A 44,935-nucleotide genomic window follows, 5' to 3' on the forward strand; every position below is an offset into this window, starting at 1 on the left:
AAATTGCGAAGCATTTTTCAGTTCACAGTTCACAAGGCACAGTGCACAGTTGTTTTAATTTTTTCATTCTTTCATTTATAAATTGCTTTGCAATTTATATCATAACCTGTTCCCTGTTACTTTATTCCAAAAACTGTAAACTGTGAACTGTGCGCTGTGAACTGAAAAATGCTTCGCATTTTAAATCTATTTATTTAACATTTTTTCTAAGTCTTTCACTATTTCATCTTCAGAATTTATTTTCTTAGCTATATCTAAATGTAATTTAGCCTCTTCTAAATTATTTAAATTCATATAGCACATAACAATATTTGTACAAATTTCTACTTCCTTCGTGGCCTCAAAGGCTTTTTTAAAGTATTTAATTGCACTTTCAAAATCATTTATACATGCATAGTTTATTCCAAGTTCAACCACTACTTCATATATTCCGCTTTCTCTTTCTAAGCTTTCATTTAAGTAATAAATAGCTTTTTCATAATTTTCAAGCTTTCTATAAGCAACCCCCAAATAATAATATATTAATGGGTTGTCATCAAACTTTTCTAAAAGTTCAATTAGTAACTTTATGGTTTTAATAGGATCATCATTTAAATGTTCTATTGCAACTTCATAATTTGAAATATTAGTAATATCCTCAATTAATATATTCACATCTTCTGTTCTTTTTCCACCATTGTTTAAATATTCATTAATTGCAACTTTTGCTCCTTTAAAATCTTTATCATCCTTTAATATTAATGCTTTATAAAGATAAGTTTCTGGAATCTTTAATATATTTTTTTCACAATACTCTATGTCTTGTAATAATATCTCTTTAAATGCACTATCTTTCTCTCTTAAGCTCTCACCTACTAATAAAAGTTTTCTCATAATATCAATATCTTTTGAGTATCTATAGAATCCCTTTAAAAGTAAATAAGCATCTATTAACTTATCATCATTTATCTTCTTAGAAATTATACTTTTTATACAATTTTCTGTATCCTTAATATAAGTTAATATTAATTCATAATCCTCATTAAATCTTAGATTTTCATCTGCTCCTATAGCAAAAAACATTCCTTCTATAAAATAATATATAGGCAAATTTTTAATTTTAACTTCATTATTAACATTTGATGTTATGTATTCTGGGGAAATAGGTAAATATAAATCTTTATTTTTAAAATCTACATAGCTAGGAATATTTATACTTTCCTTAAATCCCTTTTTGTCCATTTCTAAAAACAATAATTTACCTAATTTTTCTTTAAATTCTGCATTATAATCCAATACATATACCTCCTTAAAAATAGCTTTATTATAAATAATACTACATATTTCAATAGCTTTAAAGTTTTATATTTTTAGATATTAAATAAAGGTAAGCTATTTAATATAATAACTTACCTCATTTATCTTAACTGATTATTTTTTTATAATTTAATCTCTTTAGTTTAATTTAGTATTAATTAAATTTACTACTTCATTTTTAAACTTTTCTAATTGTTCTTCTGAATCTTTTAAACTACTTCCTTCTACTGCAACATAAGCTTTCATTTTTGGCTCTGTTCCTGAAGGTCTTACTACAAACCACGCACCATTTTCTAAAACAAACTTTAAAACATTTGATTTTGGAAGATTAATTTCCTTTTTACTTCCAGTAGCCATATCTTCTTCAACACTTAGCTTATAGTCATATTTAGTAATTATCTTAACTCCATTAACTTCAACAAGCTTTTCATTTCTTAAAGAATCAATACAATTAGATATTTTTTCGCTTCCTTCTTTTCCTTTTAACTCGAAAGATACTAGAGTTTCCTTAAAGTATCCATACTTTTCATATAATTCTACTAAACCATCAAAAAGGCTCTTACCTTTTTCTTTATAGAATAAAGTCATTTCTGCTATTAACATAGCTGCTATTACAGCATCCTTATCTCTAACAAAATCTCCTGCTAAATATCCATAACTTTCTTCGAAACCAAAAAGATAAGTTTTATTTTTATTAACTTCAAATCCTTGTATTTTTTCACCAATATATTTAAATCCAGTTAGAACCTCTATTAATTCAACATTATATGCTTCAGCAATTTTCTTAGTTCCATCTGTAGTTACTATTGTTTTAATTATAACTCCATCTTCTGATAACTTTCCTTCTTCTTTTAAAGCATCTAAAATATATTGAGTTAATAATAATCCTGTTTGATTTCCTGTTAATACCCTATATTCACCTTCACTATCTTTTACAACAACTCCAATTCTATCAGCATCTGGATCTGTTGCAAAAATAACATCTGGATTTTCTGTTTTAGCCATTTCTAATGCTAACTTAAATACTGCTGGTTCTTCTGGATTTGGATATGATGCAGTTGGAAAGTTTCCATCTGGCATTTCTTGTTCCTTAACTACGCATACGCCTGTATATCCAAGTTCCTTAAGAACTCTTCTTACTGGCATATTTCCAGATCCATGTATTGGTGTATATATAACTTTTAAATCATTTGCCTTTTCTTTTACTAGTTCTTTTCTAATAGTTAAACTCTTTACAGAATCAATATAAGCTTTATCTAGTTCTTCACCTGTATATACCAATAATTCTTTTTCTAAAGCTTCTTCTTCTTTCATAGTATTTATTTCATCAAAATTACCTATTTTGTTAACTTCATTTATTATTATATTTGCCTTTTCATCAGTAACTTGACCACCAAATTCATCATATACTTTATAACCATTATACTCTTTTGGATTATGTGAAGCTGTAACAACAATTCCTCCAGTACAATTTAAGTATCTTACTGCAAAAGAAAGCATTGGAGTTGGCCTTAAATCTTCATATAAATATACTTTGATATTGTTTGCACAAAGAGTTAAAGCTGCAGCTTTTGAAAACTCTTTTGACATATTTCTTGAATCATATGCTATTGCCACTGATGGATTTTCAAAACTTTTATTTAAATAATTTGCAAAACCTTGAGTAGCTTTAGATACAGTATATATATTCATTCTGTTACTTCCAGCACCAATTATCCCTCTAAGTCCACCTGTACCAAATTCAAGATCTTTATAAAATCTATCTTCAATTTCATTTTCATCCTTTATTGATCTTAATTCATCTTTCATCTTTTCATCAACTATCTTTGACTCTAACCAATCATTATATTTTTCTCTATATAACATGCTACCCCTCCTAAAACTAATAATCAGGTAATATTATACACTAAAGATTTTGATTATGGAATAAAAAAATATAAAGAGATAAAACATTGTATCTCTTTACATTTTTCGAGGTATTTTTTGTTTATTTATGACTATTTTCTTCTTCTATTTCTTCCATATCATCGCTTACAGTTTTTCTTTCATAAGTTACTGAAGCTATTACAGTCTCTAAATCATCAATTATTGAAAGCTCAGAAGCAACTTCCAAATCACCGACCCTATAAACATATCCGTTATTACTATCATTAATATTTATATCTATATGCTTTGGTAATGTATCAGCTGTACATTCAACTTTTATACTTCCTCTTTCTTTTTGTAATACCATTCCCCTTTTATTTAAATTATTTTCTCCTACATAGTGAATAGGAACAGAGGATATAATTTTTTGATTTTGTTCTAATTCTTCTAAGTCTAGATGAATTATTTTATGTGATACAGGATCTCTTTGAAGATCTTTTATTAATGCCTTATGACTACTACTGCCATCTAGTTCAAAATTTAAAACTCCATGTTCACCAGTTTTAGAAATTTCTCTACAAAGATCTAATTCTCCTACTTCAAACATGAAGTCCTTAGAATTTTTTCCATATAATATTCCTGGCACCCTCCCTGTTCTTCTTAACTTCTTAGCATTGTTTGGTATATTTGCTTCTCTCTTATTTAAGTTTAAGCTATTCAAGATAATTCCTCCTAATTAACAAGATTCTCTTTAAATATTCTTGTCACAAATGCTATTTTTTATTCAAATTTCACTTAATTACATATTTCTTTTAATATTGCTTAGTATTTTATTGCATAGTTGAAGCTAATAAAATATAATATTAATGTTTGTATAAAACTTATTGATTAATCAATAATATTTATAAGAGAGAAGGTGTTCTAATTGTATAAATTAAATCAAGCTGAAACTCCTCTTTTTGATGCTCTTAAAGAATATGTAAATAGAGATACTCTTCCATTTCATGTTCCTGGACACAAAAAAGGAGTAGGTATAGACAAAGAATTTAAGGATTTTATAGGTGAAAATCCATTTAAAATAGATGTTACGGTCTTTAAATTAGTTGATAGTTTACATCATCCAACAGGACCTATAAAAAAAGCTCAGGAATTAGTAGCTGATGCTTATAATTCACATTCGTCATTTTTTTCTATTCATGGTACATCAGGTGCTATACAAGCTATGATACTTTCTGTAGTTAATGATGGAGATAAAATAATAATTCCTAGAAATGTACATAAATCAGTAACTTCTGGTATTATTCTAAGTGGTGCTATTCCTATTTTTATGGAGCCTGAAATTGATAAAAAACTCGGAATTGCTCACGGGGTAACTCCTGAGACAGTTGAAAAAACTCTTAAAGAAAATAAAGATGCTAAAGCTGTATTAATTATAAATCCTACTTATTATGGTGTAGCAACAGATATAAAGAAAATTGCTGATATAGTTCATAGCTATGGCATACCTTTAATAGTGGATGAAGCTCATGGACCTCATTTAGCTTTTTCAGAAAAGTTACCTATGTCTGCTTTAGAAGCAGGCGCTGACATATGTGCTCAAAGTACCCATAAAATAATTGGATCTTTAACTCAAGGATCTTTATTGCATGTTAAAAGTAAATATGTTAATCCTACAAGAGTTCAACAAATTTTAAATTTAATGCAAACAACCTCCCCTTCTTACATATTGATGGCTTCTTTAGATTGTGCTAGAAGACAAATTGCATTAGAAGGAAGGAGTTTACTTGAAAAAGCTATAGAACTTTGCAAATATACTAGGGATGAAATAAATAAAATTCCTGGATTCTATTGTTTTGGGGAAGAAGTTCTTGGAAAACCTGGTTCTTATTCTTTTGATTCTACAAAACTTACTATATCTTCAAGAGAACTTGGAATTACCGGCTTTGAACTTGATATGATTTTAGCAGATAAGTATCATATACAAATGGAATTATCCGATTTTTATAATGTACTTGCAGTTGGTTCTTTTGGAGATACCAAAGAAGGCATGGATAGATTATTATCTGCCCTTAAAGAAATATCAAATGATTACTATGGTAAAAGAGAACCTATTCAAGACTTTTTAGATATTCCTACAATACCTAGAAAAATTCTTAACCCAAGAGAAGCTTTTTATAGTAATAAAACTTCAATTTCTTTAAAAGATAGTATAGGAAAAATTTCAGGTGAGTTTTTACTTGCATATCCACCAGGAATTCCAGTACTTTGTCCAGGTGAGGAAATAACACAAGAAATTGTTGATTATGTTCATGACTTAAAGAGGGCTAATCTTTATGTTCAAGGGACGGAAGATTTAACTGTTGAAAATATTAAAATAGTTACAAAATAAGCTTTAAAATTATATTATTAATATAAATATAAAACTTATATTATAAGGGGATGTCTACGACATCCCCTTATAATCCTAAATATTCTTCTAATGTTAAATCACTATCTTTAAAATTTATACTATGATCTACTCCAATATATCTAAAATGCCAAGATTCATGCATGTATCCCGTCTTCCATTCTTTGCCTTCTGGATATCTTAGAATAAATCCATATTTATAACTATTACTTTTTAACCATTTTGCTTCATCAGTATATTTAAAATCTTCTTCTGCCCAAAGATATCTATCTAAACCTCCAATATCAAAAGCCAGTCCTGTCTGATGTTCGCTAAAACCCGCTTTTGCAGAAAATGTATCTGTAGGATCTTGTCCGTAATTTGAAACATAGTTCCAATATAATATATTTTGACTCCAATAGCTTCTATAAGTCGAAAAAGCATTAAGGTATATTCCTTCTTTTGCTGCATCTGCTTTCATATTTTCAAAAGCTTGTCTCGCTTCAGCACTTTCGCCAGGTAAAAAACTATCAGGTAATCCAAATTCTTTATTTACAATCAATATTCCATTTATATATTTTGGTTCTCTTAAACTAGAATCTTCATTTGATTTTTGTTCATAAGTTTCTTTTATTTTTCTTTCGCTAGCAACTTTTTTTGTTTCACTTATATAATTACTTAATAAATTTAAAGTTTCCTTTGCTTGTTTATATTTTTCTTTGCTAAATAATTGATTGTATTCATTTGTGTATTCATTAACCTTATTCATTTCTTCTTCAGTAAAATTATTAATATTGTCACTATTTACATCATTGAATATATTTTCAAGTTCTATTTGATTAGCTGCACTTAAATCACTTATAACTGATTTTAATGTAGAAATTAAACTTTCAACTTCTTCGCTAACTCCATTTGACAGTTTTTCATCTATTACATCAATAGATTCACTTATTTCTTGTAGTTTATCATCTGATGCATATAAATTACTGAAATTCTCCTTAATTTTCTTATAGTCTTCTATAAAACTCATTTTATTATTAAAACGTTCACTTGCCTTTGCTTCTATTTGCAATAAATTAATATGCTTTAATTTAATAGGGGTATAAACAACTCCACCTATAACTATTCCAAAAATAATTAATGCTATAATTCTTCTTTTTAACATTTGTTTTTTTCTTTTCGATTTACTTTTTGTCAAAGCTTATCCCTCCATTACTATTTAGCATTATAACAAAAATTATTTATAGTTAAAATATATTTTTATTATAAAATCTAGATAATATTTCATTAGTTTTAAATTTAATTATATATTTAATAATTAATAACAAAAATATAAACTTATTGATATTTTATAAATATATCAATCTACTTAATTTATATATTATAGCTTTAATAATGATTTTATTTTATTTCTTAAATTTTTATCTAATGAATATTCACTTAAATAATAAAGTTTGCTGTTTATATCATCATCTTTTTGATTTAAAGTATAATATGTTATAGCCGCATCTACTCTTAGATAGTCATCAACTTTATCCATTCGTACACTTTTAGGATCATTTTCTTCAATAGCTGTTATTTCTTCTAAGTTAAGAGTATTTTTACCCATAGCTAGTGATTTTAAAAAGTTTAAATGCCCATTTGTAAACCTTTCTGCAGCATTTATTAAATGTTTTAAAGTTTTATAAGCATTTTCTATTTCTCCACTTTTTATAAAACTTTTATAAAAATGTTGGATAAGGCCAATTACTTGATTATTTTCTTTAATTTGAGACATAAAACCTAAAATTATAATCTTGTTTTCATCGTTAAAAGCAATCAAATTATTCATTATTGAATTTACTATTTCATCAGTCTTAGTATTTTCACTTGCTAACTTGCATAACAAATTTGTAGCCTTAAGATTCAAATTAGAATTTCTTTGAGATATTCTTTGTAATACAGCTACAGCATCTTCCTTAAAGCTATAAATTATCATTAGAACAGAGTTTTCAACAATTATAGTCCATTCCCCAATATCATCATATTTGTCTATGAATCTACTTGGTCTGTGTATTCTACCATTTAAATAGTTTGGCAACTCATTTAAATATTCTTTACCAATATTATTAGCGGCTTCTCTTGCTGCTATTTTTACCTTATCGAAATCATCATATACTTCAATTACTTTTAAAATTTCATTTAAAAGTAATTCTTCAATTTCTTCTTTTGTTAGTTTAACTTCTTCTTTTATATTTATATCCTCTTTATCTTCATATGCTTCTACTTCTTTTTTTTCATAAACTTCTTCATTAGATTCATCATTAACTCTATTATCAACTTTTTTTAAACTTTCTAATTTTTCTTCAAATTCATATTCATAATATTCATCATACTCATCTTCATTAGATTTTCTTTTAATTTTTTTTAAAATATCAAATATTCCCATAGTTATTCTCCTTCCAAGTCAATATCACTTATAACATCTATTCCATATTTATCTAAAATAGTAGCCGTCAAACCTTTTCCCTGTGTTTTTGTCCCATTAAAATTACCATCATAAACATAATTTACTCCACATGATGGACTTCCATCCTTTAATATCGCTTTATTTATATTACTTAATTTAGCTATATGTAAAGTTTCATATGCACCCTTTAAAAATTCCTTAGTAACATCTATATTTTCTTTAGTTATAATTTTATCATTACCATTTAAAATTCCTTCTGAACTACCTTGTATTTCTGCAGGAGTTCGTGGTGTAGGGAGTCCCCCTAGTTGTTCAGGGCATACTAATACAGCTTTACCTTCTTTTAAAAGATCTAAACATTTATGATTTAAGTTATTTCCTCCACTATATTTACAATTAACTCCACATAAACAACTACTTATAATATACATAGCACACCTCTTTTCTTATATAATTATAACATAAAAAAAGACTCTAAAACATGAGTCTCTTTTTATCTTAATAGTATTTTAATTATTATTTTATTTAAGAATTGCTATTGTAACTCCATCTCCACCTTCACCATACTCACCTAGTCTATAACTCTTAACATGTGGATGTCTTTTTAGCATATCATTTATAGCTTTTCTTAAAATTCCCGTTCCTTTTCCATGAACTATTGTTACTTCTCCTAAATTAGCCATATAAGCTTCATCTAAATATTTATCTGCTTTGTAGCAAGCTTCTTCTGCATCCATCCCTCTTAAGTCAACTCTGCTATCTATTGATTTCAAGTTTAGCTTAAGTTCTCTTTTTTTCTTTTCTTTTTTTACTGGTTTATCATTAACTTTTCTCAAATCCTTTAATTTAACATTTATTTTCATTATACCTGCTTCTACTTGAACTTCTCCTTTTGAATCAGGCATTGAAATTATTATTACATTTTGATTTAACGAAGGAAGATATGCATCCATTCCCAAAATTACCTTTTCAATGGCTTCTCCTGTATTTTCTCTTGTTTTATATAATGAATTTTCCTTTTTTTCTAAGCTATCTTTAAGTTTTTTTCTTTCTTCTTCTAGTCTAGCCCTACCACCTTGAGCAATTCCAAGCTTTTCGAGTTCTCTCATCGCCTTTAATATTTCATCTGCCTCGTCTTTTGCTTTAGCTATAATATCTTTTGCCTCTCTTCTAGCATCATTATAAGCTTTATCTCTAACTTCTTCTAACTTTTTAAGCTTATCATCATACTTCTTTTTAAAGTCTTCTGCTTCTAATTTTATTCTTTTAGCTTCTCTAGCATCTCTATTGGCTAAAATGCTTTTTTCTTGAAGATCTCTTATTAAATCTTCAAATTGAAGGTTTTCTGAAGAAATGTTACTTTTAGCCTTATTTATTACTTCATCTTGAAGCCCTAGCCTTTTTGAGATTTCAAATGCATTTGATTTTCCCGGAATACCTATTAAAAGCCTATACGTAGGCCTTAATGTTTCAACATCAAATTCAACAGATGCATTCTCAATACCAGGTGTCCTTAATGCATATCCTTTTAATTCACTATAATGTGTTGTAGCAATTAATCTTGCTTCTTTTTCTCTTAATGTGTCTATTATAGCTATTGCTAATGCTGCACCCTCAACCGGATCAGTACCTGAACCTAATTCATCAAATAAAACTAGTGAGTTCTTATCTGCTTCCTTCATTATTTTTACTATATTAGTCATATGAGATGAAAAAGTGGATAAAGATTGCTCTATACTTTGCTCATCACCTATATCAGCAAATATCTTTGTGAAAAAGCTTATAGTTGAAGCATCTTTTGCTGGTATTAAAAGTCCACTAAGCCCCATTAAATGTAATAATCCTACAGTTTTTAATGTTACTGTCTTACCTCCAGTATTAGGACCAGTAATCATTAATGTATTAAACTCATTTCCTAAATAAATATCAGAAGGGACAACTATTTTAGGATCAATTAAAGGATGTCTTCCATGAATTATATCAAAACTTCTATCTTCATTAACATCTGGACAAACAGCATTTAAACTAGAAGCATATTTTCCTTTTGCAAATATAAAATCTAGCTCTGTAAGAATTTTATAATTAGATTCCACAGTTTCAATATTTTCATAAACCCTATTAGATAAATCCATTAATATTCTTTCGATCTCTGCTTTTTCTTTAAGCTTAAGTTCCTTTATTTCATTATTTAAATTAACAAGACTCATAGGTTCTATAAATAATGTTGCTCCAGTTGAGCTTTGATCATGTACAAGTCCTGGAACTGCTCCCTTATATTCAGCCTTTACGGGTAAAACATATCTATCTCCCCTCATTGTATATAAGGCATCTTGAAGGTACTTTGCATTGGATCTTACAATTGAATTTATTTTATCTCTTACAGAAGAATTTTTTTCCTTTAAATTTCTTCTTATTCCATTTAATGTACTACTTGCTCTGTCACTTATTTCCTCTTCAGAAATTATAGAAATTTCTATAATTTCTTCAAGACTTTTAATAGGAGTTAATATATATGCTAAATCTTCTAGAATTATATGAGGAACTTCATCTTCTCTTCTAGAGATATATTCCTTAAATCTTCTTGAACATTTTAACATACCGCCAATTCTTAGCAATTGTCCGGCTGATAATACTCCTCCTTTTTTAGCTCTTTCTATTCCCTCTCTAACATCAAATAATCCTTCAAAAGGAGGATTTCCTTTTGTTATTAATAAATCTAATGCTTCGTTACTTTCCTTAAGTTTATTTTTAACTTCAAATACAGTGTCGTAAGGTCTAAGATTATTTATAATTTCTTTTCCACCATATGTTACTGCATATTCTTTTAGTTTTTCTTTTATCTTATTAAATTCTAACACTCTAAGAGTTCTTTCTTCCATAATATCTCCTCTTCATTACCCTAACTTTTAATTTTGTTTAATAAATTAGATATTTCTCTATTAAAATTATTATAGTTATACGTAACTAATACTACTGAAATCAACACATATAAATAATTTATAAGTGAAAATGTATTAATTGCAATCTTATTATCATTTTCTTTAATTAATATAGCTAATAAAAATAATGTTACTCCTATTGCAATCATTATAATTTGTTTTTTCCAAAAATCTTTTATTAACTTAATACCTTCTCTTCTATATTCAATAATAGCATTTACTATTTTAGCATTATTTGCAAACTTTCTACTTCTTAATATAGCTAGTAAATTTAATAATATTACTCCTAAAAGTAAATACCTATGTAATATAATGCTCATGTTTTCTCTCCTACTCTATCCCTCTTCTATAATGACCTTTTGTATAAGTATTAGTATTAACTTTTTCCTCTCCTCTTATCATTCTTAATACTTTTTTTACCTCATTTGAATTTTCATCTCTAAATTCAACTCTAAAGGAATTTATTCCAAGATTTTTTAAATCATCTTTTTCTTCAATAAGATTCAATGGATAAGGATTTAAAATATAGCTTCTGCAGAAAATATCAGTCATTACTCTAAATTTTTCATTCATTCTATCTATTAGTGTAAACTCATCTCTTGTACATGCTAAATTACAATCCTTACACGATGATTTTTCACCAAAAGTACTTCCAATAGGACAATATTCACTTATCATAAGCTCAGTTTTGCCATATATTATTCCTTGTACATTCCCCCTATTTCCTTTTAGCATATTTTTAATTTCTTTCCTATTAAGCTCTAAACTTAGTGTAGGAATATCAATTTCATTTTGATAAAACTTTAAAGCTTCTGAATTTATTATATTAAGTTTATAATCACCTATTATCATCATTTCATCTTGATAATTACGAATTATCCCAACATTAACAGTCACTATCCCTTTAATATATTCTTTTACCTTTTCTATTATATTTATTACATTATTAAATTCACTCTTAATTATATTTGGAACCTTTAAATATATATTAAGTTGCTTATTTTGAGATACTTCTATTAAATCTTTAACATTAATAGCATCTTTATCCCTATTAAACACATCAACTATTATATCCTTAACACCTTCTTCTATTAAAGTATCAAGCTGTTCTCTTGTAATACATTGATATATTATATCTAAACTTATATCATTGCTCTTAATATTATCAATTTTATCTAATTTTTTAGGTCTCTTTCTTCTAAAAGATTTTGTAATAGATTTTTGAACTCCTTCTAAAGCATCTCTTCTCAGGTTATTCAAATCACTAACTCTTATAAATCCATCCTCAAAAGCTTCAAAATTAATTTCATCTATTTTGAAAGCGCTCTCTCCAGATTTACATAGTGAATCTATAACTCTATCTTTTTCTAAAGGTCTTTTTTCTGCCTTTTCAACAATTTCGCCTAAAAATTCATAATTCTTATCATTATATTCTATGCTTATTCTTAATGGTTCTGCAACTTTAAAAGTAACATTTGCTTTTAAGGAAATTTTTCTATTATATGGTTTTATAGAATCCTCTAAAGAATCAAACAGTTTTCTATCTAATGATTTAAATATCTTATCCCCTACCTTATAAGCAATTGGAAATATTTTAACTCTTTCTCCTCTTTTTGCTTCTTTTACTTCTTTTCCATTAGTTATAATTTTATTTATTGAATATCCACTTTCCATAAACCTAAATCCATCACCTAAAGCAATATCTTCTTTTAAAACTATTTCTCCATTTTTCTCTATTTTTCCTAGAGGTACTCCCGTATTTCTTGGATGTTTAAAACTCATCATATCCATTCCAACATTTTTATGTAAATAAGCCTTAGAGAATCCACCCCTATTAAATAGCTGTAATAATTCTCTTTTTCCTTTGCTAACATTATATTCTGTATTGTATAATTCCTTTTCTACTGCATTTTTATAATTTTCTACTACTCCTGCAACATATTCTGGTCTTTTCATTCTTCCTTCTATTTTCAGTGAATATGTTCCTGAATCTATAATATCTTTCATGTCTTCTATTGTGCATGTATCCTTAGGACTTAAAAGATAAGCCTTTCTTTCTCCAGATGTATTTCCCTTTAATGTATATCCCATTCTGCAAGGCTGAGCGCATCTACCTCTATTTCCACTTCTACCACCTATCATGGAACTCATAAGGCATTGACCTGAGTATGAAATACATAATGCACCATGAACAAATATTTCTGTTTCTATTCCTAAATCTTTAGAAATATATTTAACTTCATCTACAGATAGTTCCCTAGATAAAACTATTCTATGAAAACCTCTTTCTTTAAAAAATAGTGCACCTTCTCCATTATGTATAGTCATTTGTGTAGATGCATGTATTTCAAAATCGGGATAATCTTCTTTTATTCTTTTAAATAATCCTAAATCTTGCAGTATTATTGCATCTACTCCTATTTCATATAAAAAACCTACATATCTAACTGCTTCTTCAATTTCATTTTCTTTTAATATAGTATTTAATGTTACGTAAACCTTAGCTCCATAGCTATGTACATAATCAACAGCTTTTATCATATTATCATTATCAAAATTAGATGCATATGCTCTAGCTGAAAACTTATTTCCACCTAAATAAACCGCATCTGCTCCCTTATTCATTGCCGCTACAAGACTTTCCATGCTCCCAGCTGGAGCTAAAATTTCTACTTTATTCATAAATACTTCTCCTAAACTTTAGTTTATTATGCTTTTATCTTCACTAATTATATATATCACAATTTATAATTTTTTTCTATTGCTAGAAATTAAGTTGTTTTATTTAATATAAAAACAGCTTAATTAACAAAATCAAGCTGCCTTTATAGAAATAATATACTGACTAAACATCTTTTAGTAAAGCATTTCTATGTCTTTTTTCTATTGCTAGCTTTACTTGTGTATCAATTAATTTCTTTTCTAAATCTAATACCTTATATTTTGAATTTTGTAATTGGAATTTTATTTCTTTGTTTCTTTGCTTTAATGATTCCTTTTCTGCCTTTGTCTTTTTAAAATCCTCTTCTATTATCTTACATTCCTCATTAAGTTTAATGAATTTTTCTTTGTACCCCATTTCATTATTTTTCAACAAGTAATTACTTTCTTTTAAATTTTCTAATTCTTTATAATAATTTTCTAATTCTTCTCTTAGTATTGAATTTTCATTTCTTAAAGAATTTATTTCTGACTCTAATGATAATTGCTCATTAATTTTTATTTCCTTAGAAGATATTTCTGTTTCTAAACTTAATATCTTTTCTTTTAAAAGTTTATTTTCCTTCTCTTCTTTTTCAAGAAGCTTAACTTTATTTTTTAATTCTTCATCCTCTAAAATCCTTTTGTTCAATTCATTTATTAATTTGTTTAATTTGTCTATCTCTTTATTACTATTAAACTCAAGGATTTCTGCTTCTTCTTTAATTTCTTTTATTCTTTCTTTTAATGTTATGTTTCTTTCTTCTAGAGAAGTATTTTTTTTCATTAATTCTTCTATTTCTATATCTGCTTTAAATAATTCATCTGCTATATTTAATGAAACAAGTGTAGCTGATGCTGTAGAACTCAACTTCCTATTATTTGCCATAATATCTCTAACTTTTCCATCTACATATTTTACAACTTGTAATAAATACTCTTCATTTTCTCTTCCTTTTAGATTATATTCAATCCCATTTATCTTAATAGTTATAGTATTCATAACACACCTCATTAACATAATAATTATAACTAATATAATTCTAACATAAATATTCCAAAGAATGTATATATAATTATAATATAGTTATAATCTAATTATAAATAAAATAATAAAAGATACTTTAGACTAATAATATTAACTCTAAAGTATCTTTTATTTACTATCTATTATCTTAAAGTTGCACCTAATTTATATTCAAGGCTTCTTAATATCTTATCGTGAACTTTATTGACATCATTATCAGTAAGTGTCTTTTTTTCATCTCTATATGCAATTGCATAAGCTATACTTTTTTTACCCTCTGGTATTTGAGCACCTTTATAAATATCAAATAATTTTACTTTTTCAACTAAGTTTCCACCAGCTTTTTTAATAGTGTCTTCAATTTCTTGTACTAACACTTCATCATTTACCAATAGAGCTATATCTCTTGTAACTGCTGGGAACTTTGGAAGTGGCTTATACTTCTTAGTTGTTTCAGCACCATTAAATAATAAATCTAAATCTAACTCAGCTAAATAGCAATTAACATCAACGCCATAGTTTTCCGAAACATCAGGGTGAACTTCACCTAATACCCCTACTCTTGATTTGCCAATCATTAAAGCAGCAGTTTTACCTGGGTGATAGCTAGGATTTTCAGCTTCACGAGCAAATGTTACTTTATTTAAACCTAAAGATTCAACAATATTTTCTACAACTCCCTTTAAATCTAAATAATCGCAATCTCCATACATACCAATTGTTAAAATATTCTTTTCAGTTGGAAGAACAGTTTCATCTTCGTTTGGTATATATATCTTACCAACCTCAAATAATCTGGCATATTCATTATTTCTTGAATAATTTCTTCCTAAAGATTCCATCATTGAATGAATAGTAGTTGTTCTCATTACAGAATAATCTTCGCCAAGTGGATTTTTAATCTTTACAACATTTCTTAAATCACTATTTTCTGGTAAATTGATTTTATCAAAAACTTTAGGTGATACAAAAGAATAGCTGATGGATTGATTTAATCCACTTCCTATCATAGTATCTATAACTTCTTCAGTTAATATTTCATTTTTATATTTAGGCTCTCTTTCAGTAGATACCTTAAATATTGTTGTTGGAATTTTATCATATCCATATATTCTTGCAACTTCTTCAGCTATATCTTCTTTAATTGCTATATCTATTCTAAATGTTGGTATCTTTATAACCAAATCATCATTTGCAATTTCAGTCTTTAAATCTAAAGAATCAAGATATCTTTTCATATCTTCTTTTGATATCTCTGTTCCTAAGAATTTATTTATCCAATTAGAATCTACTGTAATACTTCCCTCTTCTTTCTTTTGAGTGTATACATCAATAGTTCCTTCCATTACTTCACCACATCCAAGTTCACAAATTAAAGCACAAGCTCTATCTATTGCAAGACTTGCAAGGTTTGGATCTATGTCTTTTTCAAATCTTGATGAACTTTCAGTTCTTAAATTAAGCTTTTTAGAGTTAACTCTTATATTAGTTCCATCAAAGTTTGCACATTCAAATATAACTTCATTTGTATCTTCTTTAATTTCTGAATTTAATCCACCCATTATTCCTGCTAAAGCTATAGTTTTATCTCCATCTTTTATGCATAAGAAACTAGAATCTAACTTTCTTTCAGTTTCATCTAAAGTAATGAAAGTTTCTGCATCTTTAGCTCTTTCTACAACTATTTTCCCGCTTTTAATTTCTCTTGCATCAAAAGCATGCATTGGTTCTCCAAGTTCTAGCATTACAAAGTTAGTTATATCAACTATGCAATTTATAGGTCTAACACCAGCTTCTAATAATCTTTCTTGCATCCAACCTGGTGAAGGCATAACCTTAACATTCTTAACGCCTCTTGCCATATATCTTCTACATAAAGAATCTTTAACTTCAACATTTAATTTATTATTAATATTTTCAGAATTCTTTACTTCATAATTAAAACTTGGCATTTTATAAGATGTATTAAGAGTTGCTGCTGTTTCTCTAGCCATACCAACAATACTTAAACAATCTGGTCTATTTGAAGTTATTTCAAAATCTAATATTGATTTATTAAGACCTAAATACTCTTTTATGTCTATCCCTAGTGGTGCATCTTTAGGTAAGATCATTAAACCATGAACTGGTTCATCTCCAGCTATTCCAAGTTCTTCTTCTGAACAGAACATACCATTAGATACTACTCCTCTAAGCTTACCTTTTTTAATTTCTGTTCCATCTGCTAAAATTGATTTATGAAGAGCAACTGGTACTACATCATCTTCTTTCATATTTGTTGCAGCTGTAACAATTTGAATTTTTTCGGCTGCTCCTATATCAACTTGACAAACATTTAATTTATCAGCATCTGGATGTGCAGTTATTTCAACAATTTTTCCAGTAACTACATTTTTAATTGTATCACCTTGAGTAATAACTTCTTCTACTGCTGATCCTGATAATGTTAATCTATCTCCAAGTTCTTTTGCGTCTATATTCACTTCAACATAATCTTTTAACCAATTAAATGGCACTTTCATCTCTTTTACCTCCTATAATTAAAATTGATTTAAAAATCTCATATCACTTTCGTATAATAGCCTAATATCATCTATTCCATACTTAAGCATAACCATTCTATCAACACCAAATCCGAAGGCAAATCCACTGTAAACTTCTGGGTCTATACCACAATTTCTTAATACTTGTGGATGAACCATACCGCAACCTAAAAGCTCTATCCAGCCACTTCCTTTACATACCCTACATCCTTTGCCTTCACATACAAAGCAAGTTGCATCCATTTCTGCTGAAGGTTCTGTAAATGGGAAATGGTGAGGTCTAAACTTAGTTTTAACCTTATCTCCAAACATCTTTTTTGCAAAAAGCTCTAAAGTTCCTTTTAAATCTGCAAATGTAACTCCTTTATCAATTACAAGTCCTTCCATTTGATAAAATATAGGTGAGTGAGTTGCATCAACTGCATCTGATCTATATACCTTACCTGGAGCTATCATTTTTATTGGTGGAGCTTGATTTTCCATAACTCTAATTTGAACTGGTGAAGTTTGTGTTCTTAATACTAGATTATCATTTATATAAAAAGTATCTTGCTCGCTCCTAGCTGGATGATCCTTTGGAATATTTAAAGCTTCAAAATTGTAATGATCTAATTCTACTTCTGGCCCTTCTTCTACTGTAAATCCCATTGATATAAATATATTTTTCATACTTTCTAAAGTTAAATCCAGAGGATGTCTCTTACCAATTAAATTTTTCTTTCCCGGAAGAGATATATCTATAACTTCTGATGCCAATTTAGCATTTTTTTCTTTTTCCTTAATTTCTCTTGATATTTCTTCAATCTTATCTTCAACTTCTTTTTTTACTACATTTACGAGCTTTCCTACTATTGGTCTTTCTTCTTGAGATAATGATCCCATTCCTCTTAATATAGTAGTTAGCTCTCCTTTTTTACCTAAATATTTTACTCTTATTTCTTCTAACTCTGAGCTAGCATTTACATTTGTTAATTCATTAAATGCATTTTCTTTAATAGCAATTAACTTTTCTTGCATATTTGTTCCTCCTTTTTGATTAAAATAAAAAATGGACATATGTAAATTTACTTATTCCATTACTTCGCTCCAAGTCAACGCAAACTTACATATGCCCACTTGAAAACTGAAGGAAGAAAATTATAAAAAGTTATATTAAGAATAAACTTTTTATAATTTCCTAAAGAATAAAAAAACTTCGTCCCCCTATAAAAGGGACGAAGTGCCGCGTTACCACCCTAATTGGTTATAAAATTTATAATTTCACAACCCAACTCAAATTTAAATAACGATTAAAACCGCTAGAAACTACTGTTAATTTCACTTCTAGGACTCCTGAGGGAACTTCAATATAAACTTCTTTAAAATAGCTTCCAGTCTTAGACTATTTCTCCCTGAAAAGACTTTTATATCTACTTTCTCATTCACTGTCTTTTTATATTTAATTTACAATCTATTATACAAATAAACTTAATTAATTTCAATAGAAATTTTCTATTTATTTCTATATTAGATTTTGTCTAACTTTTTCAAATAAAATTATTGATGTTGCAACCGCTACATTTAAAGATTCAGCTCCTCCAGGCATTGGGATCTTAACCTTTTTGTTTGCAAGTTCAAAAAGTTCATTACTTATTCCATTGCCTTCATTACCTACAGCTAACATAATTTTCCCTTTTAAATCTTCTTCAAAAAAGTTTTTAGATTTCTCAAGAGAGGTTGTTACCAATGAAACTCCACTATTTTTAAGCCTTTTAATAATATTAAAATCTTCATCATCATAAAAAATAGGAACGTAAAATATAGAACCCATAGTAGATCTTATTGTTTTATCATTATAAATATCTACTGTTCCCTTTGTTAGTATTATTCCATCAACCCCAGCTGCATGACCAGTTCTTATTATAGTTCCTAAATTACCTGGATCTTGAACTTTATCACATATTAAAAAGAATTGTCCTTCTAAATTAATAATCATTTTTTTATTTTTAACTATTGCTATAACTCCTTGAGGATGTTCTGTAGAAGATATCTGAGAAAATAAAGCGCTTGAAAAAACATATATTTTATCATCACCAATAACTTCTTTTAAACTACTATTATGTAATTTTTCTTCATTTTCTTGAGATAAAATTATATATTCTATTTCCATATTAGCTTTTGTAGCTTCCTCTATTAATCTAAATCCTTCTAAAATAAACTTACCTTCTTTATTCCTAAATCTTTTATCTTTCAGTTTCTTTGTAGCCTTAAAAAAATTATTGTCTTTACTTTCTATATAAATCAAAATTTACACCTCGTTAATTTGATTTAGCTATCATGCCTTCTAGCCTGTTTAAATCTTCCGCTACTCCTATAGCAACAATTGCATCAGTATTTTTAATTATATCTCCTGCTGATGGTGATAAATTAATTTCCTGACCTCTTTTAATTGCAATAACATTTATTCCATATTTACTTCTAAGTTTTAACTCATTTAAAGTTTTCCCTGACCATTCTTCTAATACTTGAATTTCCATAACACTATAGTCTTCTGAAAGCTCTATATAATCTAATATATTATTTGAGACTAAATTATGCGCAACTCTTACCCCCATATCTTTTTCTGGAAGTATAACTCTATCTGCTCCAATTTTATAAAGAACTTTTGCGTGAAAATCATTATGCCCTTTAGCTACAATATATTTAACTCCAAGTTCTTTTACTAATAAAGTAACCATAATGCTTGATTGGATATCATCACCTATAGTAACCACTGCTACATCAAAATTACTTATTCCAAGTGATTTTAGCGCATTTTCATCTGTTGCATCTAATTGTACAGCATGTGTAACACTATCAGCTATTTCTTGTACTATCTCTTCATCTTTATCTATTGCTAATACATCACTCCCTAAAGAATATAAGGTTTTTGCTATAGAAGATCCAAATCTTCCAAGTCCTATAATTACAAATTGCTTATTAGCCAATAAACTTCATCTCCTAACCAATTAAAATCTTTCCTTCTGGATATTTATATCCAGATTTTTTATTTTTTCTTGCTAACGCAAGCATTACTGTAAGAGGTCCCACTCTGCCAAAATACATCATAAGTATAATTAGAACTTTTCCTATAGAGCTTAAATTTGGAGTAAATCCTAGAGTAAGTCCAACAGTACCAAATGCTGATGTTACTTCGTAAAGTATATCCATAAATGATGCACTAACTTCAGTGAACAATAAAATCATTGTGAACATTATTACTAATGATACTGCAATGAATAATATAGTGAAGGCCTTATAAACAACGCCTTTACTAAATCGTCTTCCAAATATTTCTGCATCTTCCCTTCCTCTTATAACTGAAATAACAGTTAATACTAGTATAGCAAAAGTCACTGTTTTTAGTCCACCAGCAGTTGATCCTGGTGATCCTCCAATAAACATTAATATTATAGTTAAAAACTTACTCACTGATGTCATAGCTGTAGTAGAAACACTATTAAATCCAGCTGTTCTCGGACTTACTGATGCAAAAAATGAATTTAACATCTTATCTTTCATGTTCATATTTGCTATAGTTTCTACATTATTTCGTTCAAATACAAACATTAATAATGTTCCTATAAGTATCAATATAAGTGTTGATATTAAAACTAATTTTGAGTGAATTGAAAACTTTTTTATTGATCTAAACTCATATATCTCTAAGAGAACTGTAAATCCTAATCCTCCAATTATTATTAATGTACTAATTACTAAAATAACTGTTGTATTACTAGAATAATTAATAAGACTTGTTCCAAATAAGTCAAATCCAGCATTACAAAAAGATGATATTGAGTGAAAAAGACTATAGAATAATCCTTTATAAATGCCATATTCAGGTATAAATTGCGTTGACAACAATACTGTTCCAAAAACTTGTACTGATACTGTAAAAACTAATATATATTTAACCATTTTCACCAGTCCTTGGATGGAATGTGTGTTCATAGCTTCTTGCATTATAAGTCTTTCTCTTAATGTTATTTTCTTGCCAAGTACTAATGATATAAGAACCCCAAATGTCATAAACCCAAGACCACCAACTTCTATTAATATCATTATTACCATTTGCCCAAAAGTACTCCAGTAAGTACTAGTATCTAAGGTTACTAAACCTGTAACACAAACAGCTGAAGTAGATGTAAAAATAGCATCTAAAAAGTTCGTTGCTTCTCCAGAAGCAGAAGATATTGGAAGTGATAAGATTATTCCTCCAATAAAAATTGCTATTAAAAATCCTAATGCTAATATTTGAACTCCTTTCAATTTAATTTTTCTTTTTAAACTAAATTGCATATCTTCACCTCATAGATAAACTAAAATTTTATCTTTATTTTACTACTAATAATAGATATTATTAACTATTTTTTCTATAGTATTTATATTTACCTATAAAAAAGTCGTCAAGACAAATTTGCCAAGCTGTCGACTTTTTTTGGTGCATGTGCATTTCCGAAGCTGCCTTAGGAAAATCCTTCACGCGCACTTTATTCTATTTTTTACTATGCAGGAATAACTTTAACAACTTATATTCTATAAGTTATTTATCAATATATTTTTAAGATATAATTTCCTATATAGTAAAAAATGCGACCAATCGGTCGCTTATATTATTTATTTAATTGTTTTTTTGCTGCTTCCACTAAATCTGCAAATGCTTTAGGATCATTTATAGCTATTTCTGATAACATTTTTCTATTCATATCAATTCCAGCTAATTTAATTCCATTTATAAATTTAGAATATGAAAGACCATTCATTCTTGTAGCTGCATTGATTCTTGCTATCCACAATCTTCTAAAATCTCTCTTTTTTAATCTTCTTCCAACATAAGCATTTCTTAAAGCTCTTATTACAGACTCATTAGCTGTTTTAAACAATCTGCTCTTTCCGCCATAATAACCTTTTGCAAGCTTTAATACTTTTTTATGATTTTTACGTGAATTTACTGCTCTTTTAACTCTTGCCATGTTTCAATCCTCCTCTTATTTTATAGATATGGTAATAATTTCTTCATTGCTTTTTCTTGAGTAGTTGAAACATAAGCAGCTTTTCTTAAGTTTCTCTTTCTCTTAGAGCTTTTCTTTGTTAATATATGGCTCTTGAAAGCTTTTGCTCTTTTTAATTTTCCAGTACCTGTTTTCTTAAATCTCTTTGCTGCACCTCTGTGCGTCTTCATTTTTGGCATAATAAAATCCTCCTCTCAAATTATGCTTTATTAAGGGAATCCTAACTTTACAACTATAAAACTTTAGAATAATATCTTTTATTAAATGTCCCTTAAATTGAATTTTAATCTAAATCAATTCCACAAAAAGGAATTTATTAGCATATATGTTTTTTATAATGCTTAATCTTCTTATATTCTTTTTAAGGGAAATATTAAATAACTTCTCAATAAAAAGACAAAATAAAAAAGACAGCATATGCCGTCCTCAAAATATTCATTTCTTTAATTTAAATCATAATAAATTAAATAAGAATACATTATACCTTACTAAGCTATGCCGTAAGGTGAGAAACGGCTATGTTTCTTCTTAACACTAGTATTATATTATTTGTCAAAAAACTTGTCAACATAAATTTAAAATTTAACCTGTTTTTCCATACATAAAGAACATCCATCACAAAAGCTTACTTTATTTTCAAAAACATTTTCTATAGTATCAATAAACTCTTTATTCAAGCAATTCTTTTTACCATGTATTACTACCTTTTTAGGTGCATTAGTTATTAATCCACTTATTATTATATCTTCCATCTTAGCATCATTATCTATCCTACATTCAACTAATTCTTTCATAAATTCATTAAATATATCTTTTTTATCTTTATCTTTTATAAAATAATTTCCTGCTTCATTGATGAATATGTTTATTTCATCTATTTTACTTTCTTGTATATCTACAAAATATTTTAATAACTTTATAAATTCTCTATATTCCTTTTCAACCATATAACTTTCTATTACTTTATCTATTATATTCTCTATATCTTCTCTTAAATCTCTCATTCTAAATCTTATAAATCCATTTATGTTTATCTCTGAATTTTCTTCTAAACAATTTTTTATTTTTTCAATTATACTATTCATTTTATTCATGCAATAAATTAAATTTTCACATTTTAATGATTCTTCACCTAATAATATCTTCATAATTTCTTCTTCAACTTCTATTACTTCTTCTTGTTTTAAAAAGAAATAATTTTCAGTTAGAAAATCAAACATTTCTTTTTCTTTATACTGTTCTATTACTACTTTATACAATACATTACTTATATATAAATTTATGATTTCTTTTACCCTCTCATTATAACCATCATCATCACATAGTACTTTAACTATATGACTATCTAGTTCCACACTTTCTACTATCCCAATTTTTATGTCTTTTTTCTTTAGAATAGTTCGCAATTCTTGAATTTCACTTACAAAATCTAGATCATCATTATAAACAAGCTTTAGTACAAGCATGGATTCCACTCCCTTCCTAGTAATAGTATGTATAAAAATTTAAACTATATTCAAAAAATATTTCTTATCAATCGACAAGATTAATATACTAATTTATAATTAATTTATATTAATTTAAATTTAAAAGGAGTTTATTTATGGTTTGCTTTGTTGATTATAGAATTTCTAATATAGAAAGAACTTCCCTTGAATCATTTGGTTTATCAATAGTAGAAGTACCACCGAATAATTCTTTATATAAATCCATTGATGGCCATGTAGACATACAATTAAATATATTAGATAAAAAGTCGAAAAAAGTAATAATTCAAAAAGATATATCTCCTAACTTTAAGAAAAAACTTTCTGATTTAAATGTAAACTTTATAGAAAGTAATCGTTCTTTAAAGTATTCTTATCCTAATAATATTTTCTTAAATGCTCTAATATTAGAAAATTATTTTATTCATAACTTAAAATATACTGATGAAAATCTCATTAGTTCTCAAAATTTTAAAAAACTTATCAATGTAAAACAAGGTTATACTAAATGCTCTTGTTTACCTGTAAGTGAAAAATCTCTTATAACTAGTGATTTAGGAATATATAATACTTTAATAAATTATGATTTTGATATATTACTACTTCCTCCTGGAGACATAATATTAGAAGGATTAGATTACGGTTTTATCGGTGGAAGTGGTGGTCTTATATCTAAAGATAAAATGGCCTTCTTTGGTAATTTAAAGTCATATATGTATGGTGAAAAAGTATTAAATTTTTTAAATAAATACGGAGTTTCACCTATTTATTTAAAAGATGGAAAACTTCAAGATAGAGGAAGTCTTTTAATTTTATAGTCTTTTATATAATACGTCTTATATACATAAATGTTTCTAATAATAGATTGATAATTTATTTATGATTTTATATATTTTAAAAAATTAATTTTCTATCTTTAATCAAAAAAAAGCTTAAAGAAATTTGTATATCTTTAAGCTTTTTTTTTATTTTAAATTTAAAATATCAAATTCTATTTTGTTTATTAGATTTCTTAAATCTTCAAAGTTTTTATTAGATTTTTTATCTAATATATCTAATATAGTATATACTTCATTAATATTATTTTTATTTTCACTTAAATTTTGATTTCCTCTTCCTAATTTATCGCAAATAAATAATAATATAATATCATTAAAGTTTTCACTGTTTAATAATCCTTCTATATCTGAAAATGGCAATTTTTTTATTATATAAATATGATGCATATGAAATCTTACTATTTCTGTAACTCTTTTAGTAAAATCCATATTCTCATATAATTCTAGTAATCTATAAGTTATATTTGCACCTTCTTTATCATGATCATAAGATCTATATCGTCCTTTAATAAATTTAGTGGTTGTTATTTTTCCTATATCATGTAACAAAGCAGCCCACATAAATATTTGAGCATTGCTAGAAAAACTATTAATTTTTGCTGCTACATCTACTACCATTTTAGTGTGATTCCATACATTTCCTTCTGGATGAAATTTTTTTTCTTGAGGGATTTTTTCTAATTCACTTATTATATTAAAACTACTTTTTTTAAAGTCTTCTTTATTAAATAATTTTTCTATTTCTATAGATGGTTTTTCATAATTAATTAATATATTACTTATTTTATTGAACATTCCTATATTCACCTCTTAACTACTATTATGTAATTTTATTATATATATTATTATTTGTATTTATAAAAATTTTATTTAAAATTTAGTATCAAAAAAATTTAAATTACATAAGCTATAATTATAAGATTTGGCGCTATAGCCAAGTGGTAAGGCAGAGGTCTGCAAAACCTTTATTCCCCAGTTCAAATCTGGGTGGCGCCTCCAAAAAAGTGGACCCTTATAAAACATTTGTTTTACAAGGGTCCACTTTTTAATTAACAATTAATAGTACTCCATAACAATAAACAAAATTTTTATATATTCTAAAAGTTTTTCTCAATTGTTAATTGTTTTTATTTTGCTGCTTCTAGTAATTTACCTATTTCTTCATTTGTGAAATTATAAGCAGTATTGCAGAAATTACATTTAATTTCTTCTTCTTTACCATCATCATATATTTCTTGAAGTTCTTTTGCACCAATTGATAATAATACTGATTCAACCTTTTCTCTTGAGCAATTACATGTATATTCTGGTTTTAATTCCTCTAAAATCTTTAAGTCCATACCTTCGAATATGTATTCTAATACTTTATCTATACTTCCATGTTCTAAAAGCATTTGTGTAATTGATGGTATTTCTTCTAATCTATATGTAATTAAGTCTGAAAGTAATTCATCTGCATTTGGCATCATTTGAATTATAAAGCCTCCAGACACCTTTATAGAATAATCTCTATCCACTAAAACTCCTAATGCTACAGCTGATGGAGTTTGCTCTGATACAGTAAAATAATAAGCTAAATCTTCTCCTATTTCTCCTGTATAAATAGGCACTTGACCTACATATGGATCTTTCATTCCTAAATCTTTAATAACTGTAAATTCACCATTTACACCTACATACCCACCTACATCCAATTTATTTTTTGAATTTAGCGGTATATCTCCATATGGGTTTCCAATAAATCCCTTTACTTTTCCACCTTCATAAGATGTTACTGTTATCCCCTTAGCTTCTCCGCCACCATTTATTTTTAAAGTAATTACCTCTTTGTCTGATTTTAAGGTTGATCCCATTAATGCACCCGCTGTAAGCATTCTTCCTAGTGCTGCTGCTGCAACTGGTGTACATTCGTGTATTTCCTTACCTGTATTAACTAAATCAGTTGTTTCACCAGCAATAATCCTTACCATACCATCTTTTGCTGTTGCTTTTATTATTTTATCCATCATTATTCCTCCATTAACTAAATTACTTTTTTACTACATACATAATTCTTTCTGTTAAATTTTCAACAGATTTTTTAGAGTATCCATCAAATTTACCTATTATTTTCAAATCCAACTCTTTAAGCTTATTTTCTATAAATTCTTCTGTATACGCTCTTTCTAAATGTTCTTCTTCAAATCGTTCATATAATTCTCCTTTTTTAACGAAGAAAGTTAAAAACATATTCAAAATATCATTTTCAAAAGTATTTTCCCAGGTATAGAAAACTTCTTCTTCACTATATGTATAAATATTATTACCTAATATTTCCGAAAGCTTATAATATGAATTTACATCAAATATAAATATTCCATTATCTTTTAAATGATCTTTTACCCTCATTAAGTATTTAAGAAAACTTGCTTCTTCTATAATGTAATTTGTTGAATCCAATACCGATGTAATTAGATCAAATTTTCTATTTAGGCTAAGCTCACTCATATCCTGACAAACTAGCTGACATTTGATTTTTTCCTTTTTTAGCTTATTAAAAGCTTCCCTTAACATATCATCTGATAAATCTACAGCAAAGGATTCTTTAAAATTTTTTGCCAGTTTTGCAGTAACGTTTCCAGTACCACATGCTATATCTAGATAATTATCAAAACTTATATCTTCCTTTTTGCATATTTCAATAATTCTAGAACACATATCTTCATAGTCAATATCTTCATTTATTAAATTATCATATATTTTAGCAAACTCTCCATATGCCAAAGATATCCCTCCCCATCTTTATAGAGTTTTCTAAAACTATATTAAATGTAAAATTTCCTTTAGTCAATCTATAGAAAGAATAAAAATGCACTATAAAAAATAATTTTACTTTCTACCTAGAATTTCATCATTTGTAGGTATCTTTAATATTCTTTTTCTTTTAGTCATTATCCCCCCTATTCTTCCTGTTTCTTCTGCTGTTAGCCCCCCCCAGCCTAATTCATCTACTTTATCTTTTAATCCTAACTCGTCTGCTATTTCATATTTAATTTTTTCCCTTAATACTTCGGCCTCTGATAGTTCTTTATTTGATTTTATTTTTGATTTTATTATTTTTTTTAATGGTGTTTTACTCAATTTTATACCCCCTATCAATATAATATTTATAGTTTTTCCAAAAGTTTTGCTAATATACTATTAAAATTTATTATTCACTATATCTTCTAAAATTTTATATATTATAATAAAGTATTGAATTTTTAAGAATATTTAACTATAGTTATAGTAACTATATTTTTTATATTTACTATTTACATTAATGAAAAGGGGGAAAAATTTATGTACAATGTTGCAATAGTTGGGGCTACTGGTAATGTGGGAAGAAAATTTTTAGAAATCTTAGAGGAAAGGAACTTTCCTATTAAAGATTTGTATCTTTTTGCTTCTAAACGTTCAGCAGGTTCTAAACTAAATTTTAAAGAAGAAGAAATAATAGTGGAGGAAACTTCAGTTGAGAATATAAAAGATAAAAGAATAGATTTTGCACTTTTCTCAGCCGGCGGAGATGTAAGTTTGAAATTCTCACCTATATTTGCTTCATATGGAGCTGTGGTGATCGATAATTCAAGCGCATTTAGAATGAATAAAGATGTTCCTTTAGTAGTTCCTGAAGTTAATCCTGAAGATATAAAGTGGCATAGCGGTATTATAGCTAATCCTAATTGCTCTACAATTCAAGCTATGGTTCCTTTAAAGGTTTTATTAGACAACTACGGAGTAAAAAGAATAGTATATTCTACATACCAAGCTGTTTCTGGTGCTGGTATGCAAGGTATAGCTGATTTAGAAGAAGGTTTAAAGGGTAATAAGCCAAAGAAATTTCCTTATTCCATAGCAGGTAACTGCCTTCCTCATATAGATGTTTTTTTAGATAATGGCTACACAAAAGAAGAAATTAAAATGATTGAAGAAACAAAAAAAATTCTTCATAATAATAACTTAAAAATTACAGCAACTGCTGTTAGAGTTCCTGTTCTTAATAGTCATAGTGAAAGTATAAACGTTGAACTAGAAAAATCATTTAACTTAGAAGATATAATAGAACTATTTACCAATACAAAAGGGCTTACAGTTTATGATGATATAAACACACTTAAATATCCTACAGCTTTAATGGCATCAGGAAAAGATGACGTATTTATTGGACGTATAAGAAGAGACTTTAGCATAGATAATGGACTAAATTTATGGGTAGTTGCTGATAATATTAGAAAAGGGGCTGCTTTAAATGCAGTGCAAATAGCCGAACTATTAATAAAGGAGTGATGAGTAATGTCAATTTTTAAAGGCTCTGCAGTAGCAATAGTTACACCTTTTAATGATACTGGAGTCAATTACAACAAATTAAAAGATTTAATAGAATGGCATATACAAGAAGGAACAGATGCAATTGTAATTTGTGGTACAACTGGTGAAGCCAGTACAATGAATATTGAGGAAAGAAGAAAAAGTATAAAATTTACTGTTGATGTTGTTAATAAAAGAATACCTGTAATTGCTGGTACTGGAACTAATGATACTAAAGCTTCTATCGAAATGAGTGAATTTGCTGAAAGTGTTGGTGTTGATGCTCTTTTAGTTATAACACCATATTATAACAAAACAACAAATAAAGGTTTAATTAAACATTTTGAAGCAATAAACAATGCAGTGGATACTCCTATAATTTTGTATAATGTTCCAAGTAGAACAGGCGTTAATATATCCCCTGCTCAATTATTAGAATTATCAAAATTAAAAAATATAATCGCTATTAAAGAAGCTAGCGGAAATATAAGTCAAGTTGCTCAAATGAAAGCATTATGTGGAGATAATATTGATATATATTCTGGAAATGATGATCAAGCAATCCCAATAATGTCTTTAGGAGGTTTAGGAGTTATATCTGTACTTGCAAATATAATGCCTAAGGAGGTTCATGATATGACTTCTTTATATTTATCTGGTAATATAAAAAAGGCCTTAAAAGTACAATTAGATACCTTGGATATAGCAAATAAATTGTTTATAGAAACTAACCCAATCCCAGTTAAGACTGCTTTAAATTTGATGGGTAAAAATGTAGGTCCATTTAGATTACCTTTATGTGATATGGATAATGAAAATCTTGAAATACTAAAATGTTCTTTAAAAAATTATAATTTAATTTAAGGAGTTTAATATGATAAAAATTGTACTAAATGGTTGCTGTGGAAAAATGGGGAAAATAATTGTAGAAACTGTTAAGAATTTTCCTAATATAAATATTGTTGCCGGAATAGATAAATACCCAAATATGAAATATGACTTCAACATTTTTACAGATATTAAAGATTTAAATGTAGCTTATGATGTTTTAGTAGATTTTTCTAGACCTGAAGCACTTAAGGATATATTAAGTTTATCGTTAAAAAATAATAAGCCAGTTATTTTATGTTCTACAGGCTATACTGCTGAAGATTTATCACTTATTTCGAAAACAAGTGATATTATTCCAATATTTAGATCTGCTAACATGTCTTTAGGTGTGAATTTATTGAATTCCCTATTAAAGAAGGTAGTTCCTTCTTTATATCAAAATTATGATATTGAAATAATAGAGAAGCATCATAATCAAAAAGTTGATTCTCCTAGTGGAACAGCTCTTTTACTTGCTGATACTATTAAAGATTCTATCCCCACTGAAACTTCATATGTGTATGGTAGAAGTGGTGAAAGTAAGAGAAATAAAAAAGAAATTGGAATTCATGCAGTTAGAGGTGGATCCATTGTTGGAGATCACGATATAATATTTGCTGGTACTGGAGAAATAATAGAGTTGTCTCATAAAGCAATATCAAGAGAAGTATTTGCGGTAGGTGCATTAAAAGCTTGTGAATTTATGAATAAAATTACTGAAGCAAGGTTATATAATATGGATGATGTTTTAGGAATTTAACTATTTAAAAAGGGCTGTCATATTTGGCAGCCCTAATTTTAATTCTAAACTTATTAGGAATGTTTTTCTAGTTTAAAATTTACTTATAGTGTAAAACTATAATATGACTAAATAATAAGGAGGTTTAATTATGCCAAAAGATAGTCAACCTGATAATAAAAAAGCTAGAATGGAAAAATGTAATAATCAAACTCCTATTACAGAAGAAGGCCATAATCATAACCCAAATGACAAACATAAATCTATTAAAAGAGAAGGTTTTTCTAGCCAACATTTTAATAGAGCTGGAAATTAAAAAAAGAAGAGTCTATGACTCTTCTTTTTAATTATTACTTTTCTTCGATATATGCCTTATCAACAAATACGTGTCCTAAAGTTGAAACTCTAACACCTTTAACTTCTGGCTTAGCACCCTTAACTTTAGTGTAGTAATATAATGGGATTATTGGCATTTCATCCATAATGATATCTTCTGCTTTTCTCATTAATTCCCATCTCTTATCTGGATCTGCTTCTTTCTTAGCATCTGCAACTAACTTGTCGTATTCTGCATTTGAATATCCAGCATCGTTATTTCCTCCGCCAGTTACCCATAAATCTAAGAATGTCATTGGATCAACATAGTCTCCTGACCAACCGTGTCTAGCGATTTGATATTGACCTTGTTGTCTTGTATTTAAGAATACCTTCCATTCTTGGTTAGCTAACTCAACATTCACACCAATTTTAGCCCAGTCTTGTTGAATAACTTGAGCTATATCTTTATGAGATCCTTCAGTATTATACATGAATTCTAATGTTGGAAGTCCTTTTCCTTCTGGATATCCAGCTTCAGCTAATAATTTCTTAGCTTCTTCTACATTAGCTTTATTTGCATCATAGTATTCTTTACTTGCGAAGTCTTCACCTTTTTCATTTAATATTCCTTTTGGTACAAAGCTGTATGCTGGTACTTGACCTGATTTTGTAACATTATCAACTATAGCTTTTCTATCAATTGCAAGATTTAAAGCTTTTCTTACTTTTTCATTACTTAAAGCTTTTTTAACATCTTCTGATAATCCATCTTGTTTACCAACGTTTAAAACTAACATATAAGTTGCAAGATTTGGATAAATTGTAACTAATCCTTCTTTTTTACCATTTTCGATTTCTGCTGGTGGAACTGTGTCAACCATATCAAAATCTCCTGATTTTAATGAAGCATATGCAGTATTTTGATCAGTAACTAATTTCCAAACTACTCCTGGAAGCTTAATTTCTTTTGCATTCCAATACTTATCATTCTTTTCAAATATTAATTGATCTTTCATATCCCATTGTACTAATTTGAAAGGTCCATTTGAAACATAAGTTTCTGGTTCAGTAGCCCATCCTTCTGGATTAGCTGTAACTATATCTTCTCTTATTGGGAAGTAAGTTGTAAATGCAGTAAGTTCTGGGAAGTAAGCTGTAGGTGATTCTAAAGTTACTTTTAAAGTATGATCATCTACTACTTCTATTCCTAAATCTTCTCTACTAGCTTCACCATTATAGAATTTTTCACCATTCTTAATGTAAAATAATTGATAATTATATTCTGCTGCCGTATCTTTAGTTAAAGCTCTAACCCATGAATATTCAAAGTCTTTAGCTGTAACTGCTTCCCCATCAGACCATTTAGCATCTTTTCTTAATTTAAAAGTATATACTAATTGATCATCTGATACTTCCATTTTTTCAGCAACTCCAGGAATTGCCTTTTCATTTTCATCAAGTCTCATTAATCCTTCAAAAGCATTATCAATAATTGATCCTGCTCCAGATGAAGTGTTTAATGTTGGATCTAGAGTTTCTGGGTCTTCACCTAAGTTATAAATTAATTTTCTTCCACTATCTGCTGAATTCTTGTTTCCGCAACCTGCTAAAACAGACATTCCAAGTGTAAGTGTTAGTGCAACTGCACAAATTTTTCTAAGCTTATTGCTTTTCATTGTTTTTCCCCCTTAATATATAAAATTTATACTAATTGCTTATTATGCAATAGATACCTATTCATTAAATAGATGACATGCTACGAAGTGACCTGGTTCTACTTCTTTTAGTTCTGGATCTACTTCTCCACAAATTGGTTTAGCATATTTACATCTACCTTTAAATCTACATCCTGGTGGTGGATCTATTGGTGATGGAATATCACCTTCTAAAACTATTCTTTTATTATTTTTAGCCACCTGAGGATCCGCAATTGGTACTGCTGAAAGTAATGCTTGTGTATAAGGATGTCTAGGCTTTAAATACACATCATCTGCAGGACCCTTTTCAACCATTTTTCCTAAGTACATAACTCCAATATGAGTTGATATATGTTTAACCATTGATAAGTCATGAGCTATAAAAAGATAAGTTAAACCAAATTCTTCTTGTAGTTCTTCTAACATATTAATTACTTGAGCTTGAATTGACACATCAAGTGCTGATATAGGCTCATCACATACTATAAAATCTGGTTGTACTGCAAGTGCTCTTGCAATACCTATTCTTTGTCTTTGCCCACCTGAAAATTCATGGGCATATCTATTTATATGGCTTCCATTTAATCCAACTCTATCTAAAAGATATCTTATTCTTTTAGTTCTTTCTTCACCCTTATATAATCCATGAATATCTATAGCTTCACCTATTATATCCCCTACAGTCATTCTTGGATTCAAAGAAGCATACGGATCTTGGAATATCATTTGCATATTCTTTCTTAAGGAAACCATTTTCTTTTCACTAAAATTAGTTATATCTTCACCATTAAAAATTATTTCCCCAGAAGTTGGTTCATATAACTTTAAGATAGTTCTTCCTGTTGTAGTTTTACCACAACCTGACTCACCAACAAGTCCTAATGTTTCTCCTCTTTTTATTGTGAAGGAAACATTATCAACAGCTTTTACAAGACTTTTTTTAGAAAACATTCCTTTATTGACAGGGAAGTATTTACAAAGATTTTTCACTTCTAAAATAATATCGTTTTTATTTTCCATTATTCTTCCCTCCTTATTGGTGACTCTACCTTTGGTGCATTTTCATGACATAACCAGCATGCTGATTTATGACCTTTTGATATTTCAAATAATGGTGGTTGTTTTTCTATGCAAATTTTCATAGTATATTTACATCTTGCTGCAAATGGACATCCTACTGGTGGCTTTAACAAATCAGGTGGTTGACCTTCAATTGGAGTTAATTTTTCTTTAACTTCACTTTTAGGATTTGGTACACTGTTTAATAATCCCCATGTATATGGATGTTTACCGTTGTAGAATATATCTTCATCTGTTCCTTCTTCAACAACTATTCCACCATACATAACATTAATTCTTGTACAAAGATCTGCAACTACACCTAAATCATGTGTTATAAGTATAATAGAGCTATTAATCTTTTCCTTTAAGTCTTTCATCAAATCTAATATTTGTGCTTGGATTGTAACATCTAAAGCAGTTGTAGGTTCATCTGCTATAATAAGCTTTGGTTCACAAATAAGACTCATTGCTATCATAACTCTTTGTCTCATACCACCTGAAAATTCATGTGGGTATTGCTTAAGTCTTTTTTCAGGACTTGGTATTCCTACCATGTCTAACATTTTTATTGCTAAATCATTAGCTTCTGATTTTGAGATTTTTTTATGTTTAATTAAATGCTCAGTTAATTGTTGTCCAACTGTGAATAAAGGATTTAATGATGTCATAGGATCTTGGAAAATCATAGCCATCTCATTTCCTCTAATTTCTTGCATTTGTCTTTCAGTTGGATTAGTTATGTCTTTTCCATTAAATGTAATCTCTTCTGAATCTATAATTGCATTGTCAGCTAACAATCTCATAATAGACATCATTGTAACTGATTTTCCACAACCTGATTCTCCAACTATTCCTAAAGCTTCTCCTTTATCTAAATGTAATGATACACCTCTTACTGCTTGCACATCACCTATATGTGTTCTAAAGGAGGTTTTTAAATTTTTAACTTCTAATAATCTACTCATCTGTCATTCCTCCTATTTCTTATTTTTAGGATCTAAAGCTTCTGTTAAACCATCACCAAATAGGTTAAAGGCTAAGATAATTACACATATAGCTCCTGCTGGGAATAATAATTGATATGCAGCAGTACTTAATAATCCACTAGCATCATTTGCTAAAGTACCTAAAGATGCAAGTGGTGCATTAATACCTAGACCTATAAAGCTTAAGAATGCTTCTGTAAAAATTGCTTGTGGTACAAACAATGTTAATGTTACTAATATAGATCCCATACAGTTAGGAATTAAGTGTCTAAACAAAATTCTTGTATTTGATGCTCCAAGAGCTTTAGCTGCAAGAACAAATTCTTGTTGTTTTAATTGAAGTATATCTCCTCTTACTATTCTTGCCATACCTACCCAATAAGAAATAGCCATTGCTAATATAATTGTTGTTAATCCAGTTGATCCTTCTTTCTTGAAAGTCGCCATTAATATTATTACATATATTTGTGTTGGAATAGAATATAAAACATCTACCACTCTCATCATTATATTATCTATTCTTCCACCAAAGAATCCAGCTATTCCTCCATATAATACACCTATAACTAAATTTATAGCTGCAGCTGAAATAGCTATTATAATAGAATATCTTGCTCCATACATTACTCTTACAAATAAATCTCTTCCTAAGTTATCCGTACCAAATAAATGTTGTGCACTTGGTCTTAAATCAGTTGCTTGTAGATTAGTGTCATAATAAGTATACCCCATTACTTTCTCCATTATTACAGGTCCTAAGAATGCAAATAATACCACTACTACTATCATAATTAATGAAAATAATGCTACTTTATTATTTTTAAGTCTTCTCCATGCATCGGCCCAATATCCAACACTTGGTCTAACTATTTGTTCAAAATTCTTTTCCTCTTCACTTAAAGGAGTAAATAAATTTTTATCTATATTTAAATCCATTTTTAAATCTTCCACGTCTTTACCCCCTCTTATCCTTCTAGTTTAATTCTTGGATCTATCATTACGTATATAATGTCTACTAATAAATTACATGTTACTATTAAAGTACAATAAAAGGCTGTAACTCCTAATAACGAAGTGTAGTCTCTATTAGTAATTGATAATGTAAATTCATTTCCAAGACCAGGTATTGCAAATATTTTTTCAACTACGAAAGATCCAGTTAATACTCCTGCTACTAAAGGTCCTAAGTATGTAACTACAGGTATTAGTGAATTTCTTAATGCATGTTTAAATATTATTGTTTTTCCACTTAATCCTTTAGCTTTTGCTGTTCTTATATAATCTGATTTTAATACATCTATTAATTTACTTCTTGTTAATCTAGTTATAAATGCCATTGAACTTCCTGATAATGCAATTACAGGCATAATATAATTAGTTGGCTTACTTAAGCCCGTAGCTGGTAATATCTTAAGTTTAACTGTAAATATATATATTAAGAATGTTCCCATAACGAAACTTGGTATTGTTATTCCTAATGTAGCCAAAACCATACAGATTCTATCTGGCCATTTATCAGCTTTTAATGCAGCCAATATTCCAAGTAATACCCCTACTATAACTGAAAATCCTATTGACACCATTCCAACTTTAGCTGAATTAGGGAAACTTTTCTTTATTGTCGTTAAAACTTCTCTTCCTTTATACTTCATTGATTTACCAAAATCACCTTTTAATAAGTTCTTCATATAAATCGTATATTGTTCTCCAACAGGTTTGTCCAACCCATATTTTTCGTTTAGTTGGGCTTTCATATCCGGTGTTATTTTTTCTCCATCAAATGGACCACCCGGCATCATTCTTACTAGAAAGAATACTATAGTTACAACTGCCCAAACAGTAACTATACTAGTTAAAAGTCTCTTTCCTATATACTTTACCATTTGTTTTCAACCCCCATTCATCATTCTACGCACATTCCATTTTGTAGATATTAATAATTATATTATATTATTGAAATTTGTCAATTAACATTTTAAATTTATCTTAAGTATTTTAATAATATATCAATAATACTTATTGTTTTTTTTAAATCTCCCAAAGGGTGTTAAAGCCTTCAGAAAACGCTTACACTTACTTTTTTTCAGCATTTATGCAAGTATAAATATTAATCCTTCATTTTTCTAATTATTATTAATCTATTATTAATTTCATTAAATATTTTTATTCATTTCATCATTTTTATAGACATTTATTATAATATGTTCGTCATATGTAAACACATATATTCATTATTATTTCTAATATTATGTATTATATCAAGAATATTTATTCATTTCAAAAAAATTAAGCAATATATAAATATCTTCTTATATTGCTTAGTTTTTAATTAGTTACTTATTATTTTTCAAATTAGTAATTTTTTCTAATATGATCTTCTAGTTTATCTAAAGCATTTTTTAACTCATCCATAGAATAACAATATGATATTCTTATATATCCTTCCCCTCCACATCCAAAGGCATCACCAGGAACACAAGCTACTTTTTCTTCTTTTAATAGTTTATTGCAAAATTCCTCTGAGGATATATTAAATCTTTTTATAGAAGGAAATATATAAAATGCTCCTTTGGGTGAATAAAGATCCATTCCCATTGAGTTAAGTCTATTTTCAACATAAATTTTTCTTTTTATAAATTCTTCCTTCATTTTTTCTACAGTATGTAAACTATTTTTTAGACCTTCTAAAACTCCATATTGGCCTATAGAATTTGTACATGATACATTATATTGATGAACTTTAGCTATTTCTTTTAAGTATTTCTCTGTAGCTGCTATAAATCCAACTCTTATACCAGTAACAGAAAACATTTTAGAAAAGCCTCCTATATATATAACCTTATCTTTTATATTATCACACATTGCTATACTATAATATTTATCATAACAAAGAGCTTCATAAAGTTCATCTGTAATAACAGTAATTTCAAAACTCTTTATAATTTCTACTAGAGATTCATATTGACCTTTACTAAGTATTGCCCCTGTAGGATTGCAAGGGTAAGATAAAATCATATATTTTATTTTATCCTTCTTTATTGTACTTACTAATTTACCGATATTTATAGAAAAATCTTCATCCAATTCATAGTTAACAACTTCTCCTCCTAAAATCTTAACTATGTTTTCATATGCTGGATAACTTGGAGTAGGTATTAAAACCTTATCGCCTTTATTTATCAATGAAGATATAGTTGAGTATAATGCCTCGCTGCCCCCAACAGTTACACATACTTCCTTTAAGTCATAATTTATATTTCTATTACTTAAATAATTACAAATTTCATTTCTTAGCTCTAAAAGACCAAAATTATCAGTATAAGTTATTCTATCTTCTTCAATTGCTTTTATCATGGCCTCCTTGATTTCTCTCGGTGCTTTAAAATCTGGTTGCCCTAAAGTTAAAGAAATTGCTTCTTCTACATCTTTTACTTTATTGAAAAATCTTCTAATCCCTGATATTTCAACATTATTTAAGTTTTTATTCATTATTATAGCCCCCTCTTTTATAAATTTCAGTTCACAGTTCACAAGGCACAGTTTTCAGTTATTCTTTAAGTAACAGGGATTTTTTAGGGAACAGGTATAATATATTAGAAATCTTAAAGTAAAAAATAAAGAAAGAAATTTAATATTTTCTTATCAATTTTATATTTAATACTTATTCCTTAATACTTATTACCTTTTCCCTGACACTTTTTACCTTTTACATATTCCTTAATTAAATTCAATTATGAAATATACACTCATAACTATTCTTACTAATTGATACCTGTTCCTTCTTACATGTTACCTATACGCTTAAATTAACTATGACTTGTTCCTTGTTACCTTCTCTTTTCCCTAATTAAAACAACTGTGAATTGTGAACTGTGGACTGATAACTGTTCCTATTACTTGTTACCTTTTACCTAGAATTTTGCTTCGCAAAATAAATCTAGTACTCAATTCCTTTTCTTGCCCCAACACCTTTTTCAAAATAATGTTTAATACATTTCATTTCTGTAACTAAATCACTCTTCTTCAAAATTGCTTCTGGTATATTTCTTCCCGTTAATATAAGTTCCATACTTTGTGGCTTATTATCAATAATGTATATAACTTCTTCTTCAGTTAAAAATTTGTTGTATAAGACTCCCATTATTTCATCTATTATTAAAACATCACATTTATTTTCTTTTATAGTATTTATAATAAATTTATATCCCTCTTTAATTTCTCTTTTTAATTCTTCCTTTTCATCTTCATTTAAATTCCAAACAAAATCTCTTGGCTTTTCAAATCTAAATATTTTAAAGTTATCATTAAGCTCATCAATTGTTTTTAATTCTCCTGTTGGTCCCCCTTTTAAAAATTGAACCATATATATCTTTAATCCATTTCCATAGGCTCTCATACCTTGCCCTATTGCAGCGGTAGTTTTTCCTTTGCCATCGCCTGTGTACACTTGAACAAGACCTTTTTCAAGTTTCATTTTATCAACTCCTTTTTTATAAATTGTACATTATATATCCCTACATTGTAAATATAATATATTTTAACACTTTTTTACTTACTTTCTATTGATATACATGAAATATATTGATATAATTTTTTCATTCTAACTTTATAGTATAGGAGGGTATAATATGAGCTATAATGAGTTAACAGATCCTTATGAAATTGCAAAATTTATAAAGGACTCAAAAAAAACAACACCTGTTAAAGCATATGTTAATGGAGATTTAAGTAATGCTAATATACAAGATATAGAATGGTATGGAAATAATAACTTTTATATTCTTTTTGGAGAACATAATGTGGTAAATGAATTTATTAATAATAATAATAAACTTATTAATTATTATAGAATTGAAAATGATAGAAGAAACTCTGCTATTCCTATGTTAAATCTTGTAGATGTAGATGCTAGAATAGAACCTGGTGCAATAATAAGGGACAGAGTGAAGATTGATAAAAATGCTGTTATTATGATGGGGGCCGTAATAAATATTGGCGCAGAAATTGGTGAAGGCACTATGGTAGATATGAATGCAGTAGTTGGTGCTAGGGGGAAACTTGGTAGAAATGTTCACCTTGGAGCTGGAGCTGTAGTTGCAGGAGTTTTAGAACCACCAAGTAAGTCGCCTTGTGAAATTGGTGATAATGTGCTAATAGGTGCAAACTCTGTTATATTAGAAGGAGTTAAAATAGGCGATGGTGCTGTTATAGCTGCTGGATCTGTTGTTGTTAAAGATGTTCCTTCTGGAGTAGTTGTGGCTGGTAGCCCAGCTAAAATAATTAAAATCGTTGATGATCAGACAAAGGATAAAGTGAAAATTTTAGATGATTTAAGAAAATGATTAATACATAATAAAAGGTGAAAAGTTTAACTCTTCACCTTTATTTTATACTACATTACTTCTTGTTCAGTAACTTCATGCTCTGAATCTAAATTATCATTTTGAACCTTCTCCATCTTTGATACAGAAACTTCATATGCTATCTTTTTCATTACTTCTGTGTCATTAACCTTCTTTTGATATTCTCTACTTTGTAATCTTCCCCAAACTCTAATATTATCTCCAACCTCTAAAGTTTGGCAGAATCTTGAATTTCTTCCCCATGCTATTGTAGGAATATAATCTGATTTATTATATGCTCTATTTACTGCTAATAGTACATCAGCAATTTCTCTCCCAAAGGGAGTTGTCCTATAAACAGGTTCCTTACATATATATCCATCTAAGAATATTTCATTTGGATTTTTACTTCTTTCAATACAAGGTTCAATATTTCTTGCAAATACAGTTAATATGAGTTTATTAGCTCCATCAACAAACTTATTATATGATCTTAATTGACCATCTACTATTATTTCCTTATCAATAGATAAATCCATATTAGCAATTAGTCGTTCTGATACTGTTATGTTTAAAACATCAACTGAATCACTAAGCCTCATAACCTCCATTGAAAACGTATAAAACCCTTCCCCATACATTTCATGGCTAAATTCCAATTCTGATATTACTTTTCCCTCTAAATAAATCTTATTATTTAACATCAAGTTGTCCATCACTAACCCCTCTCTCCCTTAGTAATAAATTTAATCGATTGTAATTTTTGTAACCCCACTGGATATATTTCCATTATAATACATTATATCATCATTTTTCAATATTTTTTATTTTATTTTTTTATTTGCTCGCCTTTATCATCAACATAATAATTTTCATAATATATGATATCTCCTACTGTAGCAAAAGAATATCCACTATCTTCAAGACTTTTTATTATTCTATCTAAATTTCCCGGCGTATATTTTGCATTATTATGGAAAAGTAAAATTGATCCTGGGGCTACTTTTTTAATAACTCTATTATACTCTTCATCAGCACCCCTTTCTTTCCAATCAACAGAATCAACATCCCATTGAATGCATTTATAGCCTTTACTACTTACATAATCAAAAGCTTTTTTATTATAATCCCCACTAGGAAATCTAAATAATTTAGGCTTAATCCCAATTGTTTCTTCTATTATTTTATCTGTTTTTTCTAGTTCTTCTTTCATCCTATTTTCATCAATTTTAGTGAACATAGGATGTATATAGCTATGGTTTCCTATTTCGTGGCCTCCTTCCTTTATCTTAATAAGCTTTTCTCTATTTTCTTCACTATAATTTACCCAACCTCCCATAATAAAAAAGGTTGCCTTTACATTATATTTATCTAGTACCTCTAATATGTTATAAATTTCATCTTTTTCAGCCCAATTTATATCAAAACTTAATGATATCACTTTCTCATCTTTATTTACCCTATAGATAGGTCCTTCATTGAAAGTGCTTGAAAAAACATATTTTAGTTCACCCTCAAATAAAATAGAAACAACTATAGTAATTACTAATAGTGATACGCTAATTAAAACTCTATATCTTCTTTTCATAAGAAACTCCTTTAAATTGCTATCATTTATTTATATTCTTTATAAATAATATTAATTACTATAATATAAACTTAGTAAAATTTATGATATAATTAATTTATACTTTCTAAAAAGGAGGTTTAATATGTACGAAAATTCAGCTGAATTGGCAGAAAATAAATTGCTAGTTTTATATGTGATGGAATCTTTAAAATCCCCTATAACTAATACTCAGCTAACCGAAATTATACTAGAAAATAACTTTATAAACTATTTTACACTTCAACAATATATTAGCGAGCTTGTTTCATCAGACTTTTTGAAATATGAAGTAGTAAATGATAGAAATTTAATATGTATAACTGAAAAAGGAGCAAATGTATTATCCTTTTTTTCTGATAGAATTTCAACAATAAAAAAGAAGATAATCGATGATTATCTCCTTACAATGCTTGATTCTATAAAAAAGGAATTAACTATTCATAGCGATTATACTTTAGCTAAGGATAATGGATTTATAGTAGACTTACAAGCTTCTGAAAATAAAAACCTTTTAATTTCTCTTAAGGTATCGGTTCCTTCTAAGAAGCAAGCACTATCTTTATGCAATCGTTGGAAAAACAATCCTTCTGAAATTTATACTAAAATTATGAATTCATTATTTGATGATGAAAACTAATATAAAGTCATAGCATTAGGTTCTTTTCCTACTGTTATGACTTTTATTTCATTTTTATTTAAATCAATGCACATAATTCTTCCTCTTAAATAATCAGATACAAAGGCTATTTCTCTATATATGATTATTGATTTAGGCATACCTCCCAAAGTAACTTTTCTCTGTATTTTATAATTCTTTTTATCTATTATACTAATACTTCCATCAGCAAAATTACAAACATAAATATTTTTATTATCTTCTAAAATATCCATAGGAACTTTTCCAACTTTTATTTTATATACAGATTCTAAATTAGATAATTTGAATATCTCAATATACCCATCTTTATCATCTCCAATATAACTTTCGCAAACATACAATAAAGTTCTATCATTAGAAACTTTTACTTTGGTTGGATATTCTAATGTTTTTATATTTTTAATTACCTTATTAGTATTTACATCAATAACTGATACATTATTGCTTTGAAAATTAGATACGAATATCAATCCTTTCTCTCTACATTTTTCTATATTATTAGGCCAATTATTTACTCCTATATCTAGTACTACTTTTCTTTCTTTTAAATCATAAAGAACAATAGTATTAGATTCAGAACATGATATATATAGATAATTATCATAGTTAACTAAATCATTTGGATGTGCTCCTACATATATACTACTTTCTTCCTTTAATATATTAAGATTTATTATTGATATAGAATTACTATAACTATTAGTTGTATAAGCTATATCTTTTTCTAAACAGATGCTGCTAGGTCCTAAAGGTCTTTCTCCAAGTTCTAAAAACACTTCCTCATTTATCACTTTTTTCCCACTTAATAATTTTTCTAGTGATATCTTATTTATGGAATCACTACCTGTATTACAAACAATCAAAGAATTCATATAGCACCTCCCTCAAATAGAAAATAGTTACTAAGATAAAATTAGTCCATACTATATTCGATAACAATATGTACATTATAATATATGGGTTTCACTCAAAAATGGGACATTTTTTTATCTTTTATATCAAATTTCCACATTTTCTCTTCATTTCTATTTAATATGCATATATAATGAATACTGTATATAATTTAGGAGGTATTTATTATGTTTGTTTATAAAACTAAAGGGGTTTGTGCTACTGAAATACATATAGATGTAGAAAATAGCATTATTAAAAATGTGAATTTTGTTAGAGGTTGTGCTGGAAATCTTATTGCCTTGTCAACCCTAGTTAATGGAATGAATATTGATGAAGCAATAGATAAGTTAAAAGGAATCGAATGTGGAACTAAGGGTACATCTTGTCCTGACCAGCTTTCTAAAGCATTAGACGAATATAAGAAATTGGTATAAAAAAGATTTTATTTTAAAATATATAGTTTTGTATTTTTAAAATTTAAGGAGCTGCCTTACGGTAGCTCCTTAAATTTCTAATATTTTATAATATACGACTTATTAATAAAACTATAAATCCACCTATCATTAATGATAAATTGATTATATCTATATTTATAATTACTTTACATGAATCAACTATTCTTTTTCTATCAATTTCATTTGTTTCTAAACTAATATTTGCTAACCATTGTGGATTGATTTGTCCAAAATCTTGAAGAGACAAGCTCATAGGATTTCCTCCTATAGCCGAAAATATGCCTATCATTAATATAAGTATTCCTTCTACAAAAATTACATCTCTAAAATGATATCCATTAAAACTAGAAATAAGTTGACCTAAAATAATAGAAACTATAAAACTAGTAATACAAACAGTTATGAATCTTGATAAATTTTTTAGATTTTTTTTATACATAGGAATCACCATCCACCTCTCTTTGAAATCAATTACATTATAGCATTTTAGCTGCTTTAGTACAATATTACTTATTGCTTATAAGGTATAGACTAATTATCATTATTTTAAAATTTCATATTTATTTTTGATTAAAATACTAATTAATTTGTATATAATTTTTATTAATTTAAAAGATATTATTCTATGTTATCATATAAATATTTTTATCATATTATTATATTAGATAATATAAAAAGAAGTGGCAATTGCCACTTCTTTTTATATATAATATATTATTGTATCTTTTGATTTTTTATAGTCATTAACTAAATCTTCTAATGTTATAGCTGAAAAATAACCATTTATCTTATCATTAATTTCTCTCCATAAATTCTTGTTTATAAAATCTTCTATTTCATTTTCTTCATCATCATTTATATCTATAAAAATATTTTCACCTTCTAATACTTTTAATATCTCACTTATAGATAATTCACTTGCATTTTTACTTAAAGAATACCCTCCTTGAGCTCCTTTTCTTCCTACTATAATTCCACCTTTTCTTAGCAAAGAAAATATTTGCTCTAAATATCTTTCTGATATATTCTGTCTTTCTGATATTGTTTTTATACTTACATTTTCAGATTCCATATTTATAGCTAAGTCTACTAAGGCTCTTAAGCCATATCTTCCTTTAGTCGAAATTTTCACATAATCACCTTTTTTCCTTTTATTCTACTATCATTATAAAAATTAAATGTCTAATTAACCTTTATTATATATATATTTAAATTAATAATCTATATTTTTATAGCACTATAAGTTTAAAGTTGTTTATTTTAGTATGAACTATTTATTTTAACTTATATACCTTATACATTAATAATAAAAGTCATTACTACAAATAGCAATGACTTTATTTTAAATTATTTATATAAATCTGTTGAAAGATATCTTTCACCCGTATCTGGCATAGCCATCAAGCTAATA

General features: G+C 27.6%; 43 protein-coding genes, 1 tRNA gene and 1 other annotated feature. Of the genes, 10 read left to right on the top strand and 34 right to left on the bottom strand.

Annotated elements, in window-relative coordinates:
• Positions 1–186: 186 nt before the first annotated feature.
• The 3 genes from AAT22_RS17235 to AAT22_RS17245 all read right to left on the bottom strand — a co-directional run bounded on the left by AAT22_RS17235 (position 187) and on the right by AAT22_RS17245 (position 3,883).
• Positions 187–1,221 (bottom strand): tetratricopeptide repeat protein, encoded by a 1,035-nt coding sequence (locus AAT22_RS17235; protein ID WP_047002176.1) that lies wholly within the window; start codon positions 1,219–1,221, stop codon positions 187–189.
• Positions 1,222–1,434: 213 nt separating this feature from the next.
• Positions 1,435–3,162, bottom strand: coding sequence for a phospho-sugar mutase (locus tag AAT22_RS17240; RefSeq protein ID WP_047002153.1), 1,728 nt, complete (start codon positions 3,160–3,162; stop codon positions 1,435–1,437).
• A gap of 121 nt (positions 3,163–3,283) precedes the next feature.
• The gene (locus tag AAT22_RS17245; protein WP_047002154.1) at positions 3,284–3,883 is read right to left on the bottom strand and encodes a 50S ribosomal protein L25; all 600 of its coding nucleotides are present in this window, start codon (positions 3,881–3,883) and stop codon (positions 3,284–3,286) included.
• Between the two features lie 204 nt (positions 3,884–4,087).
• Here AAT22_RS17245 and AAT22_RS17250 point away from each other — a divergent pair, with 204 nt between their 5' ends.
• Positions 4,088–5,551, top strand: a complete 1,464-nt coding sequence (locus AAT22_RS17250) for an aminotransferase class I/II-fold pyridoxal phosphate-dependent enzyme (protein ID WP_047002155.1) — start codon at positions 4,088–4,090, stop codon at positions 5,549–5,551.
• Between the two features lie 67 nt (positions 5,552–5,618).
• Here AAT22_RS17250 and AAT22_RS17255 read toward each other — a convergent pair whose 3' ends face one another.
• The 15 genes from AAT22_RS17255 to ytxC all read right to left on the bottom strand — a co-directional run bounded on the left by AAT22_RS17255 (position 5,619) and on the right by ytxC (position 23,705).
• Entirely contained in the window at positions 5,619–6,746 is a 1,128-nt protein-coding gene (locus AAT22_RS17255; RefSeq protein WP_016206803.1) for a M15 family metallopeptidase, read from the bottom strand.
• A gap of 183 nt (positions 6,747–6,929) precedes the next feature.
• Positions 6,930–7,976 (bottom strand): hypothetical protein, encoded by a 1,047-nt coding sequence (locus tag AAT22_RS18675; protein WP_052954005.1) that lies wholly within the window; start codon positions 7,974–7,976, stop codon positions 6,930–6,932.
• 2 nt (positions 7,977–7,978) lie between these two features.
• The gene (locus AAT22_RS17260; protein WP_016206801.1) at positions 7,979–8,428 is read right to left on the bottom strand and encodes a DUF523 domain-containing protein; all 450 of its coding nucleotides are present in this window, start codon (positions 8,426–8,428) and stop codon (positions 7,979–7,981) included.
• A 90-nt stretch (positions 8,429–8,518) separates the two neighbouring features.
• Complete coding sequence (locus AAT22_RS17265) at positions 8,519–10,876, bottom strand: endonuclease MutS2 (RefSeq protein ID WP_016206800.1); 2,358 nt, start codon at positions 10,874–10,876, stop codon at positions 8,519–8,521.
• 20 nt (positions 10,877–10,896) lie between these two features.
• Positions 10,897–11,256, bottom strand: a complete 360-nt coding sequence (locus AAT22_RS17270; protein ID WP_016206799.1) for a hypothetical protein — start codon at positions 11,254–11,256, stop codon at positions 10,897–10,899.
• Positions 11,257–11,266: 10 nt separating this feature from the next.
• Positions 11,267–13,618: a U32 family peptidase gene (locus tag AAT22_RS17275; RefSeq protein WP_047002156.1), complete on the bottom strand. Its 2,352-nt coding sequence runs from the start codon at positions 13,616–13,618 to the stop codon at positions 11,267–11,269.
• 163 nt (positions 13,619–13,781) lie between these two features.
• Positions 13,782–14,639, bottom strand: a complete 858-nt coding sequence (zapA, locus tag AAT22_RS17280) for a cell division protein ZapA (protein WP_047002157.1) — start codon at positions 14,637–14,639, stop codon at positions 13,782–13,784.
• 167 nt (positions 14,640–14,806) lie between these two features.
• On the bottom strand, positions 14,807–17,185 hold the full coding sequence (gene pheT / locus AAT22_RS17285; RefSeq protein ID WP_047002158.1) for a phenylalanine--tRNA ligase subunit beta: 2,379 nt from the start codon (positions 17,183–17,185) through the stop codon (positions 14,807–14,809).
• Positions 17,186–17,203: 18 nt separating this feature from the next.
• Positions 17,204–18,223, bottom strand: coding sequence for a phenylalanine--tRNA ligase subunit alpha (gene pheS, locus AAT22_RS17290; protein ID WP_016206795.1), 1,020 nt, complete (start codon positions 18,221–18,223; stop codon positions 17,204–17,206).
• A 190-nt stretch (positions 18,224–18,413) separates the two neighbouring features.
• Positions 18,414–18,640, bottom strand: a binding site (T-box leader).
• A 67-nt stretch (positions 18,641–18,707) separates the two neighbouring features.
• Complete coding sequence (locus tag AAT22_RS17295; protein WP_016206794.1) at positions 18,708–19,490, bottom strand: RNA methyltransferase; 783 nt, start codon at positions 19,488–19,490, stop codon at positions 18,708–18,710.
• Positions 19,491–19,503: 13 nt separating this feature from the next.
• Positions 19,504–20,172 (bottom strand): TrkA family potassium uptake protein, encoded by a 669-nt coding sequence (locus AAT22_RS17300; protein ID WP_016206793.1) that lies wholly within the window; start codon positions 20,170–20,172, stop codon positions 19,504–19,506.
• 13 nt (positions 20,173–20,185) lie between these two features.
• Positions 20,186–21,526 carry a TrkH family potassium uptake protein gene (locus AAT22_RS17305; RefSeq protein WP_047002159.1) on the bottom strand — a complete coding sequence of 447 codons (1,341 nt, stop codon included), beginning with the start codon at positions 21,524–21,526 and terminating at the stop codon, positions 20,186–20,188.
• Positions 21,527–21,840: 314 nt separating this feature from the next.
• Entirely contained in the window at positions 21,841–22,200 is a 360-nt protein-coding gene (rplT, locus tag AAT22_RS17310) for a 50S ribosomal protein L20 (RefSeq protein ID WP_016206791.1), read from the bottom strand.
• Positions 22,201–22,220: 20 nt separating this feature from the next.
• Complete coding sequence (gene rpmI, locus AAT22_RS17315; RefSeq protein WP_016206790.1) at positions 22,221–22,418, bottom strand: 50S ribosomal protein L35; 198 nt, start codon at positions 22,416–22,418, stop codon at positions 22,221–22,223.
• 396 nt (positions 22,419–22,814) lie between these two features.
• Positions 22,815–23,705 (bottom strand): putative sporulation protein YtxC, encoded by an 891-nt coding sequence (gene ytxC, locus AAT22_RS17320; RefSeq protein ID WP_016206789.1) that lies wholly within the window; start codon positions 23,703–23,705, stop codon positions 22,815–22,817.
• Between the two features lie 137 nt (positions 23,706–23,842).
• Between ytxC and AAT22_RS17325 the strand changes: the two genes are divergently transcribed.
• Positions 23,843–24,544, top strand: coding sequence for a DUF6873 family GME fold protein (locus AAT22_RS17325; protein ID WP_047002160.1), 702 nt, complete (start codon positions 23,843–23,845; stop codon positions 24,542–24,544).
• 147 nt (positions 24,545–24,691) lie between these two features.
• Here the strand turns inward: AAT22_RS17325 and AAT22_RS17330 are convergent, their stop codons facing one another.
• Positions 24,692–25,360 (bottom strand): HD domain-containing protein, encoded by a 669-nt coding sequence (locus tag AAT22_RS17330; RefSeq protein ID WP_047002161.1) that lies wholly within the window; start codon positions 25,358–25,360, stop codon positions 24,692–24,694.
• 129 nt (positions 25,361–25,489) lie between these two features.
• On the opposite strand from AAT22_RS17330, the gene AAT22_RS17335 reads away from it, so the two are divergent.
• Positions 25,490–25,564, top strand: a tRNA-Cys gene (locus AAT22_RS17335).
• A 128-nt stretch (positions 25,565–25,692) separates the two neighbouring features.
• On the opposite strand, the gene hslO is transcribed toward AAT22_RS17335, so the two are convergent.
• The 3 genes from hslO to AAT22_RS17350 form a co-directional block, all read right to left on the bottom strand.
• Complete coding sequence (gene hslO / locus AAT22_RS17340) at positions 25,693–26,574, bottom strand: Hsp33 family molecular chaperone HslO (protein ID WP_047002162.1); 882 nt, start codon at positions 26,572–26,574, stop codon at positions 25,693–25,695.
• Between the two features lie 19 nt (positions 26,575–26,593).
• Positions 26,594–27,328, bottom strand: coding sequence for a class I SAM-dependent methyltransferase (locus AAT22_RS17345; protein WP_047002163.1), 735 nt, complete (start codon positions 27,326–27,328; stop codon positions 26,594–26,596).
• A gap of 105 nt (positions 27,329–27,433) precedes the next feature.
• On the bottom strand, positions 27,434–27,685 hold the full coding sequence (locus AAT22_RS17350; protein WP_047002164.1) for a small, acid-soluble spore protein, alpha/beta type: 252 nt from the start codon (positions 27,683–27,685) through the stop codon (positions 27,434–27,436).
• Positions 27,686–27,886: 201 nt separating this feature from the next.
• On the opposite strand from AAT22_RS17350, the gene AAT22_RS17355 reads away from it, so the two are divergent.
• The 4 genes from AAT22_RS17355 to AAT22_RS19335 all read left to right on the top strand — a co-directional run bounded on the left by AAT22_RS17355 (position 27,887) and on the right by AAT22_RS19335 (position 30,819).
• Positions 27,887–28,873, top strand: a complete 987-nt coding sequence (locus AAT22_RS17355; RefSeq protein WP_047002165.1) for an aspartate-semialdehyde dehydrogenase — start codon at positions 27,887–27,889, stop codon at positions 28,871–28,873.
• A 6-nt stretch (positions 28,874–28,879) separates the two neighbouring features.
• On the top strand, positions 28,880–29,758 hold the full coding sequence (gene dapA, locus AAT22_RS17360) for a 4-hydroxy-tetrahydrodipicolinate synthase (RefSeq protein WP_016206782.1): 879 nt from the start codon (positions 28,880–28,882) through the stop codon (positions 29,756–29,758).
• A 10-nt stretch (positions 29,759–29,768) separates the two neighbouring features.
• On the top strand, positions 29,769–30,524 hold the full coding sequence (dapB, locus tag AAT22_RS17365) for a 4-hydroxy-tetrahydrodipicolinate reductase (RefSeq protein ID WP_016206781.1): 756 nt from the start codon (positions 29,769–29,771) through the stop codon (positions 30,522–30,524).
• A 130-nt stretch (positions 30,525–30,654) separates the two neighbouring features.
• Complete coding sequence (locus AAT22_RS19335) at positions 30,655–30,819, top strand: hypothetical protein (protein ID WP_172655034.1); 165 nt, start codon at positions 30,655–30,657, stop codon at positions 30,817–30,819.
• Positions 30,820–30,853: 34 nt separating this feature from the next.
• Here the strand turns inward: AAT22_RS19335 and AAT22_RS17370 are convergent, their stop codons facing one another.
• The 7 genes from AAT22_RS17370 to AAT22_RS17400 all read right to left on the bottom strand — a co-directional run bounded on the left by AAT22_RS17370 (position 30,854) and on the right by AAT22_RS17400 (position 39,040).
• Positions 30,854–32,497, bottom strand: coding sequence for a peptide ABC transporter substrate-binding protein (locus tag AAT22_RS17370; protein WP_047002166.1), 1,644 nt, complete (start codon positions 32,495–32,497; stop codon positions 30,854–30,856).
• A gap of 57 nt (positions 32,498–32,554) precedes the next feature.
• On the bottom strand, positions 32,555–33,538 hold the full coding sequence (locus tag AAT22_RS17375; protein ID WP_047002167.1) for an ABC transporter ATP-binding protein: 984 nt from the start codon (positions 33,536–33,538) through the stop codon (positions 32,555–32,557).
• The gene (locus AAT22_RS17380; RefSeq protein WP_047002168.1) at positions 33,538–34,545 is read right to left on the bottom strand and encodes an ABC transporter ATP-binding protein; all 1,008 of its coding nucleotides are present in this window, start codon (positions 34,543–34,545) and stop codon (positions 33,538–33,540) included. Before AAT22_RS17380 ends, AAT22_RS17375 begins: the two co-directional genes overlap by 1 nt.
• Positions 34,546–34,557: 12 nt before the next feature.
• Entirely contained in the window at positions 34,558–35,502 is a 945-nt protein-coding gene (locus AAT22_RS17385; RefSeq protein WP_047002177.1) for an ABC transporter permease, read from the bottom strand.
• A 29-nt stretch (positions 35,503–35,531) separates the two neighbouring features.
• Positions 35,532–36,449, bottom strand: a complete 918-nt coding sequence (locus AAT22_RS17390) for an ABC transporter permease (RefSeq protein ID WP_047002169.1) — start codon at positions 36,447–36,449, stop codon at positions 35,532–35,534.
• A 469-nt stretch (positions 36,450–36,918) separates the two neighbouring features.
• The gene (locus AAT22_RS17395) at positions 36,919–38,055 is read right to left on the bottom strand and encodes an aminotransferase class I/II-fold pyridoxal phosphate-dependent enzyme (RefSeq protein ID WP_016206774.1); all 1,137 of its coding nucleotides are present in this window, start codon (positions 38,053–38,055) and stop codon (positions 36,919–36,921) included.
• Between the two features lie 448 nt (positions 38,056–38,503).
• The gene (locus AAT22_RS17400) at positions 38,504–39,040 is read right to left on the bottom strand and encodes a cob(I)yrinic acid a,c-diamide adenosyltransferase (RefSeq protein ID WP_047002170.1); all 537 of its coding nucleotides are present in this window, start codon (positions 39,038–39,040) and stop codon (positions 38,504–38,506) included.
• A 154-nt stretch (positions 39,041–39,194) separates the two neighbouring features.
• On the opposite strand from AAT22_RS17400, the gene dapD reads away from it, so the two are divergent.
• On the top strand, positions 39,195–39,908 hold the full coding sequence (gene dapD / locus AAT22_RS17405; RefSeq protein ID WP_016206772.1) for a 2,3,4,5-tetrahydropyridine-2,6-dicarboxylate N-acetyltransferase: 714 nt from the start codon (positions 39,195–39,197) through the stop codon (positions 39,906–39,908).
• 50 nt (positions 39,909–39,958) lie between these two features.
• Here the strand turns inward: dapD and AAT22_RS17410 are convergent, their stop codons facing one another.
• On the bottom strand, positions 39,959–40,624 hold the full coding sequence (locus tag AAT22_RS17410) for a single-stranded DNA-binding protein (RefSeq protein WP_040436603.1): 666 nt from the start codon (positions 40,622–40,624) through the stop codon (positions 39,959–39,961).
• 113 nt (positions 40,625–40,737) lie between these two features.
• Positions 40,738–41,496, bottom strand: coding sequence for a polysaccharide deacetylase family protein (locus AAT22_RS17415; protein ID WP_047002171.1), 759 nt, complete (start codon positions 41,494–41,496; stop codon positions 40,738–40,740).
• A 124-nt stretch (positions 41,497–41,620) separates the two neighbouring features.
• Between AAT22_RS17415 and AAT22_RS17420 the strand changes: the two genes are divergently transcribed.
• Complete coding sequence (locus tag AAT22_RS17420) at positions 41,621–42,154, top strand: DUF4364 family protein (protein WP_047002172.1); 534 nt, start codon at positions 41,621–41,623, stop codon at positions 42,152–42,154.
• On the opposite strand, the gene AAT22_RS17425 is transcribed toward AAT22_RS17420, so the two are convergent.
• Positions 42,151–43,047 carry a YncE family protein gene (locus AAT22_RS17425; RefSeq protein ID WP_047002173.1) on the bottom strand — a complete coding sequence of 299 codons (897 nt, stop codon included), beginning with the start codon at positions 43,045–43,047 and terminating at the stop codon, positions 42,151–42,153. The two genes, AAT22_RS17420 and AAT22_RS17425, sit on opposite strands and share 4 nt — an antisense overlap.
• A gap of 207 nt (positions 43,048–43,254) precedes the next feature.
• On the opposite strand from AAT22_RS17425, the gene AAT22_RS17430 reads away from it, so the two are divergent.
• Entirely contained in the window at positions 43,255–43,503 is a 249-nt protein-coding gene (locus tag AAT22_RS17430; protein WP_016206768.1) for a TIGR03905 family TSCPD domain-containing protein, read from the top strand.
• A gap of 85 nt (positions 43,504–43,588) precedes the next feature.
• Here AAT22_RS17430 and AAT22_RS17435 read toward each other — a convergent pair whose 3' ends face one another.
• Together AAT22_RS17435 and AAT22_RS17440 are read right to left on the bottom strand one after the other, a co-directional pair.
• The gene (locus AAT22_RS17435; protein WP_047002174.1) at positions 43,589–43,963 is read right to left on the bottom strand and encodes a hypothetical protein; all 375 of its coding nucleotides are present in this window, start codon (positions 43,961–43,963) and stop codon (positions 43,589–43,591) included.
• Between the two features lie 261 nt (positions 43,964–44,224).
• Positions 44,225–44,656 (bottom strand): Rrf2 family transcriptional regulator, encoded by a 432-nt coding sequence (locus tag AAT22_RS17440; RefSeq protein WP_047002175.1) that lies wholly within the window; start codon positions 44,654–44,656, stop codon positions 44,225–44,227.
• Positions 44,657–44,935: the final 279 nt, after the last annotated feature.

The organism is Clostridium sp. C8, assembly GCF_001010885.1.
GTDB lineage: Bacteria > Bacillota > Clostridia > Clostridiales > Clostridiaceae > Clostridium > Clostridium sartagoforme.

What these genes read in the sequence shown, in the direction of transcription:
- AAT22_RS17235 (WP_047002176.1), bottom strand. Translation starts at nt 1,221, where the DNA reads ATGGACAAAAAGGGATTTAAGGAAAGTATAAATATTCCTAGCTATGTA.
- AAT22_RS17240 (WP_047002153.1), bottom strand. Translation starts at nt 3,162, where the DNA reads ATGTTATATAGAGAAAAATATAATGATTGGTTAGAGTCAAAGATAGTT.
- AAT22_RS18675 (WP_052954005.1), bottom strand. Translation starts at nt 7,976, where the DNA reads ATGGGAATATTTGATATTTTAAAAAAAATTAAAAGAAAATCTAATGAA.
- AAT22_RS17260 (WP_016206801.1), bottom strand. Translation starts at nt 8,428, where the DNA reads ATGTATATTATAAGTAGTTGTTTATGTGGAGTTAATTGTAAATATAGT.
- AAT22_RS17265 (WP_016206800.1), bottom strand. Translation starts at nt 10,876, where the DNA reads ATGGAAGAAAGAACTCTTAGAGTGTTAGAATTTAATAAGATAAAAGAA.
- AAT22_RS17270 (WP_016206799.1), bottom strand. Translation starts at nt 11,256, where the DNA reads ATGAGCATTATATTACATAGGTATTTACTTTTAGGAGTAATATTATTA.
- AAT22_RS17275 (WP_047002156.1), bottom strand. Translation starts at nt 13,618, where the DNA reads ATGAATAAAGTAGAAATTTTAGCTCCAGCTGGGAGCATGGAAAGTCTT.
- zapA (WP_047002157.1), bottom strand. Translation starts at nt 14,639, where the DNA reads ATGAATACTATAACTATTAAGATAAATGGGATTGAATATAATCTAAAA.
- pheT (WP_047002158.1), bottom strand. Translation starts at nt 17,185, where the DNA reads ATGAAAGTGCCATTTAATTGGTTAAAAGATTATGTTGAAGTGAATATA.
- pheS (WP_016206795.1), bottom strand. Translation starts at nt 18,223, where the DNA reads ATGCAAGAAAAGTTAATTGCTATTAAAGAAAATGCATTTAATGAATTA.
- AAT22_RS17305 (WP_047002159.1), bottom strand. Translation starts at nt 21,526, where the DNA reads ATGCAATTTAGTTTAAAAAGAAAAATTAAATTGAAAGGAGTTCAAATA.
- rplT (WP_016206791.1), bottom strand. Translation starts at nt 22,200, where the DNA reads ATGGCAAGAGTTAAAAGAGCAGTAAATTCACGTAAAAATCATAAAAAA.
- rpmI (WP_016206790.1), bottom strand. Translation starts at nt 22,418, where the DNA reads ATGCCAAAAATGAAGACGCACAGAGGTGCAGCAAAGAGATTTAAGAAA.
- ytxC (WP_016206789.1), bottom strand. Translation starts at nt 23,705, where the DNA reads ATGCTTGTACTAAAGCTTGTTTATAATGATGATCTAGATTTTGTAAGT.
- AAT22_RS17325 (WP_047002160.1), top strand. Translation starts at nt 23,843, where the DNA reads ATGGTTTGCTTTGTTGATTATAGAATTTCTAATATAGAAAGAACTTCC.
- AAT22_RS17330 (WP_047002161.1), bottom strand. Translation starts at nt 25,360, where the DNA reads ATGTTCAATAAAATAAGTAATATATTAATTAATTATGAAAAACCATCT.
- hslO (WP_047002162.1), bottom strand. Translation starts at nt 26,574, where the DNA reads ATGATGGATAAAATAATAAAAGCAACAGCAAAAGATGGTATGGTAAGG.
- AAT22_RS17355 (WP_047002165.1), top strand. Translation starts at nt 27,887, where the DNA reads ATGTACAATGTTGCAATAGTTGGGGCTACTGGTAATGTGGGAAGAAAA.
- dapA (WP_016206782.1), top strand. Translation starts at nt 28,880, where the DNA reads ATGTCAATTTTTAAAGGCTCTGCAGTAGCAATAGTTACACCTTTTAAT.
- dapB (WP_016206781.1), top strand. Translation starts at nt 29,769, where the DNA reads ATGATAAAAATTGTACTAAATGGTTGCTGTGGAAAAATGGGGAAAATA.
- AAT22_RS19335 (WP_172655034.1), top strand. Translation starts at nt 30,655, where the DNA reads ATGCCAAAAGATAGTCAACCTGATAATAAAAAAGCTAGAATGGAAAAA.
- AAT22_RS17370 (WP_047002166.1), bottom strand. Translation starts at nt 32,497, where the DNA reads ATGAAAAGCAATAAGCTTAGAAAAATTTGTGCAGTTGCACTAACACTT.
- AAT22_RS17375 (WP_047002167.1), bottom strand. Translation starts at nt 33,538, where the DNA reads ATGGAAAATAAAAACGATATTATTTTAGAAGTGAAAAATCTTTGTAAA.
- AAT22_RS17380 (WP_047002168.1), bottom strand. Translation starts at nt 34,545, where the DNA reads ATGAGTAGATTATTAGAAGTTAAAAATTTAAAAACCTCCTTTAGAACA.
- AAT22_RS17385 (WP_047002177.1), bottom strand. Translation starts at nt 35,502, where the DNA reads ATGGATTTAAATATAGATAAAAATTTATTTACTCCTTTAAGTGAAGAG.
- AAT22_RS17390 (WP_047002169.1), bottom strand. Translation starts at nt 36,449, where the DNA reads ATGGTAAAGTATATAGGAAAGAGACTTTTAACTAGTATAGTTACTGTT.
- AAT22_RS17395 (WP_016206774.1), bottom strand. Translation starts at nt 38,055, where the DNA reads ATGAATAAAAACTTAAATAATGTTGAAATATCAGGGATTAGAAGATTT.
- AAT22_RS17400 (WP_047002170.1), bottom strand. Translation starts at nt 39,040, where the DNA reads ATGAAACTTGAAAAAGGTCTTGTTCAAGTGTACACAGGCGATGGCAAA.
- dapD (WP_016206772.1), top strand. Translation starts at nt 39,195, where the DNA reads ATGAGCTATAATGAGTTAACAGATCCTTATGAAATTGCAAAATTTATA.
- AAT22_RS17410 (WP_040436603.1), bottom strand. Translation starts at nt 40,624, where the DNA reads ATGGACAACTTGATGTTAAATAATAAGATTTATTTAGAGGGAAAAGTA.
- AAT22_RS17415 (WP_047002171.1), bottom strand. Translation starts at nt 41,496, where the DNA reads ATGAAAAGAAGATATAGAGTTTTAATTAGCGTATCACTATTAGTAATT.
- AAT22_RS17420 (WP_047002172.1), top strand. Translation starts at nt 41,621, where the DNA reads ATGTACGAAAATTCAGCTGAATTGGCAGAAAATAAATTGCTAGTTTTA.
- AAT22_RS17425 (WP_047002173.1), bottom strand. Translation starts at nt 43,047, where the DNA reads ATGAATTCTTTGATTGTTTGTAATACAGGTAGTGATTCCATAAATAAG.
- AAT22_RS17430 (WP_016206768.1), top strand. Translation starts at nt 43,255, where the DNA reads ATGTTTGTTTATAAAACTAAAGGGGTTTGTGCTACTGAAATACATATA.
- AAT22_RS17435 (WP_047002174.1), bottom strand. Translation starts at nt 43,963, where the DNA reads ATGTATAAAAAAAATCTAAAAAATTTATCAAGATTCATAACTGTTTGT.